Annotated in this window: 44 protein-coding genes and 1 pseudogene (2 of these 45 only partly in view); 26 read left to right on the top strand and 19 right to left on the bottom strand. The window is 60.8% G+C overall.

Annotated features, from left to right (window positions below):
- A protein-coding gene (locus tag P5205_06005; protein ID HSA09907.1) for an Ig-like domain-containing protein crosses the window boundary here: on the bottom strand, positions 1-3722 show its 5' end (the start). 4117 nt of this gene lie to the left of the window's left edge; 3722 of the gene's 7839 nt are visible here — the first part of the coding sequence; it begins with the start codon at positions 3720-3722; its stop codon lies beyond the left edge, outside the window.
- A gap of 166 nt (positions 3723-3888) precedes the next feature.
- On the opposite strand from P5205_06005, the gene P5205_06000 reads away from it, so the two are divergent.
- Positions 3889-5286 (top strand): Gfo/Idh/MocA family oxidoreductase, encoded by a 1398-nt coding sequence (locus tag P5205_06000; protein ID HSA09906.1) that lies wholly within the window; start codon positions 3889-3891, stop codon positions 5284-5286.
- Between the two features lie 235 nt (positions 5287-5521).
- On the opposite strand, the gene P5205_05995 is transcribed toward P5205_06000, so the two are convergent.
- On the bottom strand, positions 5522-6007 hold the full coding sequence (locus P5205_05995; GenBank protein ID HSA09905.1) for a DUF1801 domain-containing protein: 486 nt from the start codon (positions 6005-6007) through the stop codon (positions 5522-5524).
- A 475-nt stretch (positions 6008-6482) separates the two neighbouring features.
- Between P5205_05995 and P5205_05990 the strand changes: the two genes are divergently transcribed.
- Entirely contained in the window at positions 6483-7274 is a 792-nt protein-coding gene (locus P5205_05990) for a type II secretion system protein (protein HSA09904.1), read from the top strand.
- 36 nt (positions 7275-7310) lie between these two features.
- Here the strand turns inward: P5205_05990 and P5205_05985 are convergent, their stop codons facing one another.
- Positions 7311-8123, bottom strand: coding sequence for a prepilin-type N-terminal cleavage/methylation domain-containing protein (locus P5205_05985; protein ID HSA09903.1), 813 nt, complete (start codon positions 8121-8123; stop codon positions 7311-7313).
- Positions 8124-8133: 10 nt separating this feature from the next.
- A complete protein-coding gene (locus P5205_05980) occupies positions 8134-13260 on the bottom strand; it encodes a hypothetical protein (GenBank protein HSA09902.1) in 5127 nt (1708 codons plus the stop codon).
- A gap of 599 nt (positions 13261-13859) precedes the next feature.
- On the opposite strand from P5205_05980, the gene P5205_05975 reads away from it, so the two are divergent.
- Genes P5205_05975 through P5205_05965 form a run of 3 tightly spaced genes read left to right on the top strand, consistent with a single transcriptional unit; the run spans position 13860 to position 17162 of the window.
- Complete coding sequence (locus P5205_05975; GenBank protein HSA09901.1) at positions 13860-15200, top strand: neutral/alkaline non-lysosomal ceramidase N-terminal domain-containing protein; 1341 nt, start codon at positions 13860-13862, stop codon at positions 15198-15200.
- A 52-nt stretch (positions 15201-15252) separates the two neighbouring features.
- Positions 15253-15930: a DUF2959 family protein gene (locus P5205_05970; GenBank protein HSA09900.1), complete on the top strand. Its 678-nt coding sequence runs from the start codon at positions 15253-15255 to the stop codon at positions 15928-15930.
- 44 nt (positions 15931-15974) lie between these two features.
- Positions 15975-17162 carry a hypothetical protein gene (locus tag P5205_05965; protein HSA09899.1) on the top strand — a complete coding sequence of 396 codons (1188 nt, stop codon included), beginning with the start codon at positions 15975-15977 and terminating at the stop codon, positions 17160-17162.
- 56 nt (positions 17163-17218) lie between these two features.
- Here the strand turns inward: P5205_05965 and P5205_05960 are convergent, their stop codons facing one another.
- A complete protein-coding gene (locus P5205_05960; protein ID HSA09898.1) occupies positions 17219-18604 on the bottom strand; it encodes a BNR-4 repeat-containing protein in 1386 nt (461 codons plus the stop codon).
- Positions 18605-18719: 115 nt separating this feature from the next.
- On the opposite strand from P5205_05960, the gene P5205_05955 reads away from it, so the two are divergent.
- The 6 genes from P5205_05955 to P5205_05930 all read left to right on the top strand — a co-directional run bounded on the left by P5205_05955 (position 18720) and on the right by P5205_05930 (position 24797).
- Positions 18720-19871 carry an aminotransferase class V-fold PLP-dependent enzyme gene (locus P5205_05955; GenBank protein HSA09897.1) on the top strand — a complete coding sequence of 384 codons (1152 nt, stop codon included), beginning with the start codon at positions 18720-18722 and terminating at the stop codon, positions 19869-19871.
- Between the two features lie 5 nt (positions 19872-19876).
- On the top strand, positions 19877-20185 hold the full coding sequence (locus P5205_05950) for a DUF971 domain-containing protein (protein HSA09896.1): 309 nt from the start codon (positions 19877-19879) through the stop codon (positions 20183-20185).
- 256 nt (positions 20186-20441) lie between these two features.
- Positions 20442-21770 carry a homoserine dehydrogenase gene (locus tag P5205_05945; protein ID HSA09895.1) on the top strand — a complete coding sequence of 443 codons (1329 nt, stop codon included), beginning with the start codon at positions 20442-20444 and terminating at the stop codon, positions 21768-21770.
- A gap of 4 nt (positions 21771-21774) precedes the next feature.
- On the top strand, positions 21775-22992 hold the full coding sequence (locus tag P5205_05940; GenBank protein ID HSA09894.1) for an aspartate kinase: 1218 nt from the start codon (positions 21775-21777) through the stop codon (positions 22990-22992).
- A 210-nt stretch (positions 22993-23202) separates the two neighbouring features.
- The gene (locus P5205_05935) at positions 23203-23823 is read left to right on the top strand and encodes an HNH endonuclease (protein ID HSA09893.1); all 621 of its coding nucleotides are present in this window, start codon (positions 23203-23205) and stop codon (positions 23821-23823) included.
- 65 nt (positions 23824-23888) lie between these two features.
- Complete coding sequence (locus P5205_05930; GenBank protein HSA09892.1) at positions 23889-24797, top strand: serine hydrolase; 909 nt, start codon at positions 23889-23891, stop codon at positions 24795-24797.
- Here the strand turns inward: P5205_05930 and P5205_05925 are convergent, their stop codons facing one another.
- Complete coding sequence (locus P5205_05925) at positions 24798-27494, bottom strand: ATP-dependent helicase C-terminal domain-containing protein (protein ID HSA09891.1); 2697 nt, start codon at positions 27492-27494, stop codon at positions 24798-24800.
- Positions 27495-27514: 20 nt separating this feature from the next.
- The gene (locus P5205_05920; protein ID HSA09890.1) at positions 27515-27808 is read right to left on the bottom strand and encodes a TMEM14 family protein; all 294 of its coding nucleotides are present in this window, start codon (positions 27806-27808) and stop codon (positions 27515-27517) included.
- Positions 27809-27949: 141 nt separating this feature from the next.
- On the opposite strand from P5205_05920, the gene P5205_05915 reads away from it, so the two are divergent.
- Positions 27950-29173, top strand: a complete 1224-nt coding sequence (locus P5205_05915; GenBank protein HSA09889.1) for a 4-hydroxy-3-methylbut-2-enyl diphosphate reductase — start codon at positions 27950-27952, stop codon at positions 29171-29173.
- 36 nt (positions 29174-29209) lie between these two features.
- Here the strand turns inward: P5205_05915 and P5205_05910 are convergent, their stop codons facing one another.
- Genes P5205_05910 through P5205_05890 form a run of 5 tightly spaced genes read right to left on the bottom strand, consistent with a single transcriptional unit; the run spans position 29210 to position 33173 of the window.
- Positions 29210-29905, bottom strand: a complete 696-nt coding sequence (locus tag P5205_05910; protein HSA09888.1) for a hypothetical protein — start codon at positions 29903-29905, stop codon at positions 29210-29212.
- Entirely contained in the window at positions 29902-30795 is an 894-nt protein-coding gene (locus tag P5205_05905) for a carbonic anhydrase (protein ID HSA09887.1), read from the bottom strand. The genes P5205_05910 and P5205_05905 overlap by 4 nt, the downstream gene beginning before the upstream one ends.
- 21 nt (positions 30796-30816) lie before the next feature.
- Complete coding sequence (locus tag P5205_05900) at positions 30817-31038, bottom strand: PLD nuclease N-terminal domain-containing protein (protein HSA09886.1); 222 nt, start codon at positions 31036-31038, stop codon at positions 30817-30819.
- Positions 31035-32573, bottom strand: coding sequence for an SPFH domain-containing protein (locus P5205_05895; protein HSA09885.1), 1539 nt, complete (start codon positions 32571-32573; stop codon positions 31035-31037). Before P5205_05895 ends, P5205_05900 begins: the two co-directional genes overlap by 4 nt.
- Before the next feature lie 39 nt (positions 32574-32612).
- Positions 32613-33173: an NfeD family protein gene (locus P5205_05890; protein HSA09884.1), complete on the bottom strand. Its 561-nt coding sequence runs from the start codon at positions 33171-33173 to the stop codon at positions 32613-32615.
- 390 nt (positions 33174-33563) lie between these two features.
- Here P5205_05890 and P5205_05885 point away from each other — a divergent pair, with 390 nt between their 5' ends.
- The 3 genes from P5205_05885 (at position 33564) to P5205_05875 (ending at position 38150) form a co-directional block, all read left to right on the top strand.
- Positions 33564-33842 carry a glycogen-binding domain-containing protein gene (locus P5205_05885; protein ID HSA09883.1) on the top strand — a complete coding sequence of 93 codons (279 nt, stop codon included), beginning with the start codon at positions 33564-33566 and terminating at the stop codon, positions 33840-33842.
- A gap of 827 nt (positions 33843-34669) precedes the next feature.
- Positions 34670-35755: a glutamyl-tRNA reductase gene (hemA, locus tag P5205_05880; GenBank protein HSA09882.1), complete on the top strand. Its 1086-nt coding sequence runs from the start codon at positions 34670-34672 to the stop codon at positions 35753-35755.
- 151 nt (positions 35756-35906) lie between these two features.
- Positions 35907-38150: a cytochrome c3 family protein gene (locus P5205_05875; GenBank protein ID HSA09881.1), complete on the top strand. Its 2244-nt coding sequence runs from the start codon at positions 35907-35909 to the stop codon at positions 38148-38150.
- Between the two features lie 143 nt (positions 38151-38293).
- Here the strand turns inward: P5205_05875 and P5205_05870 are convergent, their stop codons facing one another.
- A complete protein-coding gene (locus P5205_05870; GenBank protein HSA09880.1) occupies positions 38294-39247 on the bottom strand; it encodes a Gldg family protein in 954 nt (317 codons plus the stop codon).
- A 313-nt stretch (positions 39248-39560) separates the two neighbouring features.
- Between P5205_05870 and P5205_05865 the strand changes: the two genes are divergently transcribed.
- The 5 genes from P5205_05865 (at position 39561) to P5205_05845 (ending at position 46873) form a co-directional block, all read left to right on the top strand.
- Complete coding sequence (locus tag P5205_05865) at positions 39561-41384, top strand: cytochrome c family protein (GenBank protein HSA09879.1); 1824 nt, start codon at positions 39561-39563, stop codon at positions 41382-41384.
- Between the two features lie 53 nt (positions 41385-41437).
- Positions 41438-42310, top strand: a complete 873-nt coding sequence (locus P5205_05860) for a cytochrome c3 family protein (GenBank protein ID HSA09878.1) — start codon at positions 41438-41440, stop codon at positions 42308-42310.
- An 18-nt stretch (positions 42311-42328) separates the two neighbouring features.
- Entirely contained in the window at positions 42329-44536 is a 2208-nt protein-coding gene (locus P5205_05855) for a hypothetical protein (GenBank protein HSA09877.1), read from the top strand.
- A gap of 187 nt (positions 44537-44723) precedes the next feature.
- Complete coding sequence (locus P5205_05850; GenBank protein HSA09876.1) at positions 44724-45971, top strand: Gfo/Idh/MocA family oxidoreductase; 1248 nt, start codon at positions 44724-44726, stop codon at positions 45969-45971.
- Positions 45972-46012: 41 nt separating this feature from the next.
- The gene (locus P5205_05845) at positions 46013-46873 is read left to right on the top strand and encodes a metallophosphoesterase (GenBank protein ID HSA09875.1); all 861 of its coding nucleotides are present in this window, start codon (positions 46013-46015) and stop codon (positions 46871-46873) included.
- A gap of 492 nt (positions 46874-47365) precedes the next feature.
- Here P5205_05845 and rnhC read toward each other — a convergent pair whose 3' ends face one another.
- The gene (gene rnhC / locus P5205_05840; GenBank protein ID HSA09874.1) at positions 47366-48346 is read right to left on the bottom strand and encodes a ribonuclease HIII; all 981 of its coding nucleotides are present in this window, start codon (positions 48344-48346) and stop codon (positions 47366-47368) included.
- Between the two features lie 124 nt (positions 48347-48470).
- Between rnhC and P5205_05835 the strand changes: the two are divergent.
- Together P5205_05835 and P5205_05830 are read left to right on the top strand one after the other, a co-directional pair.
- Positions 48471-48587: pseudogene (locus tag P5205_05835) on the top strand (A/G-specific adenine glycosylase).
- A gap of 47 nt (positions 48588-48634) precedes the next feature.
- On the top strand, positions 48635-50173 hold the full coding sequence (locus tag P5205_05830; protein HSA09873.1) for a recombinase family protein: 1539 nt from the start codon (positions 48635-48637) through the stop codon (positions 50171-50173).
- Here the strand turns inward: P5205_05830 and P5205_05825 are convergent.
- From P5205_05825 to P5205_05810, 4 genes are all read right to left on the bottom strand, one after another.
- Positions 50170-50862 carry a recombinase family protein gene (locus P5205_05825; GenBank protein HSA09872.1) on the bottom strand — a complete coding sequence of 231 codons (693 nt, stop codon included), beginning with the start codon at positions 50860-50862 and terminating at the stop codon, positions 50170-50172. The two genes, P5205_05830 and P5205_05825, sit on opposite strands and share 4 nt — an antisense overlap.
- Before the next feature lie 669 nt (positions 50863-51531).
- Positions 51532-52014, bottom strand: a complete 483-nt coding sequence (locus P5205_05820; protein HSA09871.1) for a hypothetical protein — start codon at positions 52012-52014, stop codon at positions 51532-51534.
- A 134-nt stretch (positions 52015-52148) separates the two neighbouring features.
- Positions 52149-52502, bottom strand: a complete 354-nt coding sequence (locus tag P5205_05815; protein ID HSA09870.1) for a hypothetical protein — start codon at positions 52500-52502, stop codon at positions 52149-52151.
- A 5-nt stretch (positions 52503-52507) separates the two neighbouring features.
- Complete coding sequence (locus P5205_05810; GenBank protein ID HSA09869.1) at positions 52508-52774, bottom strand: hypothetical protein; 267 nt, start codon at positions 52772-52774, stop codon at positions 52508-52510.
- 495 nt (positions 52775-53269) lie between these two features.
- On the opposite strand from P5205_05810, the gene P5205_05805 reads away from it, so the two are divergent.
- Entirely contained in the window at positions 53270-53938 is a 669-nt protein-coding gene (locus P5205_05805) for a hypothetical protein (GenBank protein HSA09868.1), read from the top strand.
- Between the two features lie 43 nt (positions 53939-53981).
- Complete coding sequence (locus tag P5205_05800) at positions 53982-54446, top strand: hypothetical protein (protein HSA09867.1); 465 nt, start codon at positions 53982-53984, stop codon at positions 54444-54446.
- 616 nt (positions 54447-55062) lie between these two features.
- Here the strand turns inward: P5205_05800 and P5205_05795 are convergent.
- The gene (locus P5205_05795) at positions 55063-55734 is read right to left on the bottom strand and encodes a hypothetical protein (GenBank protein HSA09866.1); all 672 of its coding nucleotides are present in this window, start codon (positions 55732-55734) and stop codon (positions 55063-55065) included.
- Positions 55735-56231: 497 nt separating this feature from the next.
- On the opposite strand from P5205_05795, the gene mutY reads away from it, so the two are divergent.
- Positions 56232-57449: an A/G-specific adenine glycosylase gene (gene mutY / locus P5205_05790; protein ID HSA09865.1), complete on the top strand. Its 1218-nt coding sequence runs from the start codon at positions 56232-56234 to the stop codon at positions 57447-57449.
- Between the two features lie 128 nt (positions 57450-57577).
- A protein-coding gene (locus P5205_05785) for a hotdog domain-containing protein (protein ID HSA09864.1) crosses the window boundary here: on the top strand, positions 57578-57671 show its 5' portion. The gene runs 281 nt beyond the window's last position; only the first 94 of its 375 coding nucleotides appear in the window; its start codon is at positions 57578-57580; its stop codon lies beyond the right edge, outside the window.

The following is a 57671-nucleotide window of genomic DNA, read 5'->3' as shown; positions in this document are numbered from 1 at the left end:
TAGCTAAACCCGGCAGTGGGAGAGGTTGTGCTGGCCAGGAACCTCAGCATTTCGAGGCCGCTTTCTGAGGCGCCCTCGGACTGGCGCCATTGCTCGCCCACGTAGCTCACGTTGATCGCGGTCAGGGAACCGCCCGTGGTGTTCACAATGGCAACCTGCAGGACATGGTCGCCAGAGGGGGTCGTTCTGGGGTAGCTGCCCAGGGCGCGCTCGGAACTGCCCGCCGAGCCGATGTTGAAGATCGTCCCTACGTTGGGACTGGGCAGGGCGCTGCCGTCGCTCACCACCAGGGGCAAGGCGGTTATGTTCAGGCCGTTTCCGGCGTAGGGCGACATGGTCAAGCGGTTCTGGCTGCTCGCGGTGCCCAGATAGCCCGCGGTCCAGCCGGTCGGCATGGTTGTGCCGGCAGAACCCAGGGAGTCGAAATTCTGGTCCAACAGGGTGATTACTGGCGGGACCGGATCATCGCCGGCGATGGTGGCCGTCACCTGCTGGGTGCCGTTCTCCTTTGCGTTCACCACCGTGCTGATGTCCACCACAATGGTCTCGTCCGGGTTCTCATAAATGCTGTCCTGCACCGCGGTGAGCGTGATGGAGCCGGTTAGGCTCCCCGCGGGTATCGAGATGCTGGCGCCGGAGCGCGTATAGTCGTCCGTCAGGGTTGCGGTTCCCGAGAACTCCAGGTTCACGGTCACCATATCCGTGCTGATCTCTGACAGCGTCGCAGTCACGGTCGCCACGCCGGCCGCTTCCGCCATCGGGCTGCCACTCAGACTGAGGGCGACCGCCGGCGGCCCCCCTGCGGTGAGGAACTGGCTGGTTGCGCTCGTCGCGGACGTGGTGGCATCGCTGGCCACGGCATACCACTCATAGATGGTGCCCGGGGCGAGGTTTGGCCACGCCAGGCTGGTCTGCGTGCCCGAGGCCACCGCCATATTGGTTCCGATGCACACGAACGGCGCCGGTGCGGAGGCCATGGCGTACTCGAGGGTAAACTGGTTGTCGCCGTCCGTCTTGGAGCCGAGGGTGTAGGGCGAGTAGGTCGTGACGCGGATGACGTTGTTGCTGGGCGAAAACTCCATCAGGCGAACGAAGCCGTTGCCGCCGTTGACGTCGCTCTGGTAATCGGACAGGAGGACATCAATGAAGCGGTCGCCCACCGCCTCGTGCCGCCGCCCCTGGCCATGGTTATGGCCGCACAGCATCAGGAAGACGTTGGGGTTGTTGGCCAGCGCCGGGAAGATCGTGGTGCCGCCATCCGTGGACCAGGCGGCAGGTGTTGGCCAGTTATAGCCCGCCTGGAGCAGCGAGTGAGTCACCACGATAGCGCGGCGGTCGGCGTTGGCCTGCAGAACGCCATTGGCCCAGCTCATGATCGCCGAGTTGGCGCCGGCGTTATACTCGAGTGACAGCACGATGAAATCCATCCCGCCCGCGCTGAAGAGGTCGTAATGATTCTGGTAGCCGGTGGTGTAGCTGCCGCCGTAATAGCTGCGGCCGCTGAAATGACTGACCCCGAAGTAGTTGTTGAACAGGGTATAGGGCGAGTCGTGATTGCCCACCGGAACGCCGTAGGGAATGCCTTCCGGCAGACCCGTCGTGACTGGATTCTCCAGGCGGTACAGGGCATTGGTGGCGTTCCGAAACTGCGTGTCGGACGTGCCGACGTTCACCACATCCCCAAGGCCCGTCACATACACAATGTTGCGCTCCTGGTGGTTGTTGACGATCCAGTCAATCTCGGATTGGAAGATCGCCGGGTAGCTCTCCGAGTAGAACTGCGTATCCGGCAGCGCCACGATCGTGAAGTCCGGCGCCGGGGCGGTGCCGTTCAGCGAGCGGGCGTAGAACAGGACCGACATGGGGTCGCCATTGGGGTCCGAGACCGACACGGTCAGCGTGGCGTTGGTCGCCACGCCCATGGCGCCGTCGGCCGGCGTGACTACGACTGGCGCGTTGGGCGCCAGGTTGGTGCTGACGATGACGTTCACCACTGCCGAGGTGGCCGAGAGCCCCGTGTCGTCCACGGCGACTGCCGTCAGCGTATGATTGCCCACCGGAGCGCCGTTCCACGTCCAGCTATACGAGGAGGTGGTGTCATTGCCCAGCAGGATGCCGTCCGCGTAGAAGCCCACGTTGGTCACCGACCCGTCATCCGTGGCGGTGGCGTTGATTGTGAAACTGGTGAACACGGTTTCATTGGCGGTCGGGCTGGTGATGGTCACAATCGGCGGCTGCGGGCCAGGCTGGGTGATGGTGAAAGTCGCATTGTCCGCATTGCCGGTCGCGGGGTTGTGGTTCTTGAAGGTCGGGCACTGCTGCGCGGAGGTGAAGAGCGCCGTGCTGGGGGGATTGGCAAACATGCTGGTGTCGGCAACGGTGCCAACATACGGGGTGCCGTCCGGGTTGCCTGAGGCATCCAGTTCGGTGAGCGTGCCCACGATCTTCGCGCTGGTGGCGGACAGCTTGGTGAACTCGACTTTGAAACGATACCAGGTGCTGTTCTTGATGCCGCTCAGGGCGTTGAGAACGGGAGTTCGCGTGAGGTTGTGATACAACACCATGCCTCCCTCCGTCGTGTTGTCCAGTTGGAGGGCCAATTGGCTGCCCGTGCTGGTGCTGGCGTCCGGGGTGATGGTCCACCCGACGCGATCGTCGTCAAACTTGCCGGTGCCGCTGGTCTGCAAGTCCAGGGAAATTGCCACCCTTGTGCCAATGTCCAGCGCGCTCCACTGGAACGTCTGGGCCTTCCAATTGAAAATCAGACTGCTGGTGCCAAGCCCACCCGAGCCGTTCACGCCGCCGCCGCTGACCACGGTGTTCGCGCCGGAGGTCCAGAAGCCGCCCCCGCCGATATTGGTGATCACCGTCCCGTTGGCGTAACTGTCAAAGGTTTCCGCAAAGGACACCACGTTCAGCGCGGTGATAGTGACGTTGACCACGGCGGACGTGGTCGCCAGGCCGCTGTTGTCCCGAGCCACGGCCCTGAGCGCATGCGCGCCCAGTGGCGCGTTGTTCCAGACGTAGCTGTAGGGGCTGCTGGTGTCGCTGCCAAGCAAGGTAACGCCGTCGTAGAAGGACACGTTGGTGACGGTGCCGTCGCTATCCGTGGCGGTGGCGGTGATCGTGAAATTGGTGCCTACGGTCCCGTTGTTCGCGGGACTCAGGATGGCGACCGTCGGCGCCACGGGTGCCACCGAGCCCATGGCATAGATGCAATACGAGGAGGTGCTCCCGCCGGTCGTGACGATGGGATCGGGCCAGGTGCCGTAATTGCGCTGTGCCCAGCGGAGCGTGCCGCTGGTGCTGCTCGAGTAGTAGGCCTTGGCGCTGCTGCTGTCCGACCAGATGGCCAGCCAGTAATAGCTGCCGTTGGTCAGCGCCTGCGGGGCGGTGAGCGTGAAAGTCTTCCAGCCATCGGTGGTCGGGTTGGTTACCTCGCTCGTGGCCCGCAAAAGGCGGTTGGGCTGACTGCTGCTGTCAGAGTAGATCGCGCATTTGTAGCGGCCGGTTATGGCGGAGACTTTGGCGTGCATCGTGACCACGGTCATGTTCGACGCAGCCCGAAATCGGCAGGCATTGATATAGGCGCCCTCATACCAGAGTGTGTCGGTCGAAGTGCCGTCGGTGGTGTTGCCGATGGTTGCAGCAGCAAGGCCGGTCGCAACAGATGCAACGACAAACGCAATCGTTAACCCAATGGAACAGAAAGTTCTCTTCATACTCGACGAGCCTAATGACCGCCCTGGAAGCCTTCAACGAGAACTAATACTTACTTCCGGTGCGGGAAAGTACGGAAAGAGTTGCCAGGATTTCGCAGACTTTTGGCCCCTTGCTTCGCGCACGTCGTGGTTGCGCCAACCTCGCGGCCGGTCTAATACTCCCGGCATGAATAATTCGGCCCCCGCCCCGACACCCGGCGCGAACTTCAACATCAGCCGCCGCCGGTTTCTCCAATCTGCCTCCGCGCTCGCCGCTATGGCCGCGTTCCCGTCGCTCGGCGCCGATGCGCTTGACCTGGTCAACGGCAAACCCAGGCGCGTCGGCCTGATTGGCGCCGGCTGGTATGGGAAGAGCGACCTGTGGCGCCTCGTCCAGGTGGCGCCGGTCGAGATCATCTCCATCTGCGACCCCGACAGGAATCTGCTCGCGGAGGCGGCGGAGATGGCCAGCCAGCGCCAGAAATCGAAGCGGCGGCCGCGCACTTATGGCGATCACCGCCAAATGCTCAAGGAGAAGGACCTCGACATCGTCCTCGTCGGCAGCCCGGACCATTGGCACGCCTTGCACATGATCGCGGCGGTCGAAGCGGGCGCGGATGTTTACGTGCAAAAGCCCATCAGCGTGGACGTGCTGGAAGGCGAAGCGATGGTCGCCGCGGCCCGCAAGCACAAGCGCGTGGTGCAGGTCGGCACGCAGCGCAAGAGCACGCCGCACCTGATTGACGCGAAGAAGCAGGTGGTGGACGCCGGCCTGCTCGGGAAGATCGGCCACGTGGACATGTGCTGCTACTTCCACATGCGCGCCAACGGCAATCCGCCGGTCGAGCCGGTGCCGGATTTCCTCGACTACGAAATGTGGACCGGCCCCGCCCCGCTGCGGCCCTACGACGGTTTGCCGCACGTGCGCTGGTGGCGCACCTTCATGGAGTACGGCAACGGCATCGTCGGCGACATGTGCGTGCACATGTTCGATACCGTGCGCTGGATGCTGGGCCTTGGCTGGCCCAAGCGAATCACCTCCGCCGGCGGCATTTACGTCCAAAGGGAAGGCAAGTCGAACATCTCCGACACCCAGACCGCGACCTTCGAATACGATCAGTTCAATTGCGTGTGGCAGCACCGCACCTGGGGCGCGCCGACCGATCCGGACTATCCCTGGGCGCTCTTCATCTACGGCGATAAGGGCACGCTCAAAGCCAGCACCATGCGCGCGGACTTCTTCCCGCTGGACAAGAACGCCAAGCCCATCCATTTCGATTGTCGCTACGAGAAGGAACAGTATCCCGAGGACGTGACCGAGAAGAAGATCGAGCTCAACGCCGCGCCCGCCACCCGCCGCCACATGCTTGACTTCCTGGCAGCCATCGAAAAGCGCGGGCGACCGGTTGCCGACATCGAAGAGGGTCACATCTCCACCGCCAGTTGTATTCTGGCCAACGTGGCGATGCAGCTGGGCCGGTCGCTGGCCTACGATCCGCGCAAACGCGAGGTCACCGCGGACTCCACCGCCACGAAGTTGCTGCGCCGTCCCTATCGCCAGCCGTGGCGGCGGCCGGCAGTCTAAATCGTTTGCGGGAACTGTGTCGCCGCCTGCACCCACGTTTGCAGTGGCAGGATTAGTTAGACCGGGCTGGAAAAGGCTGCCTTGGATGGCCTCCCTGCGAAGCCGCGAGGGCGCTGGTCTTCGTCAGGGCGAAAGTCCAGGCAGCGCTCAGCTTCTCGTCGAGCGCCTTGGGGCCGAATCTGCTCACCCGGTTGCACAACCGATCGACGCGGATGCCTCAACGGGGACACGCCGCCTACGTCTTGCCCCAGCCGGGCAGGGCGGCCGCCTGCCGAATCCACGCCGCCATCTGCGCCTCGTCGAGATCATCCTCGTGGATGTCTATCCAGCGCGCGTCCTTTGCCTTGCCTCCGGGGGGAACGGGATGCAGCAAGGTGCCCTGGAAGAAGGCCACTTTGACGTAGCGCGTGAAGACGTGATATCCCAGGAACCACCCCCGGCCCTCGACGCCATAGAAGGGTGAGTTCCATTTGACCGCCTTGCGCACACCGGGAACCGTGCGCTCGATGAGCTTGTCGAGGCGGCGCCCGATTTCGCTCTTCCAGCCCGGCATGGCCGCGATGTAGGCCTGCACGGGGGCGTCGCCGTCGGCCTTCGCAATCTGAGGGTTGCCACCGGTGAGGAGGACCGGTTTCGTGTCTCCCAGGGACCCCTTGCGCCTGGTGGCGATGGATCGCCCGCCCGCGCGCGCCTTCTGCTTGGTTCTGTGTATTCTGCCCATAGTTTTGTTTGTGTGTGGGGCGAGATCAACGCGCAGCGGCGCCATGGCCGCCGAAGACTGCAGCCCGCCGAAACCCGGCAGCGGCGAATCCGCCATCGCAACCGCAGACACGAGGGCCGGCGGCTGTCCGTTTGAGCGAAAAGTGTGCGCCCGACATGGGCTTGAACTGGCGGGGCGAATGTCCCCAATGTGTGAACATGGCTGTAATTCCTCTCATACCGAGAGACAAGATGGCCCAGACATCAGTCCCGTGCAAATGTGGAGTCGCCGGACACGGAAGACCGCCCCGCGGATTCGGAGGACCTGCGGAATGTCACGTTCGCATACACCCGGCGGGCAAGATGCCTGCCGCTACTTGACGGCGGGGACATGACGCGCCGGCGCGCCAGTCATTCGACCTATTGTCATTGACACGGGTCCGGCGCGGTTCCAGGCTCAGACAGTTGGTTGCATCTGCAACAATTCGTTGACTGTTATGCTTGCTCAGCCGCCCAGGAATTCGGAGAAGTCCGCTTTTTCACTCGTCGAACTATTGGTCATCATTGCAGCCATCGCCTTGCTGGCGACCCTGCGGTTGTCCGCGCTGGCGCCGGCGGAAGTGAAGGCCCACCGGCTCGGCTGCCTCAACAATCTCAAACAGCTCGGTTTGGGAAGTATGATGTATGCCAACGACTCCCAGGGCCATTACTCCGGCCACACTTGGCTTCCCGGAGAACTCGGCAATGTTCCCCCGGGGGGAGCCACAGATCGCTCCGGGTCGGATGATGACTTAAACTGGCTTTACCCGCGCTACGTAAAGTCCACCAGGAGTTTTGTCTGTCCCAGCACCCAGAACTACATCCGCACCAATCTCGTCACCAAGCCCACCGGGGGAGTCGCCCTCGTTGATCTGTGTAAAAACGGTGCCACGCTCCAGTCCGCCGGCACCAGCTACGAAGTCTCCGGCAACTTCACCCTCCGCATGACCGGCATGGCGATTACCACCAAGAAGAAGGAAGACACCGTGAACGCGTTCACTATCGGCGCTTACGTCCGCGCGCTCGGCATGAAGCCGGGGCCATCCCGGGTTTTCTTGATCATGGACGCGGACGACACCTTGCCGGGGGTTGGGACTGACGCCAATGACTGGCCGGACAACCCGGCCGACAACCACGGCGCCGCGGGGGCGAACTTCTCCTTCTGCGACGGCCACGCCCAATGGGTGCGGCAGAATGAATTCATGGAGGTCTGGAACATCAGCCAGGACTCGAACCGCTCGTCCCCTTGATCCCCAGACAGCAAGGAATGAACGCTCGGGATCGAGTTACGGGAGCAAGATACGGTTGCACCCTGCGCCGGCGGCGGCGCCGGCGACGAGGGTGAAGAGCCCCTGCGCGCGGCCTGTATCGCCCGATTGCTTGAGGGCGTTTTGCAGGTTGGTGCGGCCGAACCACTCCACACTGCCGTCTGCCAACCCGACATTGCCTTGCTTGGAGTGCATATTGTTCATGAAAGCAGGGCCTAGATTGGCGTTGAAGTTGGTGCCCAGCGAGGCCTTGGAGATTCCTGTGTTCGGGGCTGCCAGGTAGGGAATGGTCGGCGGATTGGCGTTCCCGCCCAAGTTATGGTCTCCTGTCAACAACATGCGAGGCATGGTTTCCATGGCGTCGGCAGCGACGAGGTAGCTGACGTTCAGATCGTTGGTGTAAGGAACCGTGCCGGGTGCACCCACTCCGCTGAAGGTGGTGGCCGCCTGGCGATATATGCTCTCGTACTCCGCCGGGCAGATGAGGAATCTCGGGGTGGTTAACTCATTGGAGAGGCACAGGAAGATCTTGCACGCGCCGTGGCTCGTAACCTGGCTGGCGCTCAAGGTTCTGGAGATGGTTAACTCACCGGAGGCCCCGCCTTGGGCGCCGGGCACCTGCATCGGCATGTAGCCGCCGTTGGCGGCCGCCCAGGTCCGGAAAGCGAGACCGACCTGCTTGAGGTTGTTGCTGCAAGCAATGCGCTGCGCTTGCGGTCGGGTTCGGGCCAGCGCGGGCAACAAGGAGGCGGCGAGGACCGCGACGACGGCGATGACGACTATCAGCTCGACAAGAGTGAAAGCCGTGTTCTCTTTACGCATGTTTTTCATAGGTGTGGGGTCAGCGGTTCTCTGACGCCCGATAGAATCGTTGGGGCTGAACGGATGGAATCTCCTCCAGGTACCGGAGCGGGCCGATCGTCGGCGGGTTGGTGAATACAGCCTGCCAATCCGTCAGGTTCGAGGAAGCGTAGATGACCACGGGACCCTCCGCCGCCAGGTCTGTCAGGCGCAGAAGGAACGGCCCATCGCTCGCCGACGAAAGGAGCGGCGCAATCTCGATGCGCGGCGGCCCAACCATGGAACCCTCAACGGCGCGGTAGAACCTCGCGTCAGGAGCACCCGCCCCCGGATCAGTGAACTGCACTGGCCCGATGACCGGCGGATTGGTAAGGATCGGCTCCCAGCCCGCCAGGTCGCTGCTGGCGAGAAGCACCACCGGGCCGACTCCGGAGGCGCCTGACAAACGGAGCTGAGCCTCGCCGTTGGTCACCAGTATGCCCGGCGGGTAGCCGTCGAACCGCAGCGGGGTGCGGAGCACAGTCAGGATTATTGACGGCCCCGTTGCACCTCCGAATGCGTTGCTCATAACCAGCCGGTAGGTGCCGGCGTTGGACCAGTTGACGAACCCTATGGCAAGGGCCGGGCTGGTTGCCCCCGGCAAGGCCACGCCGTTCAGTTGCCATTGATAACTGGCCATGGCGCCGCCGAGCGAGCCGGCGCTGAGCAAGGTTGATTGGCCTATCGTGGCCGTCATTTTGAACGGCTGGAAGGCGGGGCGCTGCGCCCCGTTGCCCGCCAGCGCAAGGCTATGGGCGCTGCCCGCGCTTAGGACCAGCACGTTGGTCGCCGAAGGTGGCGCTGAGGCCTGGCCAAAGTAATCGGCGCCCCAGCAGACCACCGTGCCGTCGGCGAGCAGGGCCATACTATGGTCGCCCCCTGCGGCCAGGCCAACCACGTTGTAGATGTTAGTTGGCAAGGTTGCTTGCCCGTAGTAATTACCTCCCGAGGCATACAAGGTCCCGTCGGCTCGTAACGCCAGCGTGTGATTGCCCCCTGCGGCGATAGAGACAACGTTTGTGGCTAACGTGGACACACTGGTTCTTTCCCACGCCAGGAAAGTGCCGTCGGCCCGCAACGCGAGGCTGCGGTCGCCACCAGCCGCAATCGCACTGACATTCGTTACTGAGGACGGCACGGTTACCCGCCCAAAGGAGTTGGAGCCCCACGCCACCACGGCGCCGTCGAGGCATAGCGCCAGGCTGTGGGACCCGCCGGCCGCGATGGACACCACGTTGGTCGCGGACGCCGGCACGCTGGTTTGACCGCTAGAGTTGTCCCCCCAGGCCACCACACTGCCATCCGCCCGCAAAGCCAGACTGTGAGATCCTCCCGCGGCAATGGCCACGCTGTGGCCCGCGGATTGCGGCACATCGCACTGGCCCAAAGAATTGGCTCCCCAGGCGGCAACCCTGCCATCAGCCAGCAGAGCCAGACTGTGATCGCCGCCGCCGGCTATGGCCACCACGTCCGCTGTCCCGATTGGCACTTCAAGCTGGCCAAAAGAGTTGTCCCCCCACGCCACGATAGGACTCACGGAAATCTGCGCCACCAACCCGGTCACGCAGCCGTGCGCATTGCTCACAACCAGGCTGTAGCTGCCACTGTCTTCGCCGGTCGTCGCGCTCAGGCTTAGAACCCTTGAGGTCACGCCGCTGATCCGGCCGCCCTCCGCCAAGTCTCTGCCATTTAAGCGCCATTGGCAGCTCAGCGGTTCTGCGCCGAAAACACTTGCAGGCAAGCAGACGCTTGTCCCAAGCAGCACGTTCCGGTGTGTGAGCACTTCCGTGACGGCCGGCTCGGCCTTTACCGTCAGGATCGCCGTTTGGCTGTTGACCTGGCCCGCCGCATTCGTGGCCATCAACGTGTAAGTCCCCGCATCGGCCAACTGCGCGTTGCTCAGCGGGAGATACGGGCTGGTCGCGCCCTCAATGGCCGCACCGTCGTGAAACCACTGCACGGTCAAGGGACGGGTCCCGCTCACCTCGGCGCCCAGAATTGCCTGGCCGCCAACATGCACTGCGACCGGCCCAAGTTGCTGGCTGAATCGCGGTGGCCCAAGCTCGACCAGCGCCAGGCTGTAGTCTTCTCCGACGGCGATGCTCGCCACGTCGCGTAAACCGGCAGGCACATTCGTCACCCCCCAAAGGCTCCCTGCAATATCCCCTCCTCCCCAGGCAACAACGGTGCCATCCGACCGCAAAGCTACGTTGTGATAGTAGCCTGCTGCGATCCCCGCCACGTTGGTAACCGATGCTGGAACCACGGACTGTCCGAAGGAGTTGTCGCCCCAGGCAACGACCGTGCCATCCGCGCGCAGGGCCAGGCTGTGCCACCAACCGCCGGCAATCGCCACGACATTCGTAGCCGAAGCCGGCACGGTGTTCTCCAGCCCCCAGGCAACGACGGTGTGGTCCGGACGCAGTCCCAGATTGTGGTTGTACCCTGCCGCGATGGCGATTAGCTCCCTGGCCCGTGGCGGAACATTCGTTTGCCCGAATTCGTTGTTTCCCCAAGCCAACAGCGTTCCGTCCGCCCGCAAAGCCAGGCTGTGCGTCTCGCCGGCGGCGATGACAACCACGTTGGTTGCTGCTGCCGGCACATTCGTCTGCCCATCCGAGTTGTTTCCCCAGGCGATCACTGAGCCATCAGTCCTCAGCGCCACGCTGTGACCCCCGCCGGCGGCGACAGCCACCACGTTGGTAGCCGCTGCGGGCACGTCTGTCTCGCCATAATTGTTCCTCCCCCAGGCCGCTACACTGCCATCCGCGTTTACCGCCAGGCTGTGAAACGGTCCGGCGGCAATTGCCCGCGGATTCGAGGTTGCCGGTGAGACATTGCATTGTCCGTTATTGTTGCCGCCCCAGGCGCCGACGAGTGCGACTGTTACCGGATCCGGCTGGACTGCGAGATTTACGGGTGGACTGCTCACCTGGCCCATGATGTTTGCCGCCACCAAAACATAGTCCCCCGCGGCGGCCATCTGCGCGTTGGTCAGGAGCAGAGAACGATTGGTCGCACCGACAATCGCTATGCCGTCGTGATACCATTGGAAGCTCAGCGGCCAGGCCCCCATAACCGTCGGGTTGAGAGTTGTGCAGCTGCCGGCATAGGCGAGGACCGATCCAAGCTGGCGGCCGAATTCCGGTGGACCGGATGCGGCCAGCACCACGTTGTAGTCCTCTCCCGCCGAAATGCCCGCAACGTTGCGAAGACCCCCGGGGACGTTCGTCACTCCGAACCGTGACGCGCCCCACGCAACGACGGTGCCGTCCGCCCGCAACGCCAGGTTATGGTAGTAGCCGGCGGAGATCGCGACTACGTTCGTCGCCGATGCCGGGACCGAGGATTGGCCATAAGAATCATCGCCCCAGGCGACAACCGCCCCATCCGCACGCAACGCCAGGCAGTGTTCCCAGCCCGCCGCAACCGCTACCACGTTGCTCGCCGCCGGTGGTGTCGGGTAGTCAAATGCCCAGGTCACCACTGTCCCATCCGACCGCAGAGCCATATTGTGGTAGTACCCGGCGGCAATGGCGATGATATCCAGGGCGAGGAAGGAGCCGGAGACCTGGCCGTAATCGTTATTTCCCCATGCGACGGTTGTGCCGTCCGCTCTCAAGGCCAGACTATGCGCCCACCCCGCGGCAATCGCGACGATATTGGTAGCGGTCGGGGGCACATCCGTCTGCCCGTCCCAATTGCGGCCCCAGGCGATAACGGAACCGTCATCCCTTAACGCGAGACTGTGGGCTTTGCCGGCAGCGATGGCCGCCACGTTTGTGGCGGATGGCGGCACATCCGTCTGCCCATCCCAGTTCTTCCCCCAGGCAGCCACGGTCCCGTCCGCGCTCAAAGCAAGGCAGTGAGACGCCCCGGCGGCGATCGCGCGCGGGGTCGCAGACGCATGGGGCACGTTGCATTGCCCGCTGGTGTTGTCCCCCCACGCACCGATGGCCGCGACGGCGGGCCCCTGCCGCACAACCAGATTCACCGGTTGATTGGTAGCCTGGCCTTCGGTGTTCGTGGCGACCAATACGTAATCTCCCCCGTCGGCGTCCTGCGTGGCGGTCAGGAGCAAGTTTTGATTGGTCGCGCCGGAAACCGCCACCCCGTCATGAAACCATTGAAAGCTTAGCGGAAGCGTTCCCGCGACCGTCGGATTGAGAATTGTCTGGCTGCCCAGGTGAGCAACTGCTGACGCCAGCGAGAGGCCGAATCGTGGAGGACCCGACGCGACCAGAGCCACGCTGAAGTCCTCTCCCGCCGAAATGCTCGCGACGCTGTCCAGACCCGTCGGCACATTCGTGACTCCCAAATAGGATGCTCCCCAGGCGATGACGGTGCCGTCCGCCCGCAACGCCAGGTTATGGTAGTAGCCGGCGGAGATCGCGATCACATTGGCCGCCGATGCCGGAACCGATGACTGACCGTAAGAGTTGTCACCCCAGGCGACCACCGAGCCGTCGGCCCGCAGCGCCAGGCAGTGTTCCCAACCCGCCGCGACCGCCACGACGTTGGTCGCGCTCGCCGGAGTCGGGTAGTCAAACGCCCAGGTGACTACGGTCCCATCCGACCGCAGAGCCATGTTGTGGTAGTACCCGGCAGCAATGGCGACGACGTCCAGAGCGAGGAACGAAAAGTCAGTCTGGCCAAAATCGTTGTTGCCCCAGGCCACCACCGTCCCGTCCGCCCGCAAAGCCAGACTGTGCGCCCAGCCCGCGGACACCGCCACCACATTGGTTGCCGTCGCGGGCACGTCTGCTTGCCCGTCCCAGTTGCGTCCCCAGGCAACGACCGAGCCGTCGTCGCGCACGGCCAGGCTGTGCGCGGAGCCGGCGGCGACCGCCACCACGTTCGTGGCTTCCGGCGGCACGTCGGTCTGCCCGTCCCAATTCTTGCCCCACGCGATCACTCCGCCTTCGGGATCCAATGCCAGGGCATGGGACGCCCCGGCGGCAATGGCGATTACATTTGTCGCTGAGAGCGGCGCGTTGGTTTGGCCCTCCGAACTGGCGCCCCAGGCGATGACATTTTGAGCGTGACCTGCCGCCGCGGAGAGCAGCAGCATTATGGCAATCCCCGTGCCTCTCCAAGCCCTGCCAGAAATCTTCAGACGGGCCTTCATAGATTGTGACGATTAGGCGTCTGTTGGCCATGTTTGTCAAGAGGGAGATGATATTTGTGGCGGGTCGGCGCGAGTGCCATGGCGGTTCGTTCCCCTCTTTCGCGCCAATGGGCTGGTTTCCGGTCGGAATACGACCTTTAGGTCATTCAGATGTCAGGAATATCGAGGAAATGTGCCACTCAATGCGTGACTGGAAATTGCCATTCCCTTGCCAAAATGGCCGTTCCTGGCCATTTCCGGCCCCCCTCTGGCAAGACACCATCCGGTAAAAGGTCTAACGGGGTAGGTTTGAGAAGGCTGCCTAATGCCGCCTCAACTGACGGCTCTGTCCGCCCCCCAAGCCAGAGGCACCCCGTGCCCAAGCCAGCGCGGCGTTTAGACGGTGCCAATCCGGCGGGACCCCGGTGTGGTTCCCATGGGGGTCGGCCCCCATGGGAACCACACCGGGGAATCGCAGGTATGACAGCGTGGTCTCACCGGGGCGGCTATCAGGGTGGATTGTGGGATCCAGGGAAGCGTAACTGCCAACGTCAGCTGGCTTGTTCGGCGGCTGAGTAATCCCCTTTGCACCGCCGCGCGGTTATTGGTAACTAAAGGCCATGTCGGAGCTCAAAGTTGGCGTGGCTGAGGTGGATTTCACGCCCCCACCGGGGCTGCCTCTGCTGGGTCACATCCGGGATGATTACGCGGCGCGGGGCACGCATGATCCCTTGCGCGCGCGGGCCATGGTGGTGGCGAATCAGGCGGGGCCGCGCGTGGCCCTGCTGACGCTGGATCTGTGCATGCTCAACCGCGCGCAAGCCCGGATGATGCGCGAGCACATCGCGGCGCACACCGCCCTCTCGCCGGAGAACATCCTTATCGCCGCGTCGCACACGCACGGCGGGCCGGCTGCCGTTTCGTTGTACCAGACTCCCGCGGCCACCGATGCGGAGATCGAGGTATTCCTGAAGCACGCCGCGGAAGCGGCTATCCGCGCGGATAAGAACTTGAGGACTGCGATGGTGAAGGCTGGCTATGCCAGCGAGTCTTCCCTTTCCTTCAACCGGCGGCTGCGATGCCGTGACGGCAAGACACACATGAATTGGGAGGAACTGGCGCCCGGTTTCGTGCTGGATTGCCTGGGGCCGATTGATCCCAGGGTCCTCGTGCTCACGGTGGAAGACGGCGGCCTGCCAACGGCGGGACTGGTGAATTTCGGGCTGCACCCGGCCATTCTGGACTACGAGAACTGGCTCTATTCGGCGGACTACATCGGGTATCTGGATGAGGCGCTGCGCAGGATCGTGCGAGAGGACTTCACGACGCTGTTCTTCAACGGCTGCTGCGCCAATGTCAATCACATCAACTACGCCGACCCTGCCAGTCCCCGGCGGGGCTACCCTACAGCCCAACGTGTGGGCTACGTGCTGGCGGCGGCGGTCGCTCAAGCTCTGCGGGCGCGCGTGCCGGTGGCGGGGGATGCCATCCTGGCGTCGCGGGAGTCGGTCGAACTGGAGCGATTCAAGATACCCGACAACCTTTTTGCCGAAGCGAAGCGCTTCCTGGAAACGGGTCGGCAGAGTAAGCCGGCGGGCATGGACGGGCTGGATTTCAAGAGCGGAGCGCCGCTTTGGGTGCGGATGCGCGAGCAGCAGGCGACGCCCGACCGGGTTGAGGTCATGGCCCTGCGGATCGGGCCGGTGGGGATTGTGGGCATGCCCGGGGAGGTCTTTTGCGAAACGGGCCTGGCCATCCAACAAGCCAGTCCTGCGGAGCACACCATCGTGATTGAACTGGCGAACGATGCGGTGGGTTATCTGCCGACGCGCGAAGCCTACGTACAGGGCGGCTATGAGGTAACTCCCGGCGCAACGGCTTACGCGCCAGGCTGCGCCGAGAAGCTCGCCGAGTCCGCCATCCGCCAGCTAAAGAGACTATTCGAGTGCCCGGGCGGGTGACCAGTCAGGTGTTGAATTGCGGGAACCAGACAACGGAACTACTGTGCAGGCCATGAACACAAACCAATCGAGGAAATCGCGGGCATCCAGGCAAATCCTGCTGGCGGCGACCCTGGCGCTGGCCGGGGCCCTGGTGGCGGGCTGCCGAACCACTGTGTACCAGCCCGGAGACCAGGCTGCGGGGACGGCGCGCGCGGCCGCCGTGCACGTTCAAAAGCAGAGCCAGATGCTGGAGAGTACCATGGCGGCGCTCAACAACCTGGTGAGCAACCCCGCCGCCGACCTTAAGCCGCAGTTCCAATCTTTCAGTTCCGCGTTGGACCGGTTGGTGGAAGCCGCCAATCAAGGTGGAACCACGGGCGGCCATCTTGTGCGCGACAATGCCACCTTCTTCAACGCCTGGGACCAGCAACTTACCACCATCACCAATACGGACGTTCGCAGCTCCAGCCAGGCTCGCAGAACGGAGGTTAACAACCAGTTTACCACCGTGCATAACCAATACGCCCAGGCTCAGGGCGCCTTGTGGTCGCACCTGGACTACCTGCGGGAAATTCGCAAGGCGCTGGTCACGGATCTCACCGCGGGCGGGCTCGAATCGGTGAAGCCGCTGGTCAGCACCGCCACCTCCAACGCAGGCAATGTCCAAACCGCTCTTGCTCAGGCCCGCAGCGATCTATTGGCCCTGAGCACCGCAATGTCCTCGGCGGGTGGACCGACCGGCAAGTGAACCTGGTAAATACGGAGAAAAATCAGAGTCACCCCAAACTTCACATGAACAACCGATTGATGAGTAGAAGGCGGTTTGCGCAGACGGTCTCGGCGGCCGGTTCGGGCCTGGTTTTGGGGGGCGCGTACCAAGCCTTTGGGGGCGCCGCTGAACCACTGAGAATCATCGAGCCCTATCATGGCGCGGTGCTGAACAAGAGGCTGGGCGAGGCGGTGCCCGGAGGGCTCAAGATCCGGGTCACCGGCGAGGCGCCCGTGCTCGACCGGGTGACGGTGAATGGAGCCCCGGCTCGGCGCGAAGGCCGGCAATTCACTGCCGAGCTTATTCTCCGCCAAAAGGAGAACACCATTACCGCTGTGACTGACGGGAACTTTGGGCGTCGCCAGCACCAGGTGCGAGTTCTGTGGGACCGGCATTCCCAGCCCCGCTATCGTTTCTCCATTGACGACAACAGCTTCTTCCTGCGCGACGTCTTCCAGAAGCAGTACGCCTCTCTGTTCGATTGCTTCTATCTCAAACTTCTGCGCGATCTGCATGCCCGCTATGGGACGCGGTTTGTCCTGAACATCTATTACACGACGGGGGACGGATTTGACCTGACGCAGTTTCCGGACCGATACCGGGGAGAGTGGAATGAAAACGCGGATTGGCTCAAGCTGGCCTTCCACGCGCATGCGAACGATCCCGACCGCCCTTATCAGAACGCTCCCGCCAACAAGCTGATTGCTGACCTGGACAGAGTGGCCGAGCAGATTGTTCGTTTTGCGGGCAAGGCAACCTACTCGCCGCCGACGGTCATCCATTGGGCAATGGTGGATCCGACCGCCCTGAAACCGCTCCATGAACGCGGCGTCCGCGTGCTCAGCGGGTATTTTCGGCTCGCAAACGGACGCTGGGACATCAACTACCGCGTGGATGATGAGCGCTCAGAATATCTGTCGCGCCACGACGCCCTCATGGATTTCGACAGCGGAATCGTCTTCTCCAAAGTGGACCTCATCTGCAACAACACCCCGGTGGCAGACATCGTTCCGGCCCTGGAGAAACTGGCAGCCGACCCCAACCAGGCGGAGATCATGGATCTGTTCACGCACGAACAGTATTTCTGGCCGTTCTATGCCCATTATGTCCCCGACCACGGCCAAAGGCTGGATACGGCCATCCGCTGGGTCACCGAGCATGGCTATCATCCGGTGTTCTTCCACGAAGGTCTCTTGGGCGGAAGGGCCTGAGCCATTGATGCGCTTGCGCCGGTTGTCAGGCTTTGCCGGAAATGGCTTGCGTCCGGCTACCAGGCCATCTCGGGTATGGCGGAATCTGCGGTCATTGATTGCGGCAGACGCCAGACATGGTCGCCGCGTTGATTGGTGAAGTAGAGGAAGGATTCGGAACGCTGGCGGCCGTGGCCATCAGCCCAAAGCGCATAGAAGTCCGGGTGGGCGTTGACCGGACGGCGCGCGTAAGAATGGTTGCGGGGGCTGCTGACGGTAAGCTGCTTTTGGCGCTTCCAACTCGCGCCCTGGTCCGTGCTGGTCCACATGACCATTTCGCCACCGGGATTATAGGGTTGCGGGCCGAGTTCGGTCGGGGCGATGACGCGCCAGGTCCCGTCCCGCTCGAGGTAAAGCGAGCCGTGGTCGTAGTTGTTGCCAGAGGTCGTCAAGTGGTGGATGACCCATTTCCTGCCCGTCCAGCGCGCAGTCTTCCATTCCCGCGGGCCATTGGCTGGGCCGGGCTCGAAGCCTTTGCTCGTGAGGAAGAGTATGACGGGACGGCCCCGGGCGTCGAAGTTCACGTCTTTGAGGTAAACCAGCAGGCCCTCCTTGCGGGAGTCATAGACGAGAGCGGCGTTGGCGGCGTTCGTGACCGGTGTGACGATTCGCTTGCCCGCGCTATTGCGCCAGGTGCGGCCGAAGTCGGTGGTCTCAAGGTAGTATAGGTTGGCGCGGGTATTCAGGCCGGTGGGCGACGGATGGTAGTCGAAAGCGGTGCCCACCCGCGAGCCCGCGCACCAGCTAACCTGATAATCGCCCATCTCGATTCTGGCCAGCTTGTGCGGTTCGCTCCAGTCGCGGCCGTCGGGGCTGGTCATCCAGTAGAGGTTGCGCCCGCTGTCATAGCGCGTATGCAAGAACAGGAAACCCCGCTTCGGAATGAACCAGGGCTGCGTGTAGGAGAAGTTCGTCTCCAGCACCTGCTCGAATTCATCCACGGAGTAGGGCTGCTTGCTGCGGTGTATGTAAGATGGCCGCGAGGTGCCGTGGGAGGAGGAGAAAATCCAGACATAGCCCTTGGCGTCGAGGGAGATCGTCGGATTGTCGTGCGCGTCGCTGGTGTGCTTGTTCAGCAGAATGGTCGGGCGAGGAACCTGGCCTGTGGCATGGTCGTAATACGAGACCATGTGCAGCAGCTCTTGTTTGCCGTTGCCGTCGCGGGCGGTGGTTCCGCCGTAGCAGAAGAAGGTCTTGTTCGCCGGCGAACTGTAGATGGCGATGGGCTCATGCTGCTGGGGGTAGGTGGCCATCCCGCCGCTGTACTTGAACTTATACTCGTCCTTGGTGCCCTGATTGTAATACCAGATGCCGCGATAGCCGTCATCCTTGGGGTGGGGAGCGCCGACGCAGACCTGCAGGGCAAGTCCCGCGGCAAACAACACAGTTGCTGGTCGTCTCATGGCCGGAGCGTAGCAGATGGGGCCGTTCGGGGAAATGGGTTTCAAATGGACCTCCGGGTCGAACACTTGCGCATTCAGACCTTGCGAGGAGGAGTTAAATCCATAGCTTCAGGCTATGACTTTGGCCGAAATTCTAAGCAACGAAGAGCTGCGCCACCATGAGTTTCCCGTGACTCGTGATAAGATTTTCCTCGCGCATGCGGGCGATTGTCCCTTGCCGCGGCGGGTGGCGGAAGCGGTTGCGGACTACGCCCGGCAGGCCACGACCGGCGACCAGGAGAAGTTTGTCTATCCGGCCATTTTGGAGCGGGGACGCAAGGCCGCGGCGCAACTTCTGAATTGCCGGAGCGATGAAGTGGCGTTCGTGGGGCCAACTTCGCTGGCGCTGAGTTTCCTGGCCAGCGGCCTGAAGCTGCGGCGTGGCGACAATATTCTTATCTACTTTGAGGATTATCCATCCAACGTCTATCCCTGGATGGCGCTGGCGGACCAGGGGGTGGAGGTGCGGCTGATGAACACGCGGGGGCTGGGCGTGATCCGGACCAAGGACGTCACAGGGCAGGTGGATGAGAATACCCGGCTGGTGGCGCTGGCGTCGTGCCACTTCATCAGCGGTTACCGCATTGATTTCCAGGCCATCGGCAAGTACCTGCGCGAGCGACATATCCTGTTCTGTCTGGACGCGATTCAAACGCTGGGAGCGTTCCCGACCACGGTCGAACAGGTGGACCTGCTGGCGGCGGATGCGCACAAATGGCTCCTCGGGCCGTGCGGGGCGGGGGTGATGTATGTGCGCGGGTCCGTGCAGGAGCGCATCAACCCGCCCATCTACGGCTGGAACAATGTGCGGTGCCCCAACTTCGTTGCGCAGGAGCAAATTGTCATGCGGACCGGCTCGCACAAGTATGAGGCGGGCACGCAAAACCTGCTGGGCATCGTGGGGCTCGTGACTGCAATGGAGCTGATCCTGGAGCTGGGCGTGGCGAACATCGCGCGGGAGCTGTTGCGGAAACGGGCGTGGCTGGTGCCCGCTTTGCAGGCAAAAGGCTATGAGGTCTTGCAGCCCGAGGCCCCGGCTGAGAACGGGAGCGGCATCATCTCATTCCACCGGTCGGGGCCGGACCTGGCAGCCCTGCACCAGCGACTCAGCGATGCCGGTGTGGTGACATCCCTGCGGGGAGATCGGAAGGGGCGTCAGTATATCCGCGTGTCGCCGCACTGCTATAATACGGACGCGGAGTTGGCGCGACTGGTCGAGTTAGTGTGACGCGTATGCGGCCGTTGAACGTGGAACAGATCGGCGAGGAACTGGCTATCAGATGGGAGGATGGCAGCGAGAGCTTTATCGCTTTGGAGAAACTCCGCCGGGCCTGCCCTTGCGCCGGATGCAAGGGGGAGATGGATGTGATGGGCAATGTTTACAAAGGCCCGGATCATCCGCTGTCGCCGGCATCCTTCAAACTCGTGCGGCTCGAACGGGTGGGAACCTACGCGGTGCAACCGGTCTGGGCAGATGGACACGCCACGGGGATCTACGCCTTCGATTATCTGAAAAACGTGGGGCTGCTTCCGGGAGCGTAAAAGGTCCTCTGCCGACTCTGGGCGCCCTTCTGCCAAGAAGACAGCTGCCCTTAAAAGAGTGCGCCGGGTGCAGGCGCGACCAGGCATCCCGCCAGGTACTCGCAATCGGATTCCCTGTGAACCTTGGACAACGGTGGTCAGGCAACTGTCACAGCCCGAGGGGAGCGGTCCGCGCTTCCTGTTGCTGACTTAGCCATCCCCAGAAATTCATTGTCCGCGGGCCGAAATACCGGCAAGCTGCTCGTTCGGGTAATTTATGCAGCACGTAAACTTGGGAATGATCGGCGGCGGCACCGTGGGCAGCGGCGTTTTTCACGCCCTCCAGCTCAATGGAGACCTCATGGCTTCGCGCATTGGCGTGAAGGTCAATGTCCGCAAAGTTGCCGTCAAAGCCTTTGACGAACCGCGCCCATACCGGATTCCAAAGTCCGCCATGAGCACGGACTGGCAGAGCGTCGTCAACGACCCGCAGGTCAATCTCGTGGCGGAGCTGGTCGGGGGCACCACCATCGCCCGCACGATGATCCTGACAGCCTTGAAGCTCGGCAAGCCGGTGGTCACCGCCAACAAGGCCCTTCTCTCCGAGCATGGGGAGGAGTTGTTCGCCGCGGCGCGGCGATACGGCGCCAATCTTTACTACGAAGCCAGCGTCTGTGGAGGCATTCCGATCATTAAGGCGCTGCGCGAAGGCTTTGTCGGCAACCGCATCACTCACCTCTATGGCATCGTCAACGGCACCTGCAATTACATCCTGACCCGCATGAAGCTCGAAGGCGCCGACTTCGACGCCGTGCTCAAGGACGCGCAGGCGCAGGGCTACGCCGAGGCAGAGCCGTCGCTCGACATTGACGGCTACGACGCCCAACACAAGATCGGCATCCTGGCCTCATTGGCGCACGGATTCTGGGTGAAGCCCAACAGGATTTGCGTCGAGGGCATCCGTGCGATTACGCGCGCGGATATCCAGTTTGCCAACCAACTCGGCTACACCATCAAACTGCTGGGGATTATCAAGAAGGTCGAGGGTCGATCGCAAAGCAGCGGGCGGGCCGGTTCGGCACGCGTCCAGGTATCGGTGTATCCGACGCTGGTGCCCAACACGCACGTGTTGGCGGGGGTGAACCATGTCTTCAACGCGGTATTCGTGCGCGGGGACGTGGTCGGTGACACGCTGTTCTATGGCCGCGGCGCGGGCAAAGACGCCACCGCCAGCGCCGTGCTCAGCGATGTGGCGGACGCCGCGCTGGATTTGAAGTTTGGCACCCAGCACCGCGTCCCGCCGTTCGTCCCGCACGAGCGCGACGGCGCGGTGGTGCCGATTGCCGAAGTCGTCTCCCGCTACTTCGTGCGGCTTGCCGTCGTGGACAGGCCCGGCGTGCTGGCCCAAATCTCGGCCATCTTTGGCCGGGCCCACATCGGCATCTCGTCCGTGATCCAGCCCGAAAGCCGTGAGGGGGCGAGCGTGCCGCTGATCCTTATGCTGCACGACGCGCCCAATGGGGCGGTGACCCGCGCGCTGAAGAAGATCGGCAGGCTGGCCGTGGTCAGGAACCCGCCCGTGATGATCCGGGTGGAAGACTTCTGAGCCTATGGCGCTGATCGTCCAAAAGTACGGTGGCAGCTCGGTCGGCACCACCGATCGGATCAAGAACGTCGCCGCCCGCGTGGCCAAGTACCGCGCCAAAGGCGACCAGGTCGTGGTCGTGGTCTCCGCGATGAGCGGCGTCACGGATAATTTGATCAAGCTGGCCAGGGAAATCATGCCCTTGCCCAACGACCGCGAAATGGACGTGCTCCTCGCGACGGGTGAGCAGACGACCATTGCCTTGACGGCCATTGCGCTGCACGGGCTTGGGCTCCCTGCCGTGTCGCTCACGGGCGCGCAGGCGGGCATTGTCACCGACGGCGTGCATACCAAAGCCCGCATCCAGAACATCACGCCGAAGAAAATCCACGATCTGCTGAACCAGGGCAATGTGGTCATTGTCGCGGGCTTCCAGGGCCAAACCACCGAGGGTCAGGTCACCACCCTGGGCCGCGGCGGTTCAGACCTGACGGCCATCGCCCTGGCCGCGGCGCTCAAGGCCAATCTGTGCCAGATTTACACGGACGTGGATGGGGTCTATACCGCCGATCCGCGCATCGTGCCCGCCGCCCGGAAGATGGAAGAGATCTCCTACGACGAGATGCTCGAACTGGCCAGCCTCGGGGCGAAAGTCATGCAGTCCCGCTCAGTCGAATTCGCCAAGAAGTTCGGCGTTATCTTCGAAGTCCGATCCAGCCTTAACGAAAATCCAGGAACCATTGTGAAAGAGGAAACCAGGAACATGGAAGACGTCGTCGTGCGCGGCGTCTCGCTCGACAAGAACCAGGCCAAGGTCACGCTGGTGGCCGTGCCCGACAAACCCGGCGTGGCCGCCCGCATTTTCAAGGCCATCGGCGACGCAAATGTGAACGTGGACATGATCGTGCAGAACATCAGCCACGGCAGCGGTGCCCTGGCCACCGACCTTTCATTCACTGTGGACAAGCCCGATCTGCTCAAGGCCCAGAAGGTCATTGACGGGCTCCAGGCGGAGATTGGCTTCGGCAAGGTCATCGCCACGGACAAGATCGGCAAGCTGTCTATTGTCGGTGTGGGCATGAAGAGCCACACCGGTGTTGCCGGCAGGATGTTCGATACGCTGGCACGCGAAGGGGTTAACATTGACATGATTTCCACCAGCGAAATAAAGATCTCCGTGGTGGTTGACCTCGCCAAAGCGGAGCACGCGATGAAGGCAGTGCACGCCGCCTTCCTGGGGTAGTTAAGAGTCCACATCATCACAATCCCGGACTTCTCGGGACATTCCCCAAGTCAGACTCCAGGGGGACGCTTGTGCTCCCGGAGTTGAGCCTTGGACCAAGGTCCCTTCAGGTCCCAATCAAGACCCTGTTTCTAGGCCGCATTGGGCCGGGCCAGAGCCTGCGTTGACATGAATTAGCGGTTTGTGTAGTTTGGCCGAGTTGGATCAGTTATGGGTTCTGTGCTCAACCAACATGTGCTGGTGCTTAACCGACTCTGGCAGGCGGTGAATATCTGCACGGCGCGCCGGGCGCTGACACTCCTGTTTCAGGGCCACGCACAGGCTGTGCTCAACCGCAGCGACGGTTCCTTCCAGACCTTCAATTTTACCGAGTGGCACCACCTCTCTGTGCAGGAGCCGCACCCGGAATCGGTCTGCACAATTTCCTTCCGCATCCGGGTGCCGCGCGTGATTCTGCTGATCGTCTATGACCGCCTGCCCAAGAAGGAGGTCAAATTCACCCGGCACAATATTTTCGAGCGGGATCAGAACACGTGCCAGTACTGCGGCAAGACCTGCGACCGCAAGGACTTGAACCTGGACCACGTGATTCCGCGTGACCGCGGCGGCCCGACGTCGTGGGAGAACATCGTATGTTCGTGTATCGAGTGCAATACGCTCAAGGCGAACCGTTCGCCGCAGGAGGCCGGCATGCGCCTCATTCGCAAGCCCAAGCGGCCGAAATGGCGGCCCTTCGTTCAGATTAACTTCACGCTCCACCAGCACGATAGCTGGAAGCACTTCATTGACCTGGCGTACTGGAACGTCGAGCTGGGCGAGGATGTGCGCTAGCGCCGTCCGAAGTTCGAGCCCCCAAATCCGGCCCCAGCCGCCGGGCCGCTATGTGTCGCGCAACCATGAGCAGGACTCCAATTCGTAATTGGCTGTTGTTAACGATCGTGCTGTGCTTGCCGGCTTGCGAATCGGCCAGCGTGCGGGAGACGCCTTCGCTCAAGACCTACACGCTGGACTACGACACCCCGACAGACCCGACGTTGCAGGGCGAGCTTGAAGCGATTGACGCCCGGTTGCGCGGCCAATTGGAAATGACGACGGAGCAGGCGGCAGTGGGAGTGCTGGATTTGAAGCGTCTGCGGCTGGCGATGGTTCATCCCGACCGGATTGACTACGCGGCCAGTGTGGCGAAAGTGGGTATTCTGCTGGCGTACTTCCAACTGCGTCCGGAGGCGGCGGCTCGCCTCGATCCGCAAACACGGCATGATCTGGGGCTGATGGCCAAGGCCTCCAGCAATGAAATGGCGGCGAAGTTCTCGCGCGAACTGGGGCTGCGGCAGATTCAGGAAGTGCTCAACTCGTACCACTTCTATGACACCAACCACGGCGGGGGAATTTGGGTGGGCCGGCACTACGGCGGCGGCGGCGAACGCATTGGCGATCCGCTCGGCGATCATTCGCACGCGGCCACTGTGCGCCAGTTGTTGCGGTACTACCTGCTGCTCGAACAGGGCAAGCTTGTCTCCCCCGAAGCCTCACAAGCCATGCGCGATATCTTCGCCTCCCCGGACATCCCGCACGACGACATCAAGTTTGTGAAGGGCCTGGCCGGGCGTGACGTGCAAATCATCCGGAAGTGGGGCACGTGGAAAGACTGGTTTCACGACTCGGCGGTAATTACCGGCCCCGGCCGACACTACATCCTTGTGGCGCTCACCCATCATCCGCGCGGGGACGAGTACTTGGTTGAGCTATCCAGGTTGGTGGATGACTTGATGGCCCGCGGCAATTCGCGGTCAAGGCAGGAATAGTCAGGGCCAGGGCACGCCGGGGTACTTCTTCTGGAGAGCGGGCTTGAGCTTCGGGTAGGTGTTTAACCGGAACGCCGTCCAGTTGAACGTTGCTTCCAGCCGTTTGCCGTCGGGCGCACAGAGCCACAGCTTCACCGGCAAGCGGCCTTCGCAGACATGCGGATGGGCCTTGAGCGCGAAACATTCGTGTAGTTTCACCTGCAGTTCCGGAGCATTCGGCTGAGCATCCTCATCCCGCGCGCGCTCGGAATACAGCAGCTTCATCTTCCGGCCATCCGGCCAGGCGAGGCTCGTTGGGGTGAGTTCATCAAGCCAACCGAGCTGTTCATTGGCCAGGGCCTGGCGAAAGGCGTCGCGCAGCGCCGTGGCTTGCGCCTCTTTGGCCAGGGTCAGACCTTCAAACGCGCGCGCCAGACAGTTTGTAATGGCCGCCTCGTCGAAGGGCGGAAACTCCAACTCCGGCATGGCGGCCGTCACGAGGTTGACCCTGCCGATGAGCTGCTTGGTTTCGTGATTGAACATCGGCAGCTCGAACCAGCCCTTTCGCGATGCCTCGGCCAGGCATCGGCCGGAAGCCCTCGGGTCCACGTCCCGCTGGTGCTCGTGGTGGATGACCAGATCGCGAAAGCGCACCAGTTTGACGGCGGCAACGCGCTTGTGGGTGCGGTCATAGAGGTGCTCCACCTTAACTGTGATTTGCTCCGGGAAGGTCTCCTCAATCCACTCGCGTTTCACGGCGGTAGCCAGTCCCAGCAGCGTCAGGTTCTCCGAACCGCGCCCGGTCACCTCGCGAATGGTCGCTGCCACAAACAGCGGCGCGTTTTGCACCACGCTTTCCCGCATCAACGTGCCATGCCGTCCCTCGGTCAGGTCGCAGTCCAGTGTTCCCTGGTCATGCCGGAGGCAGATCTGGTCAATGAACCCCGCCATGATGCAGCGCGGCAGGGGATCTGCCGGCGCCGCGTCACGTCCTGCGTGTCGCGCCCCGGCGTCATCCTCCTTCAGGGGGCTTTCGCCCTCGCTGCGCAACAGACCCTGCTGGTTTGCGATCTGCAGAATCTGCTCGAAGGCCTGCTCCACCTGCCGCGCCGTCTGAGCGTGGATGCCGTAGCGGCGGCAGGTCTCGATGCTGAAGTTGTTCTTCTTCGCGAAGTGGTAGGCGCGCAGCAGGGTGTGGAAATCCGATTCCCGGCTTGCCTCGAACAGTTCGCGTGCCTCCTGGATGTGCTTGTCGTTGCGGCCGGGCCGCACCAGCATGTCGCGCCCGCTGACCAGCGCCGCGCACAACGCTGCCGAGGGCACGCAGCCGAATTTGGCGGCCTCCACCAGCATGCGCGAGTAGCGCGGGTGCATCGGCAGCTTGAGCATCTGCCTTCCAACCGGCGTCAGGTCGGCGGCAATTGGCGGCCGGTGGTTGATGGTTAACGCCCCCGTCTGCGGTCTGTTGCGAGAATCGTCTGTCGTGCCTTGGTCATCCCGTAGCGCCCCCAGTGTCACCAACAACTGCTCCGCCCGCTCCACTGCCTGGGCGTCCGGTTTGTCCAGCCAATCGAACTCCGCGGCGCGCTTGATGCCCAGGGAATGCAACAGCAAGACTACCTCGGCCAGGTCGCTCCGCTGGATTTCCGGCGTGTTTCGCTCCGCCCGGTTTAACTGCCCGCTTTCGGTCCAGAGCCGGTGGCAGGTGCCCGGAGCGGTGCGTCCGGCGCGCCCTTTGCGCTGCTCGGCGGATGCCCGGCTGATAGGCTCGATGAACAGTGTGCCAATGCCGCGTTCGGCGTCATAACGCGCGACGCGGGCCAGCCCGCTGTCCACCACGTGGCGAATGCCTTCGATGGTGACTGACGTCTCCGCGACGTTCGTGGCCACCACCACTTTGCGCAATGCGTTGGGCGCGAAGGCAAGGTCCTGCTGTTCCGGCGGCAAGTCGCCATGCAGGGGAATCAGCGCAAGGCGCTCCCGGGTGCGGCTGGCTCGGGCTGCCGCGATGGTAGCGTTGATTTCGCCCATGCCCGGCATGAAGACCAGGATGTCGCCCGGCTCGCCGGCGTTGACAATCTGCTCTACCACATCGGCGGCTTGCTCCGAGGCGGGCCGTTCGTCGTGCTGGTTCAAATAGCGCACCTCTACCGGGAAGCTCTGCCCCTCGGAATACAGGACAGGCGTTTCCTCCATGCCCCCGCTCAGATACTCCGCCACCGGCTCCGCTTCGAGCGTGGCGGACATAACCGCCACCTTCAAATCGGGACGCGCAGTTCGCTGCAACTGCTTCACCAGCGCGAGCGCAACATCGCTCAGCAGGTTGCGCTCATGGAACTCGTCGAAGATCACTACCCCGACTTCGGACAATACGCGGTCGTCCTGCAGCCATCGCAGCAGGATTCCTTCGGTCACGTAGCTGATGCGGGTGCCGAGGCTGGTCTGGTCGTCAAAGCGAATCTGGTAGCCGACTTCCCCACCGAGCCTGGCGCCACGCTCCCAGGCGACGCGGGCGGCCACCGTACGCGCCGCCACGCGGCGGGGCTGGAGCACAACAATCTTCCGCTGCCCGGCCAGCCCGGCATCGAGCAGCATCTGCGGGACCTGGGTGGTCTTGCCGGAGCCAGTCGGCGCCACCAACACCAGCCGATTGCCCAGCCGCAGGGTCTCGACAACGGCCGAATGGATCTGCCAAATGGGGAGCGACGCCGGATTCACATTTCGCAGGCGAAATGCAGTCAGTAGCGGAGATGGCGCAACACCAGCGCGAGGACTGTTACCACCAGCATCAGCCCTGCCGGCATAAACTTCCGCATCTTCACCAGTCGCAGGCCGAACACCACCAGCAGCGCAGCCAGCAGTATGTCGGCGACATAGGGTTGGAAGATGACGTCCGCCGCACAGAGGCTGAGCGCGGCCGCAAAGGCGACCGACATGATCAAAGAGACTTTGCTCCTGGCTTTGAGAAAGCCAATAAGTCCGCCAATGACGAGCAGCACGATGTAAATCCAGAGCACAGTTTGTGGGCGCATAGTTTCTTTGTGTGGTGAATCTAGTCGCAAACCGCCGCCAAGGACACAACGATTTGCTGGAACCCACGACCGAGAGGACAAACGGGCCGCCGCCGGGATTGGGCTGGACGGCGCGCGGGTTGGTGGTACACTGGTTGTAGCATGTCAACCCAAGCGCTCCTGGCGGCGCAAAAGATCAACCTTCGCCGTCCTGATGTCATGGCCGAAGTGCAGGCGCAGGTCCTGTCGCATTATCGCAGCGACCTGGTCGAGCGCATTCGCAGGGGTGGGCGTATGCTTTCGGCGGGCGACCTGACCGTCAAACTGGCCAAGGAATTCGGCTTTTGCTACGGCGTCGAGCGGGCCATTGACCTGGCGTACGCGGCGCGCAAGGTCTTCCCGGACCAGCCCATTTACATCCTCGGCGAGATCATCCACAACCCCGAGGTCAACGACCAGATCCGCGCCATGGGCATCAAGTCCCTCTCCGGCAAGGAGAAGGATGCCGACATCGGGGACCTGAAGAAGGACGATATTGTCATCATCCCGGCCTTCGGCACCGAAGTCTCAATGCGCCGCCAGCTCGAGGCCAAAGGCTGCCGGTTTGTGGATACGACATGCGGGGACGTGATGAGTGTCTGGAAGCGGGTCCGGCAGTACTCCCAGGACAAAGTCACCAGCATTATCCACGGCAAGGCGTGGCACGAGGAAACCAAGGCGACCAGCTCTCAGGCGATGGCCAGCGGCGGCGGGCATTACCTGGTCGTGTTCACTCTGGCCGAGACCGATTGCGTTTGTGACTACATCGTGAACGGGGGCGACAAAGCCGCCTTCCTGGAGAAGTTCAAGGGGGCCTACTCGGACGGCTTTGACCCCGAGCTCCATCTTAACGCGATCGGGGTCGCCAATCAGACGACCATGCTCCGCGGCGAGACTGAGGAAGTGCAGCGCCGTCTGCGCCGTGCCATGGTGCAGAGGTATGGCGAGGCGGAGATTGACCGCCACTTCCGTTTCTTCGATACGATCTGCGGCGCCACGCAGGATCGGCAGGACGCGCTGGAGAACCTCTTGCAGGAGCCTCTCGACCTGCTGCTCGTGATCGGCGGCTACAACTCCTCGAACACTTCACACCTGGCGGAGATGGGCGAAGCCAAGCTCCCCACCTATTTCGTCAAGAACGCCGCCAAGATGAAGTCAGACAAGCTGATCGTCCATTACAACCAGCAGCGCCACGAGGAGGTCGAGACCCGCGACTGGCTTCCCAAGGGCCCGGTCACTGTCGGCATCACCGCCGGCGCCTCGTGTCCGAACAACCTTATCGAAGACGCCATCCGCCGGTTGTTCGAACTGCGGGGGATTTCCGTGCAGCAACTGTTGGGCACTTAATCCGGGGCGGGCCGGAGGAGTGCGCGTCATGGCGCGTCAGGCGGCCGGGAACAGTACTCCGCTGTTTTCAAGGCGAACCATCATTGCCTCTCCTTCGGCACTATCACGAGCCTCCCTTCCTGAATTCGGATATCCTCCAGCCCTTGCAGCACGGCCACCGCCCGCGGTTCCCCGGCCAGGCGAGCCGCCAGGTTCTCTCCGGACTGCCTGCATGAGCGCTTCCGGCAGCGGTTTGCCTTTGACGGTGACGGTCTGCGCCGTCACAAACAGCGCGCCGTCGCGGAAGGCTAGGTTGAACGTCGCGCTGCCGTTCAGGTATCTGCCCTTGAACATGCTCAAGCCGATTTCTTGCATCGGCACACTCACTTGGCCCCGCATCCGATCGCCTTCGAGGGTGACATGAATATTGCCTTGCGTGGGCTGCTGCTCCAGGACACTGGAGACCAGCGCGTTGATGTCGTCCGCGGTCAACGCCAGCGTGGGGGCGGGTCGGTGCTCGCCGACCGCCTGCTCGAAGGCCCCGAACCGCTGTTTCAGCTTGCGGACTTCGCCCGGCGGCATCTGCACCGCCGGCAACTTCATCGGCTGGGTGTCGGTGTAGCGATTGACCAGCTTTTTCATGTAGTGCAGGCCAATCAGCCCGGCGGCCAGCAGCAACACCAGCAGCACCAGGCTGGTGATGCACCCATAAAAGAAGCAGCCTCGGCGGGGTTTGACGGCTTGTTCGGTCACCGGGGCTTCTTTTGAAAACGGAGTCGTGGCTTGGCGGGGGTCGGAGGCGAAATTTTAGGCGGCACACCGGCCTTCTGCTGCTCCTTCTCCCGGAGCCACGCTTTGGCCGAAGCCTGCAGCAAGGGAGTCTCTGGCTGCGCGGCTGGCACAACCGGCGGAGGTTGGATCTCCAGTTCGCGGAGCTTTCCCGAAAGCCAGTCCTCCGCCTTGGTGACCGTGTCGCCGATCTTCGTCTCGGAGAACTTGATCCCGCCGATCTCAAAGTCGGTCAGCGCCTTCAAGGCGTCCACGGTCTGCCCGGCGGAGGCGAGGGCCCTGTTCATGCGCGTGGCCATCGTGTCGAGCGATTGATAGCCGTTCACGAGCCATTCCAGCTTGCCCGTCTCGATGTCCACCAGCAGGCCGTGGACGGGAATCCTGGGTCCGATCAGCGGGCTCTGGCGCACGATGTCCGCCGCCTTGATGACGTTGGCCCTCGGGCTGGCAAACATGCCAAAGAACTCGTTCACGTTGGCGGGCAGCAGGTTCCGCTCGATCCCCAACGCCCGAAACCGGTCCAGCAGCTCCATGGTCGTCGTCTTGCTGACCTGGCAATCGGTGTGGCCGATGATGGCGATCTCCTTCCCGCCCTTGACCACGCAGGCCAGCGCCAGCGACCGCATGGTGCTGCTGAGCGGGCCGGTGATGACGTTGCCCGCGTTGCGCAGCCAGATGAACTGCTCCTCCGGCAGGCCCAGCACCTCCGGCAGCAGCGGGTTGAGCCGCACGTCTATGCAGGTCAGCGCCACTACGGGCAGCTCGCTCTGGAACTCCGCCGGGCGCAGGCCCGCCGCCTGGTCACCCGCGATCGCGCGGTGATTGGCGTCTATGATGGCCTCAAAGAGCCGCATAGCCGCTGCCAGTAGCGGCCGCTAGCCGCTCGCTTTGGGCCGGCCCACAAAGAAGTAGATCAGGGCCCCGATGACATGCACAAACAGGATCACCAGGACCCAAACGATCTTCTCGGTGTCGCTCAGCCCCTTGTTCTTGATGGCGTGAATGAGCATCCACACCCAGAACACGAAGCAGGCGAGGAAGAACAGCCCTCCAACCAGAAAGAAAGCTATTCGGTAATAGGCGTCAACATTACTCATGGGGTTCCTTTCGTCTTTTCATCGCCCTTCTCTAACGACTGCCGGAGCGCAGGCACCTGTTCGAGCAACTTCTCGAACTTGATGCCCGTCAGGCTCTCTATCACCGGCGGGAGCTGGGCGACTATCTGCGTCACATCACCGGTAAGCTTGCTGGCGCCGCCGCCCACGCCGGCGCCCGAGTTGATGATGACCATCTTCTCGGTCTTGGCCAGCGGTTCGCTGATCTTGCCGGCCACCTCGGGCAGCACGCGGATGATCATCTCCACCACCGCCGCTTCGTTGTATTGCTTGAAGGACTCGGCCTTGACGCGCATCGCTTCGGCGGTCGCCTTGCCCTGCGCTTCGATGACCGAAGCTTCGGCCAAACCGCGAGCTTTATTGGCGTCGGCTTCGGCGACACCGGTGGCCTTGACCACGTCGGCGTTGGCAAACCCGGTCGCCTTGGTCGCCGACGCCGCGCCCGCGGCCTCGGTCTCCAACTGGAACTTGCGGGCGTTGGCCAGAGTCTCGACCTTGTAGCGCTCGGCGTCGGCCGGCTTCTGCACGTTGGCCTCCAGCTCGCGCTGCTTGCGCAGGATTTCCTGCTGCTGCAGCTCGATCTGCTTCTGCTTCTCGACGATGTTGACCTGCACTTCCTCCGCCTTGACCAACTGGCCGGTCTTGTACTTCTGCAGGTCATACGCCAGGTCGGCCTCGGCCTTCTTCTGGTTCACCGCCGCCTGGTACTGGGCGACGTTGGATTGGTAATCCCGCTGCGCCTCGGCCACCTTCGTGTCGGCCTGGAATTTGGCTTCCTGCCCGGCCTGGTTGGCCTGGGCGGAACGGATGGTGGCGTCGCGGTCCGCCTCGGCCTGGGCGATAATGGCGTCGCGTTTGACCTGCGCGATGCGCGGTTTGCCCAGCGCGTCCAGGTAGCCCTGGCTGTCGCGAATGTCTCTGATGGTGAAGCTCACGATGCCCAGGCCCATGTTCGCCATGTCGCCAGCCGCTACCTCCTGCACCTTTTGGGCGAAGGCATCGCGATTCTGGTAGATGTCCTCTACCGTCATCGTGCCCAGGATGGCGCGCAGGTGCCCCTCCAGGGTTTGGTTGGCAATTTCCTTGATGTCCTCGTTGCTCTTGCTCAGGAACTGCTCGGCGGCGGTCGCAATGGAGATGTCGTCGCCCTTCACTTTGATTTGAGCGACGCCGTCCACGCGAACCGGCACGCCTTTGCTGGTATAGACATCCTGCTCCTGCTTCACGTCAATGGTCAGCAACTCCAGCGAGAGCCGGTCCACCTTCTCGATTACGGGGATCACGAACGTGCCGCCGCCTTTCCGCACCCGGAACCCGCGAACCTGCGCCGTCCCATCCGGATCGGTGTAGCGGTGCCGGCGGCCGGAGACCACCAGCACTTCGTTCGGGCCGACCTTGACGTAGCGGCTGGCCCAGATAGCCGCAAAGATCACAATGACGACGACAAGGCCGACGACCACTGAGGCGACGGTGCCACCGAGGAAGGCTTCAGCGAGGAAGAAGGTATGATTTGGCATAGTTTGAACGGGAGTTAAGGGTTATCGGGGTCAATCACATCAGATGGCCGTGACGTAGAACTGGGTGCCGACGATGCGGACGATCTTCACGGTCTGACCGCCGGCCACCGGGGTGTTGCGCTCATTGCGCGCCGGCGCGGTGTAGCGCGAGCCGGACTGTACATAAGCGATTTCCCCCACGCCATCCGCCGGGATAGGCGTGATGACCGTCGCGCTCATGCCCACCAGCGTCGCCACGCGCGACTCGCTGGAGGCGTCCACCTTGTGAAAGATCGTCCCGAACAGCCACACCACCCCGGCGGCGATGACCAGCGCGCCCAACAACGCGAGCGGCGCGCTGACCCAGGGGCTGCTGGTGGTCTCGATCTTCGTGAAGATCATACCCAGGCCGCCGAACGCTGTGATAAACGACGTAATGGTGGTAGGGCTGAAAGGCGACAGGCCTGGCATGCCCGTATCCGAGAACCCGGCTTCGGCATGGCCCCCCGTCCCCACATCCGTGTCCAGATCGTGTCCGCCAAACAGATGCCCCAGGAACGCGCTGACGATGGCGAACAGCAAACCGACTCCGAAACAGATCGAATACACAAGAAAGTCCATAGGGCCTCGCTAGGTTGTCGCTGGCATTAAAGGCGCAACCCACCTGCCATGCAAGTGGGAAACCTCGTCGCCCGGTGGTTTGTGTGTTAGGCTGCGTTTCATGAACTCGCCTCAAGCAAACACCATTCGCCCCGCTTCTGCACTTATAATTTCCCGGGACCTTTATAAACCCGCCAAATGCGCTGAGCCGTCCGCCCATTCCTTGCCGCTATCAGGAATTCTTAGTTGACCCGTGGGCGCGAAGGGGTGAAAGTGCTTTTGGTTAGAGAGAATGGAGCCTCCCATCACGCCGGTTAAGTATGGTATCAGAAAATACCAAACGGCGGGCGTCTTCGAACGGACGGAGATACAGAGGGTCGGGCCTCCGTAATCAGGAAAGGAAAGTGTCTTGTGAGTCGAAGATCGAAGAAACCAAAGATGCAGATGTTTCGCTACGTCGCTCCGGCAGCGACCAGCGTGCTGCTGGTAGGAGATTTCACTGAGTGGCAGCAACAGGCGCTCGTGATGGAAAAGGGCAAGGATGGCGTCTGGACGACCAGCCTTAAGCTGCCGCAGGGCAAGCACAGCTACCTGTTCATTGTGGACGGCCAGTGGTGCGAGGATCCCGACTGCACCAATCGCGTGCCTAATCCCTTTGGCGGCTTCGACATGGTTCGCGAGGTGGGCTGAAGTCGCCCGCAACCGTAACCCGTGCCGGAAGGCGCTCTGGCCGGAGGCCGCGCGGAGTGGAGCGCATCATCCATAGCTGGCCCTGATTCATCTCACACCAAGCACGAAATCCCCTCGAACAAGTGCGCTGATTAGCCCTCGAAATTGCACACCCATCCGCGTGAAGCTGGCTGGAACCCAAGGCTCCGGCCTTGGAGTGTGAAGTAAACGACTTAGCCCTTCCCACTCCCCCAACTGTCTCAAAAATGGACAGTTTGGGGAGCCTGGACCGGGTGACCCCGCCTTGACCACGGTGCGACCCCGGTGTGTATCCCATGGGGATCGCTCCCCATGGGATACACACCGGGATCTGACCGCACTGACAAGCCATCCTCCAGCCATCCGCAAGCCAACACTGGCGTGCGGCTAACGGAACGGTGCCCTCGCCCGTCCGGCGGTGGTGCAGGCGGCAAGAAGGGGAGGCCGAGAAGGCGGATCGCCAACGGTATTCCCCGGAAACCCGCGTAAAACCACAGCTTTCCACAATCATCAGCCACACCTGGTTTGTTAGCGGCTTTCCACTCGCCGCCTTTTCCGGCTCACGATAAAGCACACCATTCTTATGTGCAATGTAAGATTAGTAATAGTGCTCCGTATTTTGCTTTTGGATAGCAATAAATGCAAATACAAAGGCAAGGGATGGCGAGCAGAATGTCGGCTTCTGGCTAATCTTGTTGGCCGATGCTTAACAGGCGACCTGAATTAGCTTGTCCAATCCCAAAATATGGCCAGAGGCCCCTGCCAGACAGGCTGCTGGCGGGTTTTCTGCTCGTTGCCGCCGCCGCTGCATGAAACTCTTCCTTGCCGGATTGAGTTATCGGACCGCGCCAGTGGAGCTGCGCGAGAAACTGGCAGTCCATCCCTCCCGCTTGCGCTGCAGCGGCTGCCGCCTGAAAGTGGGCGGCAACCTGGACGAACTGGTGCTCCTGTCCACCTGCAACCGGGTGGAAATCTACGGCGTCGCGGAGAAGGTCAACGGCAACATTCAGCGGCTCTTCGAGCAGTTCTCCACGGGCGAAGCCGACCTGGCGGCGCACCTTTACGTCAAGGAAGGGGCCGAGGCTATAGAGCATCTCTTCTCGGTGGCCAGCGGCCTGGATTCGATGGTGCTTGGCGAGACCGAGATCACCGGCCAGGTCAAGCAAGCCTACCTGGCCGCACAGGCCGCCAAGCTGACCGGCCGTGTGACGAACCGGCTCTTTCAGACGGCACTGCAGGCAGCGAAAGAGATACGGACCCAGACGGGCATCGGCCGCGGCGCGACCTCCGTTGGCAGCGTCGCCGTCGAACTCGCGGAACGGATTTTCGACCGGGACCTGGCCACCAGGACGGTCATGATCCTTGGCGCGGGCAAGATGGGCGAAGCCTGCGTGCGGCACCTCGCCAAGAAAGGCGCGCGCTCGATCCTTGTCTCGAACCGCTCTTACGACCGGGCGCTGAACCTGGCCGCCGAATTCGGCGGCCGCGCGGTTCGCTTCGACGATTGCCTGCCGGCGATGGCCGCAGCGGACATTGTGGTCAGCTCGACCGGCTCTCCACAGACCATTCTGCACCGCGAGGAAGTGGCCCGGGTCATGGCCCGGCGCCGGGACCGCCCCCTGTTTCTCATAGACATCGCCGTGCCGCGGGACATCGCCCCGGACGTGGAGCAGCTCGACAGCGTTTACCTTTACAACGTGGACCACCTCGAAGCAATTGTGCGCGAGAATGTGCGCCAGCGCGAACAGGAATTGGCCCGCTGCCGGGCGATCATCAGCGAGCGAACGGCGGCATTGATGGCCCGCTTGACACCCGCGCCAGCGAAGGACGGGGCCGCGCGCCAGCAGTCGCCGCCCGACTGGGCGTTCAATGGGGTAGCAGTCTGCGCCGGTTAGATCCCGGCAAGACGCCGTTTGCATGAACAACGAAAAACTTTTGACGAGAGCGCCAGGCAGTAAGCTCGCTGGCCGGCCAAACTCCCGTCGGAAACCAGTGCTGTCGCTAGTTCGTAAAACCCAATTAAGCAGAAGAAAGCACGTGCTAAGTATGAAACACACCAATGAAGCCACGACCTGCCTGCTGGCGGTTGTGCTGATGACGATGGTCGCCGCGATGACGGCTGGAGCCGCCGCGGCCCTCAACGGCCGGCTCGTCTTGCGCCCGCTGACGCCTGGGGACATCTCCAATCCCAGCTACGCGCTTGCCTCCAATACCGAGACTTCCCCCGGCTTGAACACGATTGGCCTCGGCATGCCTGCTTTCCTGCAGGTCGAGATCAACAGCGCCATCGCCCCCGCCGAGATCGTCAGCGTGACCTGGGCGCTGGTTCTGACCAATGCGCCGGGCTCCAAGGCTGTGCTGACCAACAGCCCCCTCGGGGCCAATGTCCCCGTGTATGCCCCGGCGGACCGCTCCAGCTATCAGGTGGCCGGCCGCAGGTTATTGCGCCCGGACGTTGTGGGGCAGTACAAGGTCTTTGCCACGGTTGTCACGACCGGCAGCGGCTCGGCCACTTTGAGCACGACTATCACCGCGGGCAGATACATGGGCCTTGAGACCTGCATCCTCTGCCACAGCGGCGGCAGCGGGGCGCCAGACAAATACACACCTTGGACCAACACGGCCCACGCGCACATCTTCACTAAAGGCATCAATGGCGAACTGGGCTTCTACCGATCCTCCTGCATCTCATGCCACACCGTCGGCTTCGACCCCAACACCAACGCAATTGTCAACCCTGTCAATGGCGGGTTTGACGATGTTGCCGACGAGGTTGGCTGGGCTTTCCCCGCGGTGCTCGCTCCCACCAACTGGGCGGCGATGCCGGCGAAGTTGCAGAATCTGGCCAATATCCAATGCGAGAACTGCCACGGCCCCGGCAGCCAGCATGCTTTCTCGCTGGGAGATCCCAGCATGATCAGCAAGACTCTTGCTTCCGGTGATTGCAACCAGTGCCATGATGCCCCGACCCACCACATCAAGGGCGCCGAATGGTATAACTCCCGTCATGCGGTGGCGGTAGAGGAAACCGAGGCGGCCTGCTCGCGATGTCACACGGCCCAAGGCTTCATCAATTATACGGCCGGGGCGCCCGCGGTGGAAGTGCCTTACGAGGTGATCACTTGCACCGCCTGCCACGAGCCGCATGATGCCGCCAACCCGCATCAGCTCCGCACCTCCGCGCCGGTGACGCTCATGGACAAGAAAACCACGATCACGACCAACACCGCCGGAAAGGGCCTCCTGTGCATGAACTGCCACATGAGCCGCCGCGACGCCACGAACTATGTGGAAATCACCGCGGGCAGCAACCGCTACGGGCCGCACCATGGACCGCAAGCTGATATGCTGGCGGGCGCCAACGCTGTGAACTACGGCAAGGTGATCCCCAGTTCAGCTCACCGCGAGGTGGTCGCAGATTCCTGTGTCACCTGCCACATGCAGACGGTCACCGACACCAATGTTATCAGCCATGCAGGCGGTCATACCTTCTCTCCCAGTTGGCATAACGGCACCCAGACGGTCGAGCTTACGGGCGCTTGTGTGGCCTGCCATGGGGCCATTGGGGGCTTCGACTTCAAGCGTCAGGACTATGACGGAAACGGCGTCGTGGAAGGCGTGCAGACCGAAGTGAAAGGCCTGTTAAGCACGCTGGCGGCGATGCTGCCGCCCGTCGGCGTGGCGAAGACCAATCACTCGCCTTCGAATCTCGCCATCACGTCGAGCTGGACCAAGCCTCAATTGCGGGCAGCGTACAACTACCTGTTCGTGGTGGAAGACGGCAGCTACGGAATCCACAACCTGTCTTACGCGGTGGGCGTGCTCAAGACCTCGATCGCCGACCTGACGGGCAAACCGAACGTCAGTTACCTGAGCCCGTCGGACCTCCAGTTTTACACCTGGCAGGTACAGTATTTTGGTTCGGCGACCGCCCCGAACGCCGGCGCCGATGCCACTCCAGCCGGCGACGGCATCCCCAACTGGCTGAAGTACTCGCTGGGCCTCAATCCGCTGATTCCGGGCGTTTCCGTCCCCGGCGGCGTGGTGTGGGCCAATGGCACCAAACTGGGCGGCTCCACCCCCACCAACACGGTCCAAATCTACACGGCGGCAGAGGTGACCTTTGACACCCAGGTCGGCACGACTTACCAGGTGCAGGAAAATACGTCGCTGCAGAACGGCTGGCAGAATGTAGGGGCCCCGATCCCCGGCACGGGCAACGCCGTCAGCTACGTGACACCGACACGGAAAAACGTGCAGCAGTATTTCCGCGTGGTTCATACGCCGTAGCCTGCAACCGGTCTAATTGTTTCGCCAACCCCTCCGCGCTCGCGTGGAGGGGTTCGCGCTTTGCGGACGAGCTCAGTAATCGCGGTGCCGCGGTACCTCCCCGCGCCGCGCAACACAAGCCAGCAACCAATTCCGGAAGCGCGTTAAGGGCCGGCTTTAATTTGCCGGAGCGCATCTATCTGGGCCCTGGAGCGGGCGGCAATCTGCTTGAGTTTCTCGCTTTGATCGGCCTGGACCTGCTGAAGGTCTCTTAGGGCGGCTTGTTTGTCGGCGTCGGAACCGCCTTGTTGGGCCTGGGCGAGACGTTGCTCGGCTTGCTTGATTTGGGTCTCCATCTCCGTGGCTGCCGCCGCGAATTCCTTTAGCGCGGCCTCGCGCAGAATCTGCGTACCTTCCTCGATGGTGACGGTGCTCAGGTTTGGAAGCAGGGTCTTTAATTCCCGGATTGTATCCGTATCCACAGGGGCAACGGCTTGCGGGACGGACGCCCCGGGGCGCGCTGGTCCCGCGGGGCGTGAGGCGTCAAGCAGGCGGGCAATGGCCCTGGTCAGATCCGGTTCCAGTGCCGGCTCCCAGTCGGGAGAGAGGTAAGGCAGAGTTTCCTTCCGCCCGTTCAGCGCGAGCGCCAGGCCCAGGTAGCAGGGCTCCCCCTTGTCGAGGTTGAAGACCTGGATGCCCTCGGCGGCGGCGGCGATTAGGTTTGCCTGGGAGGCGGAGTCAAACGCAGTGAGCTGGATTTTATCGCCTGCTTCCTGTTCGTATGCCGACAGCAATTGACGCACGCGGCTGGCAAACGCCGTCATGGACGGCGGCACAGTCGCGGGATCGAGCACCGCATAGAACCGAGCCTCCAGCGGCGAATTCAGGCGGCTCAAAACCGCCGTGGTGCTGTCGGACAACCGGATGGCGGGCGCAATGCCGGTTTGCCCGGATGCGCCGGGCGAGGCGCGGACTGAGGTGAGGTAGAACCAGAATGCGCTGACCGCGATGCCCAGAAGGAAGAAGAGCAGGAACAGGAGGAGTGTGCGGACGCCGGCCTGCTGGCCCGCACCTGGTTTGCCTGGGCGACGAACAAGGTTTGGGGGTAGCTGATTCATGCTGAGTCGGTTTCGTGCTCTTGGCCGATGCCGCACGATGATCTCAATCTGGCAGATCCGGACCTCGGACGCGAACGGAATTTGCCTTCCTGTTTGCTTCCGCCCATTGCGCCGGGCGGGGAGAAAGAGGGGTTGCACCACGCAGGCCAATTAATGGTTAGAATCAGACAAAAACAGGATAGTATCGTGCGGACCACGGGATTAGCATGCATCGCAGCATGTTCGCCACGGAAGCGCTCTGGTGTTCCGTGAATCTGCGGATCCGATGTTACTTAATGCACTTGCAGTTACTGCCCGGCGCATGATCGAAAATGTGCTACAATCCTGGATGGGAGTTGCCGGCAGCAGCGATCGCAAACCCCATCAAGGCATGAAAGGCGACACGACCCACCAGGCAACAGCTTGGTTTTTGGCGGTGGCATTTTCTCTCGGCTGGAGCGCAAGGGCGCCGGCCGCTGCGCATTTGAGCGTCACGCAGCCGGGTGGCATGCCCGGCATGCCCATCGTGACCGGGATTACGCGGGTTACCAACGGTGTGAACGTGACCTGGGATGGCCCTTCCGGATACTACCAGTTGTTCCAGAAGCGGCGCTTGCAGGACCAAGCCTGGCAGGCTGTCGGCACGCCCTTCAATCTCAGCCGGAACGAGACAGTCACCACTTTGCACAGCAATGCCTTCTTCCGTGTTTCCGGCCCGGCAGCGCGGTACGCCGGCGCCCAAACGTGTGGGGAGTGCCACGGGCAAGTTCTCCATGACGTGTTGCACACGGCACACGCCGGGACCAGCATATTCACCAACTCGCTGTGGGTGGCACAGGGCGGCCAGACCAACGGATCCTGCCTGGCCTGCCACACCGTCGGTTACGGGCTGCCGACCGGCTTCGTCAGCCCGACAACCACCCCACACCTGGCCGGCGTGCAGTGTGAGAACTGCCACGGTCCGGCGGGGAACCACGCCAGCAATCCGGACGACCCGACGGCGGTGCCGCGCGTGGAGATCGCCGCCGCCATGTGCGGCGGGTGTCACAGCGCCCAGTTCGTTCCGGCCGGGGCGGCAGCCTCGCACCCCCCTCGTTATGAAGAGTGGAACGCCTCGCCCCACCAGGCAGTCCTGGAGGAGTTGAAAGAGGACTTTGCCAGCACTCCCTCGTTGATCTCGACCTGCGGGCGCTGCCACTCCGGCAGTGTGCGGCAGGCCTTGCTGAAGGGCCAGGCGCTGCCAGGCGCTCAGGAAGCCGGCGCCGTCGGGATCGCGTGCGCCACCTGCCACGACCCGCATCAGCTTCGCGTGTTCACCAATGCGGTAAGTGGCATCATCACCAATCCTGTGACGGGCCAGGTCTTCTCCAATGGCCCCCCGAATGCGGTATACGCCAGCCAGGTGCTCAACCCCCTGACATCTTTGCAGGATTACCACACCGGGGGCAACTTCACCACCAACTACAACCCCCGGATCAACCTCTGCGGCCAGTGCCACAACGACCGGGGCGCCTCCTACCTGGACTCCGCGCGCCCGCCCCACCATTCGCCGCAATACAACCTGTTGCTGGGCACCGTCGGCGTGGTGGATACGAATACGCTGGGCGCCCCCCACTTCAACCCGGCAGCTCATGCTTACGCCACGAAGCAGTGCGTGACCTGCCACATGCAGGTGGTTTCCTCCCCAAGCCCCTCCCAGCCGGGCACGGCCGGCCACACGTTCGGGAAGATCACCAGCTCAGCCAATTGCGGCGGCGGCGCCTGCCACGGCGCCGGCGATGTGGCCAACCTGTTGGTCCCCATCGTAAAGCAGATCATCACCGCCAATCCCGACGGACTGTTTCCGGTGCATTCGATCGCGGAGGTGCGGAGCAGCCTGGTGCAATGGGCCAACACAAAGGCCCCGGCCATACTGGGAACATCCGCCTACGGCACGAACGCCTGGGCCTACACCAACTACAGCCCGGGTGATCCGCTAGCCGGCGGCCCCGGCCCGAGCGCGGCGTTGCAGCAGCTCATACCGAGGAACATTAAGATCGCTCGCTTTAACCTCTACCTGGTCCAGAACGACGGCAGCTTTGGAACTCATAATTTCTTTTACACGGTTGATCTGTTAAACACCGCATACGACCTGGTGGGCGCGGAGCTGGCGAAGTAGGCCCCGCAACGGGCCAGCCCGCGCGACACCCTGTCGGCGACAACAAAAGACGCATGAGAAACTCCGAGGTCCGCAAAGTTGGCAGCGGCAACGCGAGGCGGCTTAAGGGCGCCGCCCTGGCCGCTGGCGCGGCGCTGCTGCTAGTGGTGGTGATTTCCTGCCAGAGCGTGACGCGTTCGGTGGTGGTGCTGCCGGATATTCCCGGTGCCAAATACGTCGGCTCCAAGGAATGCGAGCAATGCCACGACGAGATCTGCCGCGATTTCGCCACAGCCGATCACGCCCGGCTGATCACCCCCGGGCCCAACGCCCTCAACGCCGGCTGTGAATCCTGCCACGGACCGTCCAGCCTCCACGCCGAGTCCGGCGGCGAGGTCAAACCGCCTTACAGCTTCAGCGCCGGCCGACCGGAGACCTCCAGCTTCGATGCGCGCGCCGGCGTTCCGCCCGCGCGCTCGGTGGAGACCGCCTGTTTCCAATGCCATCCCAATGTGCGCGGCCAGTTCAACCTGCCCAGCCACCATGGCGTGCCCGAGGGCAAGATGAGCTGCACCGATTGCCATCCCCCGCACAAAGGTTCCATTTTCCGCGGCGGCGGCACGTCTCTGGTTTCGGCCAACGAAGCGTGTCTCCGCTGCCATGCCGCGCAGCGCGGGCCTTTTGTCTTCGAGCACGAGGCGCTGCGCGAAGGTTGCACCACCTGCCACACGCCGCATGGGTCGGTGAATGACAAGCTCCTCACGGCTCGTGACTCCAATCTGTGCCTCAAATGCCATTTCCAGCGGGTGCAAGGGGGGAACATCATTATCGGCGGCTCCGTTCACGAGAGCGCGGGCATCCATCGCCTGGGCCAAGGCACCTGCTGGACCGCGGGGTGTCACGAAGCGGTGCACGGCTCCCGGGTCAGCTCTTCCCTGCGCTTCTAACCACACCGGCGAATCCCGATGAAGACCAACAGCTTGTCGCGGGCGGAACGGATGGCGGGGCGCTGGGCATGCCTGGTCAGCCTGTGGTTGGCGGTTTGCACGCTCGGGGCGGCCGAAACCAATGCGCCTCCTGTGGCCGCCACCAACGCGCCGCCATCGGCCGTTACCAACGCGCCGTCGCCGGCCGCCACCGATGCGCCCGCCGAAGAAGCCGAGGACGCGGCCCTGACTCCCGAGCAGATGTTTGAAGGCGGCGCCACTTCCTACAACAATTGGGTCGAGCTGTCCGCCGGCGGGTTTATCTGGAACGGCGACAAGTCCCAGTTCCAGCAGCGGCAACAGGCCCGCGGCGGGGCATTCGGCGGGCTGCAGGACTTCCATTTCCAGGAAGACATTGCCAAGGGCGCCACCTTGACGCTGGACGGGCGGGCGGTAGTGGATGAAAACGACTACCAGGCGCGGCTGCAGGTTCTCCGCGAGAAGCTCGGCTACCTCCGGCTCTCCTTCGACCAAGACCGGTACTGGTCCAGCGGCGACGGCGGCTTCTTTCCGCCCGGCGGCACCTACTACGCGCGGCAAGGCGACGCGCTGGCGCTGGACCGGGGCGAATTCTCCATTGAGGCCGGCTTGACGCTGGAGAAGGCCCCGCAGGTGGTCTTCCGATACACCCGCACCTACCGCGACGGAGAGAAAGGCTCCACCATCTGGGGCCCGGTCCATCCGCCCTCCAATCCGAACCTGACGCGCGGGCTGGCGCCTTCCTTCTACGACCTTGACGAGCGCAGCGACATCCTCGAGCTCGAGGCCACCCACCACATCAAGGCCACCGATCTCGGGGTCGGCCTGCGCTATGAAACGGCCAGGCTGGACAACGCCCTCAAGCTCAACCAGTTTCCGGGCGAGCCGGTCGAGCGCAAGATCACCGACCAGCAGAACACCTCCTACGACCTCTTCAGCGCCCACACCTTCAGCGAGACCTGGATCAAGAAGAACCTCCTGTTCTCCACCGGCTTCCTCTACTCCGACCTCGATAACGATTTCTCCGGCAGCCGCATCTATGGCTCAGACTTCGACGTCGGGTATGTGCCCGCCGCCGCCAATGGTGTCGGTTACACCGGCCTGGACGGCGGCTCCCGCCTCCACGAATACGTCGGCAACCTCAACCTCTTTTACAGGCCCTGGCCGAATTTCTCCGTCGTGCCCTCCCTGCGCATCCAGAGCCTCGACACCGACGCGCACGCGGGCGGGCTCGAAACCTCCGGCGTGATTGCCCCGACGGCCTTCAATGGCGAGAGCGATCGCCACGACCTGGATGTGCGCGAGCGCCTCGACCTGACCTACACCGGGCTCACCAATTGGGTCCTTTACGGCCGCGGCGAATTGACCGAAGGCAGCGGCGATCTCACCGGGAATGGCGGTCTCCTGCCCCTGGGCGCCGGCCCGCCGCCGATTCAGCGGAAGACCGACGACGATCGCTTCTTCCAGAAATACAGCCTCGGCGCCCGCTGGTATCCGGCCCGCCGCGTTTCGCTGGACGTCGGCGGCTACTACAAACGCAACGAGTACAACTACGACCACGACCAGGACAGCACCCCGAACGACGCGGGCAGCGCCAACCGCTATCCCGCCTACCTGGTCATGCAGAACTTCCAGACCTATGACGGCAACGCCCGCCTCACCCTGCGACCGCGACGGAACATTACCTCCATCAGCCGCTACGAGTATCAGCACTCCACCATAGACACCAAGCCGGACGGCGTCTCCGGCCTCGGCGAGACTGAATCCTCCCGGATGACCAGCCACATCATCGCGCAGGATATCACCTGGACTCCGTGGTCCCGCCTGTATCTGCAGGCCGGTTTGAACTACGTCTGGAGCGAGACCAAGACCCCCGCTTCCGATTACACCGAGGCCATCGTCAACGCCCAGAACAACTACTGGACCCTGACATTGGCCTCCGGGTTGGTCCTGGATGATAAGACCGATCTCCGGATCAGCTACCTTTATTACCGGGCAGACAACTACGACAACCTGGAGCTCGATGGCGTATCCTATGGCGCCGGCGCCGAAGAGCACTCTGTGACTGCCACCCTGACTCGCCGGATTGGCAAGCACATTCGCTGGAACTTGCGCTACGGATTCTCGCACTACACCGACGCGCTTTACGGCGAGAACCGCGATTTCGACGCCCACCTCGTTTACACCAGCCTCCAATACCGGTTCTGACTTTGCCGCCAAACGGCCGTTGGCTGCGAGACCAACCTCCGTGTGGCTTGGCGCGCCGTGGCTCCCGGATTGCGCGCCTGCCTGTTCAAGCCGCGCCCTGCAGCCTGACCTGTTTCGTTTCAAGCAGGGTCCAAAGAGCAAGCTTGCCAGCAGACCACTATTCGTTATGATGAGACAACATCCAATTATGCCAACTAAACTCACCCGCCGCTCTTTCCTGGGAACCACGGCTACGGCAATGGTTGCCACTCATTCTTTGCTCCATCGCACCCACGCCGCCGACGTCATCCCCGGCTTTGACCAGACAAAGACCGATTACGACCGGACGAAAACCTGGAAGCCCTTCAGCGACCGCAAGGTCCGGGTTGGCTTGGTCGGCTACGGGGTGTGCCAGTTCTCGGCGGCATTTGAGTTTCAGAATCATCCCAACGTTGAAGTCGTGGCGGTGAGTGATCTGATCCCGGACCGTTGCGCGGCGCTGGCCAAACGCGTCAAGTGCCAGAAGACATATCCCTCGTTGGAGGAAATGGTGAAGGATGATCGCATTGAGGCCATTTTCGTGGCCACTGATGCCCCCTCGCACACCCGACATTGCATGGAGGTGCTCAATCATGGCAAACACGTCTGCACGGCGGTGCCCGCCTTCTATGGCGACATCGAGGACGCGGAGAGGCTGCTGGAATGCGTCAAGAAGAACCGCGGCCTGGTGTATTCCATGTTTGAGACCTCGGTCTTCCACGATGATTTGTACGCCATGGAGAAGCTTTACGCCGCGAATGTCTTCGGCCGCATCGTCTATTCGGAAGGAGAGTACTGCCATCCGCATACTTTGGGGGCGCCTTCGATTGGATCGTACAAGGACTGGCGCAAGAAAGGGGCGCCCATGTGGTATCCGACCCATGCGACGGCTTACTACATCTGGGTCACTCACGGCAGTTACGTGGACGTGCAGTGCCAGGGCACGGCCCCGTTTGACAAGGCCAAGCGCCAACCCAATCTCATCGGCAACATCTTCAATTCGGAGGTTGGGTTATTCCGCACCCGGGAAGGCGGGCTCTCCCGCATGATCAGATGCGCTTCCCAGGGGGAATATTTGGAAGCGGGCCGGATTCGAGGGGAATATGCCGGCTATGACGGGCACAACGGCCGGGTGGACGGTTTTGTGGGAGACGCCACGGGCAAGCAACGCCTGCAGGAGGCGCTGGCCAAAGGGCTACAGATCAAGAAACCCGCGCTGCCGCCGGGGGTTGCCGCGGGTGGACACGGCGGTTCGCACGGTTATCTGTCCGATGATTTCATTGACGCCATCCTTCGGGGGCGCAAACCGGCGGTGGATGTGATTGACGCGTTGAACATGACCGTTCCCGGTTACTACGCTCATCTGTCAGCCATGAAGGATGGGGAGACTTTGAAGATCCCGCAGTATTCGCTCTAAGCGATTACGCACTCGTCAGTCCAACCAATGCTGAGCCAGCTATGAACCTTAGACGCCTTGCGGCTGCAATTCTCTGCCTGGGGTCAGCCGGCCTGCCCGCGGCCGAGCCGTTCTTCTTTGTTCAACTTGCCGATCCGCAGTTCGGCATGTTCACCGAGAACAAGGATTTCGCCCAGGAGACTGCCAATCTTGAATTCGCCGTGGCCACCATCAACCGGCTGCGCCCGGCCTTCGTGGTGGTTTCGGGCGACCTCGTGAACCAGCCCGGCGACGCCGCCCAAATCGGCGAGTATCGGCGCATCATGAGCCGCGTTGGCTCCAACATCCCCGTGTACCAAGTGGCCGGCAATCACGACATTGGCAATACCCCGTCCCCGGCGGACATCGCCACCTACACCAACCATTTTGGCCCTGACCACTACACCTTCCAGCGGGCGGGCTTCGTAGGCATCGTGCTCAACTCAGGGATCATTCACACGCCGACGCACACCGCCAGACAACTCGCCGAGCAGGAAAGCTGGCTCCAGGCCGAACTCAAACGTGCCCGCCAGAACGGCGCGCGGCACATCGTGATCTTCGCGCATCATCCCTGGTTCCTCAAAGCCGCTGACGAGCCCGATGAGTATTTCAACATCCCTGGCGAACGCCGTGCCCGCTACCTCGCCTGGTTCCGCGAGGCGGGCGTGAAGCACCTTTTCTCCGGTCATACTCACCGCAATGTTATTGCCCGCGATGGCGGCCTCGAATCCGTCGCCACCGGCCCGGTGGGCAAGCCCCTGGTCGAGGGCAAGTCCGGCCTGCGCATTGTCATTGTGCGAGACGGCCGCCTGGAGCATCGCTTCTATCACTTTGGAGAACTGCCCAACCGCATTGACCTCGGGGCGGCCGAGCAGCGGTCATGATCTCACCGTCAGAAGGGCCTGGCCTGGCGAATTGATTGATGGGCGGATGAGGGGGGAAGGGGTGCAGTCTTGTCCGCCAGCAAGGCGTTGCCCGCGGCTGGTTCTGCCGCACCCACACGTGAGTTAAACTACAGGCTTGTCCATATGCGCACCCGTATGGTTGGGCGCAGCTTTCCCAGCTTGGGCGGGACAAGCTGGATTCGGCCCGAAACACCGGTCAGACTACGATGCCAACCCGGCGAGACCCCTGTGTGTATCCCATGGGGAGCGCTCCCCATGGGATACACACAGGGGCACCGCCGTGCCGTCACCGTAAACTCAAGCCAGAGGTGCCATGGCCAGAGGGGACCTGAAAAGGCGGACAGGCAGCATCACTGTCCAAAATGTGGACAGTGCGCGGGTTGCGGGTTGGGGGCTCCCATTCGGGATAAACCGGAACGTCTTTTACGCCCGGCCTTGGGATAGCACAATTCGGTTTGATGCGGGGGCGAATCAGGCCTTTGCTGACGGGGGGCGCCGGCGCCATTCGACTTTTGGCGGTTCGGGCAGGCCCTGCGCCCGCAGAGCGGTGCGGAAGTGCATCTTGGCGACCTTGGCGAGGCCTTCGGCGCCCTGTTTGGCCGCGAATTCCTTTGCCGCCGCATCCACTGCTGCTGAGGCGCCTTTGGGGAGCTTCAGGCCGTATTGCTTTTCCAATGCGCCCAGGCGGGTAACGAATTCGTGCCGGGCCAGGATAGAGGCGGCCGCCACGGCTAAATCCTCTTCGGCGCGGTGCTTCTGCACCAGCTCGATTTCCCGGCCCAAACTCATCAGGGCCTTGGCCACCGTCTCCTTGTTGGCAGCGAACTGATCGCTAATGGCTCGCACCGGCGGGGGTGTCATGCGATGGCGCTGCAGCATCAGGTTTTCAATCACGCGCGCATGGCCCCAGGCGAGGATGGCGTTGACACCCTTCATTTTGGAATAGAGGCGGTTGTAGGCCTCGTTGCCGATCGGGACCACTGTGGTCACGCAGCCGGGCGTCTTGCGGATCAATTCCGCCAGGTCGCTGATGCGCTTGTCGCTGGAGATATGCTTCGAGTCGCGGATGCCGGCATCGGCCCAGGCTTTGGCGACGCTCTCATTGACGTAGGCGCCGGCGATACAAAGGGGCCCAAAGAAATCGCCCTTCCCGCTTTCGTCCACGCCTAGGCGCGGCAGGAGCAGATCGGGATTCAAAACGGTTTCGTAGCCCAGCCGCGCCTCCTTGAGGATTTCCGGCTCCAGCACGAACTCAACAAATTCCTGCGTCCCTTTGCCTTGCACGACCAGCTTGCCGCTGCCATAGAAGACGACGTTGGTCTTCTCCTTCTCAGCCGCAAACCGCGCGTAGGGCACCTCGCGGAACCTGTAGTAATGCGCCTGCAGCCAGGTCCGCAAGGCAGCCGCCTGCGGATCGGTTAGCTTGCAAGTGTAGGAGCTGAGTGGTTTCACAAAAGCTGTCGCATCGTAGAGCCAGAGCGCCGGGAGGGCAAGCGGGGCGTGGGGGCGAGCGGGGTGAATGGCCGTCTTTCGGGTTTCAGTTTTCGGGCCTGGGACTTAACCTCCCGGCGCTCGGATGAACCCTCGAGACATCGTGCAACGGCTGCTGGCGTGGTTCGCGCAAAATGCGCGCGCCTTGCCCTGGCGTCGCACCCGCGACCCGTACGCCATCTGGATTTCGGAGGTCATTCTAGCAGATACATATTGACAGATACGGTCTAATCTGCCACAATCAGGGGCATGAAAACGGCAATTTCGTACTTAAGGTTCAGTTCTAAGCAGCAGAGCCGCACGGATTCATATCGTCGCCAGATTGAGGCAACGGAGCGGTTTTGCAGAGAACACAACCTTGAACTGTTGGACCGACTGGAGGATTTGGGCGTGTCAGCTTGGACAGGTAAAAACCTTTCCGATGAGTCTGCCCTTGGACGTTTCCTTAGGCTAGTCGAAGCAGGGAAGATTCCTAAGCAGACTGTCTTAATCGTTGAAAACTTGGACAGGTTAAGCCGTGCAAAGATACTAGATGCCCTTCACTTGTTTACTTCCATTATTAAGAAGGGTGTCGAGATTGTGACCACGATGGACGGTAAATGGTACTCTGAGCAATCCATCACAGAAAACCCTACCGATTTGATGATAAGTATCATCTACCTAACCCGTGGCAACAATGAATCCGAAACCAAGTCTGTACGCGTCAAACAGTCTTGGATTCAGAAGCACGAAAAGGTAAAGCGGGGCGAGTTCTCAAAGTTTGCTTGCCCTAGCTGGCTTGCCCATAACGGCAGCAAGTACTCGCTGATTGTGCCGCACGCCAACGCAGTTAGGCTAATCTTTGCGTTATACAATGGTGGGCTTGGCGTTTACTCCCTGATTAAAGAGCTATACAGGCGAAAGGTCAAACCATTCACAAAGTCTAAGGCGTGGCGTCCCGTATTCATTCACAGGCTGTTACAGAATCCCGCAGTAATAGGAACGTGCGAAACAGTTTCACCCCCACAGCCAAACTACTACCCTGCCGTTGTATCAGAAGAACAGTATTACAAAGCCATTGCACGGCGAAAGCAGAATCAGAACTTTAGGGGCAAGACTGGGGCCAAAGAGATAAACATATATGGTGGTATCTGTAAGTGTTGGAAGTGCGGGGCGAGTATGGTGAAGTACTCATGCAAAGGTAGAGGGGAAGACCCGAAGCACTATACTTTTCTTGTCTGCTCAAATTCCAAAGTAGGGAAATGTAACTATGAGTTTACCCCCTTTGACAAGTTCAACGATAGCTTTTTGCATATCCTCAACATGGCAAACTTTGCCAAGCTTATCTTTGCTTCTGAACCTGAGATAGAAGACACCTCAGAAGCTATTCGGGGCAAACTTGTCGAAGTACAGGCGAGTATTGACAGGGTTACAGATGCCATCGTGAAGACTGACAGCCCTGCCCTGGTTGCGCGTTTAGCACAATTGGAATTAGACAGAAAGCAAATCGAAAAGGAATACGAGACCGCCAAAGCGGAAGCGTTTTCAAAAACAGACGTAAGGCAGGATTACAAAGAGATAATGACTCAGATGTCGGGAGCTTTGAAGAATAACCCATTCAGGCTGAGGTTGCGTAATCTCATGCGCCGTCACTTGGCCAAAATAGTGGTAAAGGCTGATGCCTATACCGTTCACTTTAAGGAGTGTACCGATAGCATACAAATTGCTTTGAATGGTGACGGGTTTGAAATGGCGTATTGGGATGAGGTAGAGGTTTTCCCTTACAGGGCAGAGCTTAAAGCCGCTTAGGCGTGAATTTGAACACTTTCGGGCCAAATAAGGGAATGCGCGACCAAGACCCGTTTAACGCTCGTGGCTGTCCACGCCCCGCCCCGTGACGTGCGCTCGCCCCGTTTCGTGAGGCAATCCGCAATGCGGTTTAGTGAAGTGATACCCGTGCTTTGGACTTCCCGTATTGATTTGATTGCCGTCTCACAGAATGCCCGTTTCTGAGCCTGCACGGCCTGTACAGCGGTCTTTCTGGCATCGGCCAGCCTTGGGTTGCCAATCTTAGCCCCGCGCTCTCTGGCGACAGCTAGAGCCGCTTTGGTGCGTTGGCTGATAAGCTGCCTTTCCCGTTCGGCAACCAAAGCCAACACGCCAATAGTAAAGCGGTCAGCAGAAGGACAATCTAACGCCACAAAGTCTAAGTTGCTGTCTTGCAGAGACATAAGGAAAGCCGCATTGCGGCTTAGCCTGTCCAGTTTGGCAATCACGAGCTTGGCCCCTTTGGCTTTGGCCAGTTTGATTGCTTCCCGCAACTGGGGCCTGTCGTTTAGCCTGCCGCTTTCAGCCTCACAGAAGACCTGTAGGAGCGTAGAATCAGGGTCTTGCTTGGCATACCGTTCAATGGCTTCCCGTTGCGCCGTGGCCCCGTAGCCGTCAACACCTTGGCGAGTTGTGCTTACCCGCACGTATCCGATTAGTATTCTCAGCATGGGGTAAGACTATACCTAAAGGGCCAACCTTGTCAAACCTAACTGTTGGAATAGTTATGAGAAAGTAAGGCTTTGGTAAAGCAAACACTATGCCAGAGAGTATTCACAAAAACTGCTTTATTAAAGTTTATTTATTGACTCAAAGACAAAGACCAGGTGCCAAGGCCACTTATAGAAGCAAGTGGAACCTATAGCTTAGTTCATGGAAAGTTATGGGCCATTACTTAGCCAAAAAGGGGTGGGGGTATTTTATTTCTCCCGCTCAATAGCGGTTAAACCAAGGCTTTTCCTTTGTGAATTACTAAACCCTTGTATTTACTGCCTTTGCCTACTTTAGAAAGGACTCAAAACTAGTTCAAAAGGCTAACCTGTCCCTTGTCAACTGCTTTACTAAGTGCTTTTCGAGCCCCTTTGTAAACTAGTGTGTTTAATGCTAACTTACGGCCCTCTCTTTGTCAAGCGGGGGTGAATCTTACTTTATGTAAGGTAATGTTATTCCCTACGCGCTTTGAGAGCTAAAGAGAAAAGGAGGACTTGGCGCTATGAGAACCAAGCCCTCCCCGACAAGTGCGAAAAGCAATGAACCTGTCGCAATCAGGGCAAACACATACCCTTGACTGTTTCCGCACACACCCATCAGTGTGTGCTATCTCGCGAGCGTTGCACCCGCTAGAGTATCACAGACAACTCTAGTTTCGCCGTCCTGCCCTGAAAGTTACCAAGCGCGGTGAAGGTCTTTTCTTTGGCGAACTCTGGCAGCTTCAACTTAATGCGCCTTTTGTGCTCGGCCCAGCGACGTTCATCAATGCCCGATACTTCCACGGAGCACTTATCCACGTTCTTATTAAACCGTTCGATTGTTTTGCGTAATCTCGTCACTGGATTAACGTCTAACTTTTGCTGGTTTAGCCGCTCTAGTTCGGTTTTGATTTTATTAACGGCTGTCGGCACATCTTCGGAGCCGTAGCTGTCAAGCGTTTCTGTAAATGCCGCTTCCGCGGTTGTACGGGCGCAAAGATTTGAGTACTTTGCCATAATGGCGCTTACCTGTCGCCCGTTCAGCCCTGAACGCGCCAGGGCTTGGCGTAAGTAGTTTGCCCAAATGCTATCCATGTTAATCTCTTTCGCTTTCGTCAGTCTCTCTGCTTTCATCCTCGGGCACTGTCTTCTTGCCGTGCAGAGTGTCGCGAGTGTCTTGGACAATTGGGCCATGCTCGCTGGCATCGTGTATCACTTCCAACTTAAACAACTGAGTTGAGTACGGGTTGTATTTATTGCTCATAAAATTAGTTCACCACGAAAATCGGGTCATCGTACACGCCTTCCAGCATTTCAAGCTTACACAAGCTCACCATTTTTTCTGCCCATTTCTCAAACAGTCGGCGGCTTTCTGAGGGGTCTATGTCAAAGGGGCGCATTAAGACGATGGCATCTTGCATCGTAAAACTACGCATTGACATTAGGGCCTTTGTCACGCTCATAAACTGTGCAAGGGGTTCGTTGCTCTCAGCTTCGCCCCTTACAGGCAAACTCTTTAGAAATGCAGCGTCACATTGAGCTTGGGGCACACGGGGATAAAAGGTCATGCCTAACGGGGCGTGCATTGGTTCACTCAGAGGTCTTGTTCTTGTCTTTTTCATAAAGCTTACTTTGCCGTTTGCCATACCACCATTGGCGCGGAGTTTCTTTCGCTGGGCTTGAAGCGGTTTGTTTTCGCGATGACCCCCGCACTGCTAAAGCCCTTGAGCATGTTGCCGATGACCTTTGAAACTGATTTAAGTGTCAGGCCCCGCGCACGCGCATATTGATAAAATTCCTCACTTGTAAATTGCTCGCGCTCTTGAATGAAACGGGCCAGCGCACCCGCTGTTCGCCATTGGTCCCGCCCTGTCAGCCTTCTATTTGTCTTCACATTAGGTATTACACGCCTTTTTGAGAGTGTGAACTGTGACCGTTCACTTTTTTTGGAAAGTTGTTACAGCCCCGTGTAACATACAATGGACCCTCTAGCGGTTGCGGACATGCGCTAGACGTTGGCCCGACTACGATAAATCGGGCTAGTTAGTGGCACGGGGAACGGTTTTCAGGACTTTAGCTGGCAGACTCTCGTAAGCATGGCTCGCCATGACAGATTAAGCTGCCCAAACGTGCCGTTAGGAGTGTGCCCCTATTGCATGGCACAACTCAGGCTCGCTTATTGTTTCGAGTGAACCTGAGAGTTTCGGGCGTCAAAATGCTTTGCGATTGGACGCCAGCCAAGTCTGGAACATGTTTGGACTTGGTAGAAGTTTTAAGCGTGACTGCGCTAGGTTGACTTCGAGCGGAACCCCACTAGCTAAAGACATGTGCTTGGGAAAGTCCTGCGCCCCTACATACATATTATATTAGTACTTAACGTTTTGGTAAAATGAACCTTACGCAAATCCTAAGCGATATTGCCCGACACCATGCCTTTGCTTCGCAGTCGCGACTCGACTCTAGCAAGCTAGGGGCCTTTGTTGAAGACTGGCCAGACAAAACAGCCTTTGATTTGGACGTGATAAACACGATTGCACGGAAAGAAACTGGTTTGCGCCTTAGTCGGGCCACGGGTGAGCTTACTTTGCATAACGCTGTTACAGGCCACCGAGAAACATTTACAAAGTATCGCCTAAAGTCCAATGATGGGCACGCTTACTTTGATTTTGTTCTGACCAATTGCAGAGGGGGCTTTGATGTTTTGGTAATGATGCTTTATATCGAACCAGAGTATCGAGGGAACTTTTTTGCATTGCGAAGGTTCTTTATTGAGCAAGTTAGCGCAACCCTGTTTGGCCTGCTGAAAACGCCAGTCTTTAGCATTCTTGGCGAGGCACAAAGCGACACAATGCCTTGTGCAAAGTTAGTTAAGCTCTACAAGTTATTAGGATGCATCAAGGTCCCCCGTGCGCCTGTAAACTTCATGGTGCTTTTCAATCCTAAAACGCAGGAATATCTTGAGCGTATGGACCCGCCACTTGCAAGGCGACTGCGCGAGGCAACAGCCCTTGAGCGGAAGCGAGTTACTAACCCGCGCCTTGTGGACAACGTTTATTAAAGTGCGTGTTGACTGAGGGGGGGCACTTTGCTAAAGTGATTGCATGACTATTGCAAACACCGCAGCCCTGTTAGAATCGGCTCAAAAAGACTTTGAGGCAAAGAAACAGCAACTTGAAGCGGACTTTCTTAAGCGAAAGTCTGAATTGTTACAAAAGGTCAAAGCTCAGTTAGCAGAATCGCTTGCGGAAGCCGCAAAGGTGTTCGCGGCTATTCCTGAAAACGCTCGCGAGGGGGTTTACTCAGAAGCCGAGTTTGCCAAGCTCCTTGACGCTCTTGGACTACAACAGGGCGGGGGCCAAAAGCCGCGCAAGCAACGGCAGCGCACGCCAAGGGTAGCAGACGAACAGATTCTTGGTTATCTTTCTGCCGAGCGGAAAACCAGCGACGTTGAAAAGCACTTCAAGCTGTCGGCTGTGACCATCGGAAAGCGACTAGGGGACTTACTGAAAGCGAAGCAAGTCACTGTGCGGCGAGAGGGAACCTCCAAGCTTTGGAAGAAAGTCTAGCCTTAGCTTTCTCTTTTGAGTTTCGCGCCGCCATTGGCGGGGGTTTCTATTCTCCGTAGCTTACTTCAATGTTGGTCAGCTTTGCGGGGAATACTTTGGAAACCACCACCTTACCGCAATTCCTAAAGGTCAGTCGCACTCGGTTATTGGGCATCCAGCTTACGGTTATTTTTTCGCCTTTCGGACCTTCCACAGTCTGGTGATTCAGTCTTTTCATAGGGTTTTTGTTTAGTGTGGAATGACTTAAAGCTTCAATGCAAGTGTTCTTGCGATTTCTTCATCCAAAATCGCACGGGCGGTCAGAGGGATAATTAACTCTTTAGGGTAACGTGGTTAAGTGTCATTGGTAAGGCCCGTCCTTTCACGCTTGACATTGTGCCAATAGCATTCTAGAGTTGTGTTATGGTAATAAGCATAAAATGCGTGAGGGATAGAGCCTCACGAAACAACCTGAGACTGGTTTGTAACCGTAAAGGTAGTCGGCTGTTTACTGAAATGGGCCATTACAATCTGGTGGACTACAACAATACTATCAGATGTAGCCATCTAACCTTACAGAGAGCCGATGCTGAGCTGGATAAGGTTGCCAAGGATGGTTTACCACCACTTCCACCCATCAAACCCTTGTCGGGCTAGACTGGCGTAATCCGCGCAACGCAAGCAGAGCAAGACCGCCAAGCGTGAGCAGAGCAGCCGATGGTTCGGGAACAGTGACGAGATTCGCGTCAAGCTCGAACACATTGTAGTTGTAGTATCTGGTGTCTTGCCGAGCGAATTGCGCCATAAAGTTCTGGCCCGAGGTATTCAGCCGTGCTTGAATCCAAATCTCTGATTCACCTATCAGCGAGTCAGGAAGGTTCTGGTCAAAATGAACACCTGCCTCATAGGACGGAGTTGGCACATCCAAAAGAAGAACCCAATCGCTTCCATTCTTGGAAGCCCACAGGGAGCCACTCCCAAAATTTCCTCCACCGAAATTCCAAGCTCCAATACCTGAATGCAAGTAAACCTCCGTTGTGGGCCGTGGGAACGTGAACTGTAACGTCAGTTTCGCTTCTGTCCCGTTGGCGATGGGATGCCAATACGAAATGCCATTTTGCGGGTCGGGCATTTCGGAACGCCTTTGAATATTGACCTGCTCCACAACATGGTCCAAGGCGTTCGGGGAAAACACATCCACAAAACCGTATTGAAAGTCATACGCTTGCGCCTGTGGTAAGAACAGATTCACCGCCACAACTGCTAAAACCGCCGTAAATAAGCCATGTAAATACGTAATTGGCTTCATAAGTATTATTGTGTCATTCCAAAGCTAATTTCAGCATATTTTGACAACGGTGACAAGCCTAAAACACTATCAGTCCTTGGGTGTTGGCATTATGTGGCCACGACTACGCTGGCAGGGTGCCAAAGTCCACAACGGGCAAGCTGTTGGTTGTGCGCCTGAGAGAACTGCGGAAACGGCATTCTCTCACTCAGGAGCAATTCAGCGAGCTTTCAGGGGTGGCCTACAAGTACTACCAACTGATTGAAATAGGGAAGCGGATTGACCTGCGACTTTCCACGGTGGAGAAACTGGCCAAAGCATACGGGCTTGGAGTCCATGAACTGCTTGCACCAGACCTGCCCGAAACGGGATTGCTTGTCCGTATCCCCTCCAAACTTAGAGGAAAAACACGTCGTACAAGGAAGTAAGTCTAATTGTCTGGACTGGCGGCAATCGTGCGGTGATAGGGCTGTGTTGCGCTCTAGCTTGGCTTGCGGGTGCGCTTGTTGCCTCTGGACGTGATTCTTTTCTATGCGGTTTGGCGGTCAAGCCAGGTTTTGACTTGCTGGCGAGCTTGGCGACACCCCGCCACGCAACTTTTTGACTTTTTTATAGGCGCAACCCAAGATTCGCCAGAATTGAACAAGATTAACGCTGTAGTTTCGGCCCTGCTGCCGTGGTACGCAAGGAATGCCAGAGATTTACCTTGGAGACGGGAACCGTATTGCAAAGACCCGTACTGTGTATATGTGTCCGAAATTATGCTTCAGCAGACGCAGGTCAGGACAGTCCAGCCCTACTGGGAGCGGTGGATGCGCGCTCTCCCGAATCTCGAGGCCCTGGCAAAGGCCCGGCCGCAGAGGCTCCACAAGCTCTGGGAGGGACTGGGTTACTATTCCCGCGTTCGCAACCTGCAACGGGCCGCGCGGATCATTCGCCAGCAACTTGGTGGGGTGTTTCCGCGAGACTACGACAACCTGCTGGCGCTGCCGGGCATTGGCCGCTACACCGCCGGGGCCATATGCAGCATCGCGTTCAACCAGCCGAAGCCGATCCTGGATGGCAACGTGGTTCGCGTCCTGGCACGATTATACGGGATCACTGGCAATCCCCGCGCGCAGAAGACCAACGCGCGTCTGTGGCAGCTTGCGGAGAAGCTGGTGTGTGCTGCCGCCAGGACCACGGAGCGGCGGGCGTGCTCACGGTTCAACCAGTCCCTGATGGAACTGGGGGCGCTGATCTGCGCGCCCCGGCAACCCCGGTGCGGCTGCTGTCCGCTTGTGAAACAGTGTGTTGCCTATCGGCAGGGCCGGGTTGATCAACTGCCCGAAGGCCGCCGCCGCGTCCGTGCCACACCACGCCGTTTCGCGGCGTTCGTGGTTCAGCAGGACGATCGCTTCCTCGTTCGCCAAAGGCCCGCAGGTGTGGTCAACGCACGCCTGTGGGAGTTTCCCAACCTGGAAGTGGCATCCGGGGATTCCGCTCTGCCGGGCGCGGCCCGCAGCGTCTTGGGAGTGCGACCGGGAAAGCTCGAACGTTTGGACGTGATCAAGCATTCCATCACCCGCTATCGCGTCACCCTGGAAGCGTATTGGGTCACGGCCCCTCGCTCTGCGTGGACCGGGGCGGCCGGTGGCCAATGGGTGGGTCGCGACCGGCTGAAGCGGCTGGCATTCGCCAGCGCCCACCGGCGAATCCTGCAGTGCCTGGAGCGTAAAAGCCGGGGGATCAGTTGAGTTTTCGGGTGGCGACCTTGCGCCCGCCCGCTGGGCGCTGAACATGCAGTGTGGAATCCGGCGATAATGGCGCGTTTCCATCACACCATGGGCTGGCCAACGACCGCTCCCAGGGGCATACTTCGCAGATGAACGAGCCAGGCAAACTGCAGCCCGCCATTCGGGTCGTGATGATGCCACGGGACACGAACCCGATGGGGACGATCTTTGGGGGTATCATCC

The sequence above is a fragment of the Candidatus Paceibacterota bacterium genome (genome assembly GCA_035452965.1).
Classification (GTDB): Bacteria; Verrucomicrobiota; Verrucomicrobiia; order Limisphaerales; family UBA8199; genus UBA8199.
The sequence above is the reverse complement of the archived record's forward strand: the minus strand, read 5'-3'. Positions and strand labels throughout refer to the sequence as shown.

What these genes read in the sequence shown, in the direction of transcription:
- P5205_06000 (HSA09906.1), top strand. Translation starts at nt 3,889, where the DNA reads ATGAATAATTCGGCCCCCGCCCCGACACCCGGCGCGAACTTCAACATC.
- P5205_05995 (HSA09905.1), bottom strand. Translation starts at nt 6,007, where the DNA reads ATGGGCAGAATACACAGAACCAAGCAGAAGGCGCGCGCGGGCGGGCGA.
- P5205_05990 (HSA09904.1), top strand. Translation starts at nt 6,483, where the DNA reads ATGCTTGCTCAGCCGCCCAGGAATTCGGAGAAGTCCGCTTTTTCACTC.
- P5205_05985 (HSA09903.1), bottom strand. Translation starts at nt 8,123, where the DNA reads ATGAAAAACATGCGTAAAGAGAACACGGCTTTCACTCTTGTCGAGCTG.
- P5205_05980 (HSA09902.1), bottom strand. Translation starts at nt 13,260, where the DNA reads ATGAAGGCCCGTCTGAAGATTTCTGGCAGGGCTTGGAGAGGCACGGGG.
- P5205_05975 (HSA09901.1), top strand. Translation starts at nt 13,860, where the DNA reads ATGTCGGAGCTCAAAGTTGGCGTGGCTGAGGTGGATTTCACGCCCCCA.
- P5205_05970 (HSA09900.1), top strand. Translation starts at nt 15,253, where the DNA reads ATGAACACAAACCAATCGAGGAAATCGCGGGCATCCAGGCAAATCCTG.
- P5205_05965 (HSA09899.1), top strand. Translation starts at nt 15,975, where the DNA reads ATGAACAACCGATTGATGAGTAGAAGGCGGTTTGCGCAGACGGTCTCG.
- P5205_05960 (HSA09898.1), bottom strand. Translation starts at nt 18,604, where the DNA reads ATGAGACGACCAGCAACTGTGTTGTTTGCCGCGGGACTTGCCCTGCAG.
- P5205_05955 (HSA09897.1), top strand. Translation starts at nt 18,720, where the DNA reads ATGACTTTGGCCGAAATTCTAAGCAACGAAGAGCTGCGCCACCATGAG.
- P5205_05950 (HSA09896.1), top strand. Translation starts at nt 19,877, where the DNA reads ATGCGGCCGTTGAACGTGGAACAGATCGGCGAGGAACTGGCTATCAGA.
- P5205_05945 (HSA09895.1), top strand. Translation starts at nt 20,442, where the DNA reads ATGCAGCACGTAAACTTGGGAATGATCGGCGGCGGCACCGTGGGCAGC.
- P5205_05940 (HSA09894.1), top strand. Translation starts at nt 21,775, where the DNA reads ATGGCGCTGATCGTCCAAAAGTACGGTGGCAGCTCGGTCGGCACCACC.
- P5205_05935 (HSA09893.1), top strand. Translation starts at nt 23,203, where the DNA reads ATGGGTTCTGTGCTCAACCAACATGTGCTGGTGCTTAACCGACTCTGG.
- P5205_05930 (HSA09892.1), top strand. Translation starts at nt 23,889, where the DNA reads ATGAGCAGGACTCCAATTCGTAATTGGCTGTTGTTAACGATCGTGCTG.
- P5205_05920 (HSA09890.1), bottom strand. Translation starts at nt 27,808, where the DNA reads ATGCGCCCACAAACTGTGCTCTGGATTTACATCGTGCTGCTCGTCATT.
- P5205_05915 (HSA09889.1), top strand. Translation starts at nt 27,950, where the DNA reads ATGTCAACCCAAGCGCTCCTGGCGGCGCAAAAGATCAACCTTCGCCGT.
- P5205_05905 (HSA09887.1), bottom strand. Translation starts at nt 30,795, where the DNA reads ATGCGGCTCTTTGAGGCCATCATAGACGCCAATCACCGCGCGATCGCG.
- P5205_05900 (HSA09886.1), bottom strand. Translation starts at nt 31,038, where the DNA reads ATGAGTAATGTTGACGCCTATTACCGAATAGCTTTCTTTCTGGTTGGA.
- P5205_05895 (HSA09885.1), bottom strand. Translation starts at nt 32,573, where the DNA reads ATGCCAAATCATACCTTCTTCCTCGCTGAAGCCTTCCTCGGTGGCACC.
- P5205_05890 (HSA09884.1), bottom strand. Translation starts at nt 33,173, where the DNA reads ATGGACTTTCTTGTGTATTCGATCTGTTTCGGAGTCGGTTTGCTGTTC.
- hemA (HSA09882.1), top strand. Translation starts at nt 34,670, where the DNA reads ATGAAACTCTTCCTTGCCGGATTGAGTTATCGGACCGCGCCAGTGGAG.
- P5205_05875 (HSA09881.1), top strand. Translation starts at nt 35,907, where the DNA reads ATGAAACACACCAATGAAGCCACGACCTGCCTGCTGGCGGTTGTGCTG.
- P5205_05870 (HSA09880.1), bottom strand. Translation starts at nt 39,247, where the DNA reads ATGAATCAGCTACCCCCAAACCTTGTTCGTCGCCCAGGCAAACCAGGT.
- P5205_05860 (HSA09878.1), top strand. Translation starts at nt 41,438, where the DNA reads ATGAGAAACTCCGAGGTCCGCAAAGTTGGCAGCGGCAACGCGAGGCGG.
- P5205_05855 (HSA09877.1), top strand. Translation starts at nt 42,329, where the DNA reads ATGAAGACCAACAGCTTGTCGCGGGCGGAACGGATGGCGGGGCGCTGG.
- P5205_05850 (HSA09876.1), top strand. Translation starts at nt 44,724, where the DNA reads ATGCCAACTAAACTCACCCGCCGCTCTTTCCTGGGAACCACGGCTACG.
- P5205_05845 (HSA09875.1), top strand. Translation starts at nt 46,013, where the DNA reads ATGAACCTTAGACGCCTTGCGGCTGCAATTCTCTGCCTGGGGTCAGCC.
- P5205_05830 (HSA09873.1), top strand. Translation starts at nt 48,635, where the DNA reads ATGAAAACGGCAATTTCGTACTTAAGGTTCAGTTCTAAGCAGCAGAGC.
- P5205_05825 (HSA09872.1), bottom strand. Translation starts at nt 50,862, where the DNA reads ATGCTGAGAATACTAATCGGATACGTGCGGGTAAGCACAACTCGCCAA.
- P5205_05820 (HSA09871.1), bottom strand. Translation starts at nt 52,014, where the DNA reads ATGAAAGCAGAGAGACTGACGAAAGCGAAAGAGATTAACATGGATAGC.
- P5205_05815 (HSA09870.1), bottom strand. Translation starts at nt 52,502, where the DNA reads ATGAAAAAGACAAGAACAAGACCTCTGAGTGAACCAATGCACGCCCCG.
- P5205_05805 (HSA09868.1), top strand. Translation starts at nt 53,270, where the DNA reads ATGAACCTTACGCAAATCCTAAGCGATATTGCCCGACACCATGCCTTT.
- P5205_05800 (HSA09867.1), top strand. Translation starts at nt 53,982, where the DNA reads ATGACTATTGCAAACACCGCAGCCCTGTTAGAATCGGCTCAAAAAGAC.
- P5205_05795 (HSA09866.1), bottom strand. Translation starts at nt 55,734, where the DNA reads ATGAAGCCAATTACGTATTTACATGGCTTATTTACGGCGGTTTTAGCA.